This is a genomic window from Mesorhizobium sp. M7A.F.Ca.MR.245.00.0.0 (assembly GCF_003997415.1).
In the GTDB taxonomy this organism is placed as follows: Bacteria; Pseudomonadota; Alphaproteobacteria; order Rhizobiales; family Rhizobiaceae; genus Mesorhizobium.
Window position 1 is genome coordinate 87657 of sequence record NZ_RZTE01000013.1, and the last position, 47631, is coordinate 135287.

The 47631-nt window shown below is 63.0% G+C and carries 46 protein-coding genes and 1 riboswitch; of the genes, 15 read left to right on the forward strand and 31 right to left on the reverse strand.

Annotation, left to right across the window (positions count from 1 at the left end; all coding sequences use genetic code 11):
• Positions 1–1100 (forward strand): autotransporter outer membrane beta-barrel domain-containing protein (locus tag EOB80_RS35295; RefSeq protein WP_245466363.1); only part of this gene is annotated, 1100 nt, incomplete at its 5' end.
• Between the two features lie 50 nt (positions 1101–1150).
• On the opposite strand, the gene EOB80_RS15935 is transcribed toward EOB80_RS35295, so the two are convergent.
• A complete protein-coding gene (locus EOB80_RS15935) occupies positions 1151–1774 on the reverse strand; it encodes a LysE family translocator (RefSeq protein ID WP_127328554.1) in 624 nt (207 codons plus the stop codon).
• A gap of 96 nt (positions 1775–1870) precedes the next feature.
• Positions 1871–1993 carry a hypothetical protein gene (locus EOB80_RS35875; RefSeq protein WP_127270199.1) on the reverse strand — a complete coding sequence of 41 codons (123 nt, stop codon included), beginning with the start codon at positions 1991–1993 and terminating at the stop codon, positions 1871–1873.
• Between the two features lie 238 nt (positions 1994–2231).
• On the opposite strand from EOB80_RS35875, the gene EOB80_RS15945 reads away from it, so the two are divergent.
• The 8 genes from EOB80_RS15945 to EOB80_RS15980 all read left to right on the forward strand — a co-directional run bounded on the left by EOB80_RS15945 (position 2232) and on the right by EOB80_RS15980 (position 9051).
• The gene (locus tag EOB80_RS15945) at positions 2232–2999 is read left to right on the forward strand and encodes a L,D-transpeptidase (RefSeq protein WP_127328555.1); all 768 of its coding nucleotides are present in this window, start codon (positions 2232–2234) and stop codon (positions 2997–2999) included.
• A gap of 100 nt (positions 3000–3099) precedes the next feature.
• A complete protein-coding gene (locus EOB80_RS15950) occupies positions 3100–4266 on the forward strand; it encodes a diphosphate--fructose-6-phosphate 1-phosphotransferase (RefSeq protein WP_127328556.1) in 1167 nt (388 codons plus the stop codon).
• Between the two features lie 53 nt (positions 4267–4319).
• The gene (locus tag EOB80_RS15955; protein WP_127328591.1) at positions 4320–5039 is read left to right on the forward strand and encodes an MBL fold metallo-hydrolase; all 720 of its coding nucleotides are present in this window, start codon (positions 4320–4322) and stop codon (positions 5037–5039) included.
• 248 nt (positions 5040–5287) lie between these two features.
• Positions 5288–6808 (forward strand): DegQ family serine endoprotease, encoded by a 1521-nt coding sequence (locus tag EOB80_RS15960; protein WP_127328557.1) that lies wholly within the window; start codon positions 5288–5290, stop codon positions 6806–6808.
• 150 nt (positions 6809–6958) lie between these two features.
• A complete protein-coding gene (locus tag EOB80_RS15965) occupies positions 6959–7570 on the forward strand; it encodes a sulfite oxidase-like oxidoreductase (protein ID WP_127328558.1) in 612 nt (203 codons plus the stop codon).
• A complete protein-coding gene (locus tag EOB80_RS15970) occupies positions 7567–8313 on the forward strand; it encodes an FAD-binding oxidoreductase (RefSeq protein WP_127328559.1) in 747 nt (248 codons plus the stop codon). Before EOB80_RS15965 ends, EOB80_RS15970 begins: the two co-directional genes overlap by 4 nt.
• 100 nt (positions 8314–8413) lie before the next feature.
• Positions 8414–8647, forward strand: coding sequence for an AbrB/MazE/SpoVT family DNA-binding domain-containing protein (locus EOB80_RS15975; protein WP_127328560.1), 234 nt, complete (start codon positions 8414–8416; stop codon positions 8645–8647).
• Positions 8644–9051 (forward strand): type II toxin-antitoxin system VapC family toxin, encoded by a 408-nt coding sequence (locus EOB80_RS15980; protein WP_127267349.1) that lies wholly within the window; start codon positions 8644–8646, stop codon positions 9049–9051. Before EOB80_RS15975 ends, EOB80_RS15980 begins: the two co-directional genes overlap by 4 nt.
• Before the next feature lie 19 nt (positions 9052–9070).
• Here the strand turns inward: EOB80_RS15980 and EOB80_RS15985 are convergent, their stop codons facing one another.
• From EOB80_RS15985 to EOB80_RS16020, 8 genes are all read right to left on the reverse strand, one after another.
• The gene (locus tag EOB80_RS15985) at positions 9071–10546 is read right to left on the reverse strand and encodes a nucleotidyltransferase family protein (protein ID WP_127328561.1); all 1476 of its coding nucleotides are present in this window, start codon (positions 10544–10546) and stop codon (positions 9071–9073) included.
• Entirely contained in the window at positions 10543–11220 is a 678-nt protein-coding gene (locus tag EOB80_RS15990) for a glycosyltransferase family A protein (protein WP_127328592.1), read from the reverse strand. The genes EOB80_RS15985 and EOB80_RS15990 overlap by 4 nt, the downstream gene beginning before the upstream one ends.
• On the reverse strand, positions 11220–11972 hold the full coding sequence (locus tag EOB80_RS15995) for a glycosyltransferase (protein WP_127328562.1): 753 nt from the start codon (positions 11970–11972) through the stop codon (positions 11220–11222). Before EOB80_RS15995 ends, EOB80_RS15990 begins: the two co-directional genes overlap by 1 nt.
• 55 nt (positions 11973–12027) lie before the next feature.
• Entirely contained in the window at positions 12028–12780 is a 753-nt protein-coding gene (locus EOB80_RS16000) for a glycosyltransferase family A protein (protein ID WP_164762624.1), read from the reverse strand.
• Positions 12777–13826: a serine kinase gene (locus EOB80_RS16005; protein WP_127328564.1), complete on the reverse strand. Its 1050-nt coding sequence runs from the start codon at positions 13824–13826 to the stop codon at positions 12777–12779. The genes EOB80_RS16000 and EOB80_RS16005 overlap by 4 nt, the downstream gene beginning before the upstream one ends.
• 49 nt (positions 13827–13875) lie before the next feature.
• Positions 13876–14307: a PqqD family protein gene (locus EOB80_RS16010; protein WP_127267344.1), complete on the reverse strand. Its 432-nt coding sequence runs from the start codon at positions 14305–14307 to the stop codon at positions 13876–13878.
• Between the two features lie 129 nt (positions 14308–14436).
• Entirely contained in the window at positions 14437–15537 is a 1101-nt protein-coding gene (locus EOB80_RS16015) for a hybrid-cluster NAD(P)-dependent oxidoreductase (RefSeq protein WP_127328565.1), read from the reverse strand.
• Positions 15538–15562: 25 nt separating this feature from the next.
• Positions 15563–16810 carry an aromatic ring-hydroxylating dioxygenase subunit alpha gene (locus EOB80_RS16020; protein ID WP_127328566.1) on the reverse strand — a complete coding sequence of 416 codons (1248 nt, stop codon included), beginning with the start codon at positions 16808–16810 and terminating at the stop codon, positions 15563–15565.
• Positions 16811–16924: 114 nt separating this feature from the next.
• A riboswitch (cobalamin riboswitch) is annotated at positions 16925–17127 on the reverse strand.
• 508 nt (positions 17128–17635) lie between these two features.
• Here EOB80_RS16020 and EOB80_RS16025 point away from each other — a divergent pair.
• Positions 17636–17833 (forward strand): DUF680 domain-containing protein, encoded by a 198-nt coding sequence (locus EOB80_RS16025; protein WP_027039902.1) that lies wholly within the window; start codon positions 17636–17638, stop codon positions 17831–17833.
• 86 nt (positions 17834–17919) lie between these two features.
• Positions 17920–18156 (forward strand): DUF680 domain-containing protein, encoded by a 237-nt coding sequence (locus tag EOB80_RS16030; RefSeq protein ID WP_023813652.1) that lies wholly within the window; start codon positions 17920–17922, stop codon positions 18154–18156.
• 75 nt (positions 18157–18231) lie between these two features.
• Here the strand turns inward: EOB80_RS16030 and ugpC are convergent, their stop codons facing one another.
• The 5 genes from ugpC to EOB80_RS16055 all read right to left on the reverse strand — a co-directional run bounded on the left by ugpC (position 18232) and on the right by EOB80_RS16055 (position 24788).
• Positions 18232–19344: a sn-glycerol-3-phosphate ABC transporter ATP-binding protein UgpC gene (gene ugpC / locus EOB80_RS16035; RefSeq protein WP_127328567.1), complete on the reverse strand. Its 1113-nt coding sequence runs from the start codon at positions 19342–19344 to the stop codon at positions 18232–18234.
• Between the two features lie 24 nt (positions 19345–19368).
• Entirely contained in the window at positions 19369–21033 is a 1665-nt protein-coding gene (locus EOB80_RS16040) for an alpha-glucosidase family protein (RefSeq protein ID WP_127267788.1), read from the reverse strand.
• 4 nt (positions 21034–21037) lie between these two features.
• Positions 21038–22192, reverse strand: coding sequence for a carbohydrate ABC transporter permease (locus tag EOB80_RS16045; protein ID WP_127328568.1), 1155 nt, complete (start codon positions 22190–22192; stop codon positions 21038–21040).
• A gap of 1 nt (position 22193) precedes the next feature.
• The gene (locus tag EOB80_RS16050) at positions 22194–23207 is read right to left on the reverse strand and encodes a sugar ABC transporter permease (protein ID WP_127328569.1); all 1014 of its coding nucleotides are present in this window, start codon (positions 23205–23207) and stop codon (positions 22194–22196) included.
• Between the two features lie 225 nt (positions 23208–23432).
• Positions 23433–24788, reverse strand: coding sequence for an ABC transporter substrate-binding protein (locus tag EOB80_RS16055; protein ID WP_127328570.1), 1356 nt, complete (start codon positions 24786–24788; stop codon positions 23433–23435).
• 363 nt (positions 24789–25151) lie between these two features.
• Between EOB80_RS16055 and EOB80_RS16060 the strand changes: the two genes are divergently transcribed.
• Complete coding sequence (locus EOB80_RS16060; protein WP_127267792.1) at positions 25152–26174, forward strand: substrate-binding domain-containing protein; 1023 nt, start codon at positions 25152–25154, stop codon at positions 26172–26174.
• Positions 26175–26260: 86 nt separating this feature from the next.
• Here the strand turns inward: EOB80_RS16060 and EOB80_RS16065 are convergent, their stop codons facing one another.
• Both EOB80_RS16065 and EOB80_RS16070 read right to left on the reverse strand, forming a co-directional pair.
• Positions 26261–27505, reverse strand: a complete 1245-nt coding sequence (locus tag EOB80_RS16065; RefSeq protein WP_127328571.1) for an NAD(P)-binding domain-containing protein — start codon at positions 27503–27505, stop codon at positions 26261–26263.
• A gap of 164 nt (positions 27506–27669) precedes the next feature.
• Positions 27670–28578 carry a LysR family transcriptional regulator gene (locus EOB80_RS16070; RefSeq protein ID WP_127328572.1) on the reverse strand — a complete coding sequence of 303 codons (909 nt, stop codon included), beginning with the start codon at positions 28576–28578 and terminating at the stop codon, positions 27670–27672.
• Positions 28579–28712: 134 nt separating this feature from the next.
• Between EOB80_RS16070 and EOB80_RS16075 the strand changes: the two genes are divergently transcribed.
• Positions 28713–29207 (forward strand): hypothetical protein, encoded by a 495-nt coding sequence (locus EOB80_RS16075; protein ID WP_127328573.1) that lies wholly within the window; start codon positions 28713–28715, stop codon positions 29205–29207.
• An 11-nt stretch (positions 29208–29218) separates the two neighbouring features.
• On the opposite strand, the gene EOB80_RS16080 is transcribed toward EOB80_RS16075, so the two are convergent.
• The 14 genes from EOB80_RS16080 to puuE all read right to left on the reverse strand — a co-directional run bounded on the left by EOB80_RS16080 (position 29219) and on the right by puuE (position 45464).
• Positions 29219–30649: a S8 family serine peptidase gene (locus tag EOB80_RS16080; RefSeq protein WP_127328574.1), complete on the reverse strand. Its 1431-nt coding sequence runs from the start codon at positions 30647–30649 to the stop codon at positions 29219–29221.
• Entirely contained in the window at positions 30639–31307 is a 669-nt protein-coding gene (locus EOB80_RS16085; protein ID WP_127328575.1) for an anti-sigma factor, read from the reverse strand. Before EOB80_RS16085 ends, EOB80_RS16080 begins: the two co-directional genes overlap by 11 nt.
• Positions 31304–31870: a sigma-70 family RNA polymerase sigma factor gene (locus EOB80_RS16090; RefSeq protein ID WP_127268161.1), complete on the reverse strand. Its 567-nt coding sequence runs from the start codon at positions 31868–31870 to the stop codon at positions 31304–31306. The genes EOB80_RS16085 and EOB80_RS16090 overlap by 4 nt, the downstream gene beginning before the upstream one ends.
• Before the next feature lie 168 nt (positions 31871–32038).
• The gene (locus tag EOB80_RS16095) at positions 32039–32890 is read right to left on the reverse strand and encodes an alkaline phosphatase family protein (RefSeq protein WP_164762628.1); all 852 of its coding nucleotides are present in this window, start codon (positions 32888–32890) and stop codon (positions 32039–32041) included.
• 86 nt (positions 32891–32976) lie between these two features.
• A complete protein-coding gene (locus EOB80_RS16100) occupies positions 32977–34566 on the reverse strand; it encodes an ABC transporter substrate-binding protein (RefSeq protein ID WP_127268159.1) in 1590 nt (529 codons plus the stop codon).
• A gap of 182 nt (positions 34567–34748) precedes the next feature.
• A complete protein-coding gene (locus EOB80_RS16105; RefSeq protein WP_127268158.1) occupies positions 34749–36404 on the reverse strand; it encodes an ABC transporter ATP-binding protein in 1656 nt (551 codons plus the stop codon).
• Complete coding sequence (locus tag EOB80_RS16110) at positions 36404–37228, reverse strand: ABC transporter permease (protein ID WP_127268157.1); 825 nt, start codon at positions 37226–37228, stop codon at positions 36404–36406. Before EOB80_RS16110 ends, EOB80_RS16105 begins: the two co-directional genes overlap by 1 nt.
• 9 nt (positions 37229–37237) lie before the next feature.
• Positions 37238–38197 (reverse strand): ABC transporter permease, encoded by a 960-nt coding sequence (locus tag EOB80_RS16115; protein ID WP_127289704.1) that lies wholly within the window; start codon positions 38195–38197, stop codon positions 37238–37240.
• A gap of 16 nt (positions 38198–38213) precedes the next feature.
• The gene (locus tag EOB80_RS16120; protein WP_127328576.1) at positions 38214–39800 is read right to left on the reverse strand and encodes an ABC transporter substrate-binding protein; all 1587 of its coding nucleotides are present in this window, start codon (positions 39798–39800) and stop codon (positions 38214–38216) included.
• 154 nt (positions 39801–39954) lie between these two features.
• Positions 39955–41940: a CocE/NonD family hydrolase gene (locus tag EOB80_RS16125; protein WP_127328577.1), complete on the reverse strand. Its 1986-nt coding sequence runs from the start codon at positions 41938–41940 to the stop codon at positions 39955–39957.
• An 82-nt stretch (positions 41941–42022) separates the two neighbouring features.
• On the reverse strand, positions 42023–42616 hold the full coding sequence (locus EOB80_RS16130; protein ID WP_127328578.1) for a nucleoside deaminase: 594 nt from the start codon (positions 42614–42616) through the stop codon (positions 42023–42025).
• Between the two features lie 67 nt (positions 42617–42683).
• Positions 42684–43175, reverse strand: coding sequence for an ureidoglycolate lyase (locus EOB80_RS16135; RefSeq protein ID WP_127328579.1), 492 nt, complete (start codon positions 43173–43175; stop codon positions 42684–42686).
• Positions 43172–44035 carry a bifunctional allantoicase/(S)-ureidoglycine aminohydrolase gene (locus tag EOB80_RS16140; protein WP_127328580.1) on the reverse strand — a complete coding sequence of 288 codons (864 nt, stop codon included), beginning with the start codon at positions 44033–44035 and terminating at the stop codon, positions 43172–43174. Before EOB80_RS16140 ends, EOB80_RS16135 begins: the two co-directional genes overlap by 4 nt.
• A gap of 10 nt (positions 44036–44045) precedes the next feature.
• Positions 44046–45464: an allantoinase PuuE gene (gene puuE, locus EOB80_RS16145; RefSeq protein ID WP_127328581.1), complete on the reverse strand. Its 1419-nt coding sequence runs from the start codon at positions 45462–45464 to the stop codon at positions 44046–44048.
• A gap of 202 nt (positions 45465–45666) precedes the next feature.
• Here puuE and uraH point away from each other — a divergent pair, with 202 nt between their 5' ends.
• Positions 45667–46041 carry a hydroxyisourate hydrolase gene (uraH, locus tag EOB80_RS16150; RefSeq protein ID WP_127328582.1) on the forward strand — a complete coding sequence of 125 codons (375 nt, stop codon included), beginning with the start codon at positions 45667–45669 and terminating at the stop codon, positions 46039–46041.
• A gap of 3 nt (positions 46042–46044) precedes the next feature.
• Entirely contained in the window at positions 46045–47526 is a 1482-nt protein-coding gene (gene xdhA / locus EOB80_RS16155; RefSeq protein WP_127328583.1) for a xanthine dehydrogenase small subunit, read from the forward strand.
• The last annotated feature ends 105 nt before the right edge of the window (positions 47527–47631 follow it).

A 47631-nucleotide genomic window follows, 5' to 3' on the forward strand; every position in this document is an offset into this window, starting at 1 on the left:
ATCCGACACCGCCGGTGCAGGCCGCCGATCCGGAGCCCGAGCCGCCGCCGGCACCACCGCCGGCACCAGTTGCGGATCCGCCCCCTCCGCCACCGGTGGTGCCAACGGATGTGCCTGACCTGCCGACACCGGCGGCGGGCGAGGAGATCCTGCTCTATCGCATCGAGGTTCCGGTCTATTCCGCCTTGCCCCCGGTCGCCGAACATCTGGCGATGACGACGCTCGGCACCTTCCACGAACGGCGCGGCGAGCAGAGCCTGTTGTCGAACACCGAGCTGTCGCCGGTCTGGGGCCGCATCTTCGGCCAGGACAGCAAGATGGCGTATTCAGGAACGGTATCGCCGTCCTTCGACGGCACCCTGTTCGGCCTCCAGGCGGGCTTCGATCTGTTCGGCCGCGAAACCGCGTCGGGCCAGACCGTTCGCGCCGGCCTGTTCGTCGCCTATGCCAGCATGAATGGCGACGTGCGCGGCCAGGCGCTGGGCTGGGACAATCTGTCCGTCGGCAGCATGGATATCAACGGCACCAGCGTCGGTGGCTACTGGACCCGGATCGGTCAGGGTGGCTGGTACCTGGACGGCGTCCTCATGGCCACCTTCTTCGGCGGAGACGCAACATCGTCGCGCGGCATCGGCATCGACGTCGGCGGGACCGGCGTCACCGCTTCGCTGGAAGGCGGCTATCCCGTCGCGCTGGGGCAAGGCTGGACGCTTGAACCGCAGGCGCAACTGGTCTGGCAGCAACTGTCACTCGACGATGCGTCGGACCGCTTTGCTTCGGTTTCCTTCGATACGGACGGCAACGTGACCGGCCGGCTCGGCGCACGGCTGCAAGGCGAAACAACGATCAATGGCATGGCGCTGCAGCCGTACCTCAAGGCCAACATCTGGCACGATTTCGGCGGCACGAGCCATGTCAATTTCGACACCACCGATATCTCCACCGAGGGCAGATCGACCTCGTTCGAGTTCGGTGGCGGTGTGATCGCCAAAGTGACGGACAAGGTCAGCATCTTCGCCACCGGCGACTACACCACCAATCTCGGCGGCGACGAGCGTCGGATCCTCGAAGGCAATCTGGGGTTCAGCGTCAAATGGTAAGGTTGATCATGACCCCGAAAACAATTTCGGGGTCATGAGCAAAAAGACAGCTAATTGCCGGAACGCATCGCCACCGTGGCGATGCCGGCGCCGACCAGCAGCGTGCCGCCGGTGCGGTTGAAGATCCGGATCGCCTTGGGATTGCGCACCACGTTGCGTGCGCGTGAGGCGATCAGCGCATAGCCAAAGGCATTGGCGAAGGCGAGCGCCAGGAAGGTCGTCTCGAAGATCAGCATCTGCGTCCAGAAATCGGCGTGCCGGTCGAGGAACTGCGGCAGAAAGGCGACGAAGAAGGTGATGCTTTTCGGGTTGAGCGCGGTGACCAGCCAGGCGTGCGCCATCATCTTGGCCGAGGAGACCGCGTCGGTGCGCGGTTCGGCTTTCAGCGCGCCGCCGGCGCGAAACAGTTTCACGCCGAGATAGATCAGATAGCCGGCGCCGATCAGCTTCAGGATGGTGAAGACGGTCGCCGAAGCTGCCAGCAGCGCGCCGATGCCCAGCATCGACAAGGTCATCGCGGTGAAGTCGCCCAGCGCCACGCCGATTGCCATAGGCAGAGCGGTGCGCCAGCCCTGGCCCAACGCGTAGGACACGACGAGAAGGATGGTCGGACCCGGAATGATGAGGAGGATCGTCGACGCGGCGGCGAAGGCGGCCCAGTTTTCGAAGGACATGCTCGTCTCCCTTGAGCTTAAAGAAGAGGATAAATCCTTAGGCCCAGGAGAATGTAAAGAGGCTATTTCCCTGACTGCGCCAGCGGCAGATCGGTGTCAGTTCGCGCCGCTCAGCGTGCTCACGATATCGGCCAGGCTGACATTGGCACCGAGAACGGTTGCCGCCGCGACAATGGCAGCGGCAAAAAGCTTGATGTCGGTTTTTAAGATCTTGCACATGGAGGCCCCTCGCTGATGGTTTGAGGAGTAGGAAACGCCGGCGCCGGGAATATGACCCGACCGAGGTCTTTTTGTGCAGCAGCCTTCGTTCAAGCCCAGGCAAGAAGGTCGGACATCGTCAAGGCCATGCGCAAATGCAGGCTGTGCAACGTCTTCACGCTTTATCAACCATGAATGATGAAAATGCCCGCTATCCGGCCGGACCGTGCTTCCCGCCGACAGCGTAGGGTCTGGGTATATGCGTGAGTTGCCGCAACGTCTGACGCCGCCGCGAAATGGCGACGCAATCGAAACCGATCATCATCTTTCCCGCCGCGCCATCCTGTCCGGGGCAGGGGCGCTCGCGCTGCTGAGCGCCGCCGGTTGCTCGACCTCGGGCTTGGGTCTGCCGGCGCTCGAGCTCGACGACGTCACCACGGGTTCCGTGCGGCCGATCCGGCCAAGCATCAGCGTCGACAAGAACATCACCAGCCCCGGCGTCATGTATGCCGGGCTGACCGACGGCGGCTTCAACGTGCCGGAAGTGCCATATCTGAAGGTCAAGCCGGAATTCCGCCGCCAGATCGTCGTCGACACGACAGGCGAGGCGCCCGGCACCATCGTCGTCCATCTCAAGGAGCGCATGCTCTATCTCGTCCAGCCGGGTGGCGACGCCATTCGCTACGGCGTCGGCATCGGCAAGGATGGCTTCCGCTGGTCGGGTCGCGCCAACATCCAGTACGGCAGGGAATGGCCGACCTGGACGCCGCCGCCGGAGATGATTGCCCGCAAGCCTGAACTGGTGAAATGGCAAGCCGGACAGCCCGGCGGCCTCACCAATCCGCTCGGCGCGCGTGCCCTCTACATCTACCAGGACGGCAAGGACACCGGCTATCGCATCCACGGCTCGCCCGAATGGTGGAGCATCGGCCAGGCGATGTCGTCGGGCTGCGTGCGCCTAATCAACCAGGACATCATCGACCTCTACAGCCGCGTCTCCAAAAAAAATCCGGTCGTCGTCGTCTGACGCTTATGCGGCGTGTTGGCGCCGCTCGAAACTCCCGTTGCGCGATGCGGCAAGACAGGCCAAGGTGCCTTGAAAACCATCGCGCCGGGAGAAATCAAGCATGGCTGGAACGTTTGTCATCGCGCAGGGCGGCGGCCCAACCGCCGTCATCAACCAGACGGTTGTCGGGGCGACACTGGAGATCCGCAAGCGGCATCCAGGTGCCAAGGTGCTGGGCTCGATCCATGGTGTGCGCGGCATCCGTGACGGCAATTATGTCGACCTTTCCGCCATCCCCGAGGACCGGCTGCGGCTGATTGCCGGCACGCCGAGCGCCGCCCTCGGCTCGACCCGCGACAAGCCCGACGCCGCCTATTGCGATGTCATCCTCAACGGCCTGAAGAAGGCCGGCGCCGACGCCTTCATCTATATCGGCGGCAACGACACGTCGGGTACCCAGCAGCTCCTGACCGATGCCGCCGGCGGCTCAATTGCCTTCGTCCATGCGCCAAAAACCATCGACAATGATCTCGAGGAAAACGACCACACGCCGGGCTTCATTTCGGCGGCCGAGTTCGTCGCCGGCGCCTTCCTGTCCGTCGATCTCGATTTTCGTGCGCTGCCCGGCATCTATGTCGGCATCGTCATGGGCCGGCATGCGGGCTTCCTGACCGCGGCCGCGGCCGCCTGGCAGCTCGACCCCGACAGCGGCCCGCACCTCGTCTACGTGCCCGAGCGCCCATTCTCAGCCGCCGGCTTCATCGACGACGTGCGTGCCACGCTCGATCGCCACAAGCGCTGCATCGTCGCCGTTTCGGAAGGGGTCAGCACCGCCGACGGCAAGGCGTTGGTCGAAAGCCTGGTGCCGCCGGACAAGCTCGAGCGCGACGCGCACGGCAACGTCAAGCTGTCGGGCAGCGACCTGCCGGCCGCACTCGAGCGCGCGTTGGCGGAAGGCCTGCCGGGCAAGCGGGCCCGCGTCGATGCGCTCGGCTACATGCCGCGCGGCTATATCGGCGCCATCAGCGCGGTCGACGCGCAGGAGGCGTTCGATGCCGGCGCTTTCGCCGTCACCGTCGCCGAACAGGGCGGCGGCTCGGTGGCGTTGCAATATGACGGCACCAGAACGGTGCTGAAGAAAGTGCCGCTCAAGAACGTCGCCGGCAAGACACGCCACATGCCGGACAATTTCATGAAGCCCGATGTCAATCAGCTGTCGGATGCCGGCATGGCCTATCTCAAGCGGCTGGTGCCGGAAAAGTACAAGGTCGGGAAGCCCTTCGTCTGATGCCCGGCTCGCTTCTCATGCCGGGCTCACACTTGATGCCCGGCTCACAGGTGATGCCCGACTGGTTCAGCAGGAGCGTCGTCGACGACAAGACGACGATGCTGACCGAGCCCTTCGTCCATGCCTATGTTCGGGCCAATATCTGGCATCTGCGCGGTCGCGATGCCGATTTGCTGGTCGACACCGGCATGGGCATCTGTCCGCTGGCGCCGCAGATCGAGACGGCGGAGGGCAAGCCGCTGCTGGTCGTTGCCACCCACATCCATCTCGACCATGTCGGCTCGCTGCATGAATTCCCGTTGCGGGCCGGGCCAAGGATGAGCGCGGCCCGGTTCGAGACCATGGATGAGGCCGCGACCTACGCCTACATGTTCCATGACCTCGACGGTGCCGTCTCGAAACTGCCGGCGCCCGGATGGAAGTCGGCCGACTACAGGATCCCGCCCGCGCCGTTGACGCGAACCCTGGACGAGGGCGATGTCGTCGATCTTGGCGACCGGCAATTTCGCGTGCTGCATTTGCCGGGCCATTCACCGGATTCGATCGCGCTGTTCGACGAGGTCGACGGCCTGTTCTTCAGCGGCGATGCCATCTACGACGCCATGCTGATCGACGACCTGCCGGATTCCGACCGAGCCGCCTATGTCAGCACGATGCGGCGCTTGCTCGACCTGCCGATCCGCATCGGTCATGGTGGACACGGACCGAGCTTCGACGGCAAGCGCATGCGCGAGATTGCCACGGCCTATCTCGAGCGAAGCGCCGGTGGCTGAGGCTCCAGCGAGACAGCAAGGTGCCGCCCGACGACTTTGCGGCCCTGCCGCCGTGCGGATATTAAATCTTCGTAAGGTCGCCCTAAAACCCTAAATCGGGCCAATCCGCGCCCTAGATGCAAGGCCGTCGATCCGGTTGGCTGCCATGTAGGCGAGACGGGCAATTGCGACCTCGACACGCCGATGACCGATTTCCCCGCACGGGAGAGGCCACGGCGCTGGATCAACTCTCGCCCGGACAAACGACCATGTCAGATATCCTTCGTAGGCATCGCGTCGCGGCCTTGCTGGGCGCTGCGCTGATCATATCCCCCTTCGTCATGTCTTTCGCCCAAGGCGAGGGCAACACCATTCCGACAACCCAGACGCCTGTCGCCGGCATCACCGCGCCCAATGGCTCGTTCGCACCCATCGTTGCCGCCGACAAGCCGGCGGTGGTGACGGTCACCACCGTCATGAAGGCACAGCCTGAAACGATGAGCGATGCATCTCCTTTCGACGGCGGCTCGCCCTTCGATGACTATTTCCGCCAGTTCTTCGGTGACCAGGGCATGCCGACGCCCAAGACGCCGCCACAACAGCAACCGCAGCGCGCCGAGGCGCTGGGTTCCGGCTTCATCGTCGGCGCGGATGGCACCGTCGTCACCAACAATCACGTCATCGATGGTGCCTCTTCGATCAAGGTGACGCTCGACGACGGCACCGAACTTCCGGCCAAGCTTGTCGGCCGCGATGCCAAGAACGATCTCGCCGTACTCAAGATTAAGTCGGACAAACCCCTGCCGACCGTCAAATGGGGTGATTCCGACAAGCTCATGCCAGGCGACCAGGTGCTGGCCTTCGGCAACCCGTTCGGCATCGGCACCACCGTCACGGCAGGTATCGTCTCGGCGCGCGGCCGTGACCTGCATAGCGGCCCGTTCGACGATTTCATCCAGATCGACGCGCCGATCAACCACGGCAATTCCGGCGGCCCGCTGGTGGATGTCGCCGGCAATGTCGTCGGCATCAACACGGCAATCTATTCACCCAATGGCGGCAGCGTCGGCGTCGGCTTTGCCATTCCATCGGATCAGGCCCAGAAGGTGGTCGCCAAGTTGATGAAGGGCGGCTCCATCCAGTACGGCTATCTCGGCGTTCAGATCCAGGAGGTGACACCGGATGTCGCGAGCGCCATCGGGCTCGACCATTCCGGCGGCGCGCTGGTTTCAGAGGTCAACGACGGTTCGCCGGCGGCAAGGGCCGGCATCGAGACGGGTGACGTCATCACCAGCTTTGCCGGGCAGGACGTGAAGGATCCCAAGGACCTGTCGCGGGCGGTCGCCGATGTCGCGCCGGGCGCCAGGGAAACGGTCGATGTCTGGCGCAAGGGCAAGCCGATGCGGATTTCCGTCGATGTCGGCCAAAACAGCGCCGATGCGAAGACCGCGTCGCTGGACGACGGGTCCGACGCGCCGAGCGCCGGGCGCGCTCCCGCGATAGGACTCGGTTTGATGGATATAACGCCCGACATTCGCCAGCAGATGAACCTAGCCGGCAAGCAGCACGGTGCGGTGGTTGCCAGCGTCAACCCCGACAAAGCGGCCGCCGCTTCCGGAATTCAGGCCGGCGACATCATCGTTGCCGTCAATCAGGTGCCGGTCAAGAATGCCAGGCAGGTAACGCAGGCGATCGCCTTGGCCGGCAAGTCCGGCAGGAAATCGGTGCTCTTGCTGGTCGAGCGTGGCGACGCTCAAATGTACATCGCGGTGCCTTTTGCCAGTGGCTGAGAACTGGCGTTGACGTGAACATGGGACCGGCAGGTCCATCGGTGACGGTCCCGCCGGTCTCCGCCCGGCAAGATTTAGGTTGCCCGTCACGACATCTTCGAGAACATTGCGTCAGGCCGATAGTGGCCTGATTGCATGGGGATTGCCGCTATGGTCACCCGAGGTTTCTCTTCAGGACGGCGCCCGCCAGACGATGGCGATGCCCGCATCCCGCCAGGCCAATATCTGGAACAGGGTTTCCCGGTGCTGTCGGCCGGTCCGACGCCGCGCGTGCGTACCGAGGATTGGTCTTTCACGCTGAAACATGGGCCACGCCCGATCAAGAAATGGAACTGGACCGAGTTCAACGCGCTGCCGATGACCAAGATGACACGCGATATCCATTGCGTGACAGCATGGACCAAGTTCGACACGCCGTGGCAGGGCGTGCTGGTCGACGATATCCTTGCCGATGCGGGTGTGGAGCCGCCGACCGGCTTCACGCTGGCGCACGCGTTCGACGGCTACACCACCAACGTGCCGGTCAAGGACCTCACCGCCGGCAAGGCCATGGTGGCGCTGCTCTACGAAGGCAAGCCGATCACACCGGACCATGGCGGCCCGGCAAGGCTGCTGGTGCCGCATCTTTATTTCTGGAAGTCGGCCAAATGGTTGAACGGCCTGCAATTCACCACGCGAGACGAGCCCGGTTTCTGGGAATTGCGCGGCTACCATATCTATGGCGACCCATGGCGCGAGCAGCGCTACACGGACGATCCATGAGCGATGCGGCGGCAGTGCAGTCGCCCTGGCAAACAGCCGGCATCGTCCGCATCGAAAAGCGCACGCCGCGTGTCACCAGCTTCTTTTTCCAGCCGTCTCGGCCCTTCGCCTATCGCGCCGGGCAGCATGTCGACGTCAGGCTGACGGCGCCGGACGGCTATCAGGCGCGCCGCTCCTATTCCATCGCCTCCGCGCCCGAAACGAGCGGCGCAATCGAACTGGCGATCGAAAGACTCGACGATGGCGAGGTCTCGCCCTTCTTCCACGAGGTCGCGGCAGTGGGCGATGAAATCGAACTGCGCGGGCCGCTTGGCGGGCATTTCGTCTGGCCGGAGGATGAGAGTGGACCGCTTGTTCTGGTCGGCGGCGGTTCGGGCGTCGTGCCCTTGATGTCGATGCTCCGCCACCGCGCCGCGCGTAATTCAGCGGTGCCCGTCGTCCTGGTCTTTTCGGTCCGGGTCTGGGACGAAGTGATCTTTCGTCACGAGTTGATCGCCCTCGACGAACGCCAGGACGGCTTCGACCTGATGCTGACACTGACGCGCGAAGCCGCACGCCGTCCAGCCGACTATGCGCGGCGGGTAGACGTCGCGATGATGGTTCAAGCCATGACGCGGCTGCCGGAGCCGCCTGGCATCGCCTTCGTCTGCGGCTCCAACGCCTTCGTTTCCGCGGCCGCCCAAGCGCTGATCGATGCCGGCGTTGCAGCGGAAATCATTCGCACCGAACGCTACGGAGTTTGAACGGACTCTGGCGGTTCGGTCGAGACACGATGCTTCAAGCCTTGAAAATCGACCGATGAGGTAATACCTTGTCGGAATATGGTATTACCAAGGAGTGAAGATGGCCACCACCGTCACGGCAAAGGGACAAGTGACCATTCCCAAACCCGTCCGCGACCTCCTGGGGATCGTCCCGGGCAGCAGGGTCGATTTCCGGCGCGCCGCCGATGGCAGCGTGGTGTTGGCTCGGATTGACAGAAAGCCGCCTGCGAGCCGCTTCGCCAATCTGCGCGGCCATGCCGGCGAGGGGCTCACGACCGAGGCTATCATGGCGCTGACGCGTGGCGGAGCGTGACGTTCGTCGACACCAACGTTCTGCTCGACCTTGTTACGGACGATCCCAATTGGGCGGGCTGGTCGATCGCGCAACTCGAGGCGGCAAGCCTCGATGGGCCATTGTTGATCAATGATGCGGTCTATGCAGAACTTGCCGTTCGCTACATCAGAATCGAGGATCTTGAGGCATTTCTGGATGCGGCCGGTCTCGAAATGGCTCCGATGCCAAGAGCCGCCCTTTTCCTTGCTGGAAAGGTATTCACGCAATACCGCCGATCAGGAGGATCGAGGACCGGCGTCTTGCCTGACTTCTTCATCGGCGCACATGCCGCCGTCACCAAGCTTCCGCTTCTGACCCGTGATGTCGGCCGCTACCAGACCTATTTCCCATCCTTGAGGCTGATCACTCCCGACGCCTTATAGCTGCCGGGTGGGCCTTCCTTCAGCCGACCGGAAAGAAATCCGCCGACAGCAACTGGAAAGGCAAGGCGCCATAGGCGGCCACCGTGGCCGCGTCGTTCCACTCGCGAAACTGTCGCGATGGTCGCGCCTCGAGCGTCAAGGCAACTCGCGCGCCGCCGAGAGTCACCTTGCCGCGAAAATGCAGCACGCGTTCCCTGCCGGACCGGCTGATGGCCATGGCGCGCAGGCGGGCAATATGCTCGCCACCGTCATTGATCTCCATCTCGATGCGGCGCCGGACCGGCGGAACGCCGATCCTGACGGTGATTTCGAGCATCATGTCGCCGGTCGTTTGCGGACAGGCGATGGCCTGCGAAAACACCAGAGGCGCCGATGCCGCTTGCGGCTTGCGCGCGGCCGGTCTGCCGCGCCAAGGTTTGGCGGGCGGCTCCTGCTGCAACCGGCCCTTCTTCCGCTTCAGGCGCAACTGCTTGGCAAGCCCGCGCGATAGCCAGACCAGGCCGCCGAAATCCGTGCGCGGCTTGGCTTGCAGGACCGACGACCAACGCGACAGGCCAACCCCGTCGGCCATCTCCAAGATTCTGGCCATTGTCGGTTCCGGCACCGGAATGCCGATCTCGAACGTTAGATAGGATAACGCCACCGCCGCTGGAACCGCCAGGCCGCGTCTGCCGACGATGTCGAGGAACGTGTCCCAATCGACGTCTTCGCCATGGATGGCGACCGCGCAGTCGACAAGCCAGTCGCTGTGGGTATGGGCGTCGAGGCCGCCATGGGCGATGGCCAGGGCCATGCGATCGGCCGGCGACGGCACGAAGACCGCGACGCCGCTGAATTGTGCCGGGACCGCCCGTTGCCAGATCGCCAGGTCGTCTTCCGCGCTCGTCTGCGACCCGTCATAGCCGAGCTGGTGCAGGTCGATGTCACCGAAACGGCCCTTGAAGAAGTTCATCGACCGCAGCGACGCCAACCGGGTTCGCAGATATTGCGCGCTGACGCCCGAAGCGATCTGCCAGTCGCGATCGCGCAAGATGTCGAAGACGGCAGCCATGTCGCGCGGGCGCACCAATATGTCGATATCATGCGCCACCCGGCCACGCTGCGCCGACGCGTTCAAGGCAATGCGGCTGGCGCCCTTTATCAGCATGATGTCGGCGCCGCCGTCGGCCATCGCCTTCAGCGCCGGCTCGGCCTCGCGCATCGCCATGCGCGACTTCGTCCACAGCATCTTCTGCAGGCCGACGAGGCGCGGATGGGCGGCATGCCCGGCCAGCTTCCTGCCGAACCTGTCGGAGATGGCGGCGAGCAGGCGATGTTCTCGAAACGAGACGAGATCGATGTCGTTCTCGTCCAGCCAGCGCGCGGCACAGGCAACGGCTGCGTCCTCATCGGAGAGCAGCGCCGCCTTCAGCAACAGGTCCAGCTGGCCGGTGGGCCACGACCAGCCATAGTCCGGGAAGCGGCGGCCGATGCGGCGAACGAGCGTGGCGTTCAACTGGAACCTGCCTTGTTCTGGGCTCGCCGCTGCATGGCGAGCCTTGCGACCTGGAGGTAGCCCCGGTCGCGTGCCGGATCGCGGCCGTAGGAAAGGCTGCCCGGACGGATGCGGCGCAATGCAAGCACGTCGTCGAGCATGGCAAGGGCAAAGCCTGCCTCACGAACCCGGGCGATCCAGTCGATCATCTCGCCGCGACCGCCTGGTGGGTCGATGATGGGACCGACGCTCTGCACCACCTCTTGGCGGATCATCATCGTCGTGCGCGACCAGCCAGCTCCACTGGTCGCATCGGGCAAATCGGGGCTGTCGCCGCGAAACGTCCGCCAATGCGTAAAGACGCCCGTTGTCCCGGGATGACGGTCGAGATGGACCAGCTGCTTTTCGATCTTGTCCGCCAACCACAAATCGTCGGCATCGAGCGTCGCGATGAGCGGCGTCGAGAGTGCCGCAATGCCACGGGTCGTTGCGCTGCCAGGTCCGGCATTGTCCTGTCGCAGCACCGTCACCGGCAAGTTCATCGCATCGATCACCGCAACCGTATCGTCGGTCGAACCGTCATCGACCACGACGACGGCCTCCGCCCTTGCCGTCTGGGCCAGGACGGAGTTCAGGGCCGCGCCGATGGTGGCGGCCGCGTTGAAAGCCGGAATGACGACGCCGTAGGCTGCCATCAAAGGAACCGCCACTGCGCGAGATCCTTGAAGTCGAAGATTCCCTCCACCCGGCGCAAGTTGGGGTCGGCCTTACGACGCTTCATCGACTTGTGAATGGCGCGCATGAACTCGCGAAAGGGCACATCGGCTTCCTTGGTCATGTTGCCGGGATGACGCCTGTAGTAGAGAGCCACCGTATCGGGCATAACGTATTTTGTCTGGCTCTCAAAGATACGCAACAGGTAGTCGGTGTCCTCGGCCTGTTTGAAATCCTCGTCGAAATCTCCGGTGCGCTCGATGAGGTTTCGCGCAAAGATCCCGGCGGACAGGTGGATCCCTCGCACGGTGATGGAGTGGCTGTCGGCGGCCGGTTCCAGCGTCTCGCCATCTATCTTGTCGACCAGCGTCATGCGCGAATAGGTCAGGTCGAGGCCAGGATTCTCTCCGAAACAAGCGAGATCCGCCTTGAAGCGCCCTGTCGGGGAGATGTCGTCCGAATCGAGAAACGACACCAGACGAGTCTGCGGCAGCAACTGCTTCAGCCCGGCATTGCGCGCTTTGGTGACCCCGCCATTGATCTGCTGGAAAAGACGAATGCACGGGGCCTCGGCGATCAACGACCGTACGACGGCTGCCGAACCATCGGTTGACCCATCGTCGATGACGATGATGTCGAGATCGATGTCTTCGCGCTGCCTGAGCAGCGAGCGCAGCGCGAGGCCAACGAATTGTTCGCGATTGTAGACCGGCATGATGACGCTCAGCTTCATGGGCGTCTCCGGCAGCGTTCCGGGCTTGGCTCATCCGACTTGATTGTGTCGAGCATCATAGCATCCGCCAATCGGTGGGACTCTTCAATTCGAAGATTCCCTGGACCTCTCGCCGTGACGGATCGGCCTTGCGCCGCCGCATCGACTTGTGGATTGCACGCAAGTGGTTGCGGACCCTGCCGCTATGTTCCTTGGTGACATTTCCGGCATGGCGTCGGTAGTAGATCGCGACCGCGTCCAACAATTCGTAGTTCGGTCCCGCCTCGAAAACGCGCAGCAGATAGTCGGTATCCTCAGCCTGCTCGAAATCCTCATCGAACTCGCCCGTCCGGTCGACAAGCCCTCTGCTGAACACGGCGGCGCTCAGCGAAATTCCCCGAAGCGTCATCGTGCGGCTGGCGACTGCCGGTTTCAGCCGCTCATCGTCAATCCGATCAACCAGCGTCATCAGCGAGTAGGTTAGCTCGAGTCCGGGGTCTGCTCTGAAGCGCGCGAGGTCCTTCTTGAACCGTCCGGCCAGCGAGATGTCGTCAGAATCCAGAAACGAAACGAACTCCGCATCCGGCGGCAGTTGCCGCAGCCCGGCGTTGCGCGCCCTGGCTACGCCCATGTTGGATTGCTGGAACAGTCGGATGCAGGCGTTTTCGCGCATCATCGAGCGCACGGCCCCAGCAGAGCCGTCGGTCGAGCCGTCGTCGATGACGATGATGTCGAGATCGGCGGCGTCCCGCTGCCGCACCAGCGAGCGCAATGCCGAAACGACATAGCGCTCACGGTTGTAGACGGGCATTATCACGCTCAGTTTCACGAAGCGCCCCGCGTGAGAAAGTCCGCAATCGTACCGGCTATCTCCTGTGGCTGCGTCCCCAGCGACAGACGATAGCACGGCAGCAGGCGGGTCAGATCGCTGAAGAAGCGAAAGCCGCTCTCCCGCTCGCCCGGCATCTGCGCTATGCCCGACGGCGCCAAGGCGATCATGGCATCCCTACGCGACACCGGCACGATCGAACTTGCCTCGCCTCCGCCGATATGTGGCACCAGCAGCGCGATGATGTCCAGACTTTCGGGCACCGGCCGAGGCGCGATGTCATCAATGTGAAAAGCATGCTTGCCTTGCCAGTTGAGCGGACCATGCGCTTTCAGCCGATGCTTCAGCCCAAGCCGAACGAACCCCTGGGGATCCTGTTTGAGTGTTGAAAACAGTGGGCGGGCAGTCACGCCGTTGGAGAGGTCGACCAGCACATAGTCGTCGCCGACGCTGTCCAGTCCGTTGAGGAGGCCGGCGGCGACGGTTCCGGATTTCCCGGCCCCGCCCGCGCCGGCCAGCAGCACGCCCCTGCCCTTAGTCCCGAGCGTCCCCGCATGGGCCAGCCGCATGCCGCGTGCCGCATATTCCCAATGCAGGAAAGCCCGCAGCGGCGCTCCCGGCTCCCACGGTGGAAAGGCATCGGCCGAAGCCATCAATTGCACGCCAACGCGACGTTGCGGATCATAGAACTGCCAGAAATCCAGGTCGTGAAAATGGTTGCCGCGCAATCCGGCCTCCGCCAGCCGGGTGGCGAAGCCATGCTGCGTGAAGGGCCCCTGGCCCCAACTGACCGGTGCCGCGATGCCGTCTATGCCGGGATGTGCGACGAAGACGCGGCAGATATCGGCAGGCGTTCGGTTGCCCGGAGCAGGGACAAAGCCATGAGCGACGGCATCCGCCAATGCGCCGGCGCTGACATTCGCGGTCAAATCCAGATGCGGCAAGCTCGCCTTGCGGGTCAGTGGATAATGCTCGGCGCTGCTCTCTGCTTGCGCCAGGACATGACGTGCGTAGTCAACCAAGTTTTCGAGAGTGACGTTCGGCATGGGTTTGCCTGTTCCGGAGCTGTCCGGCAACGAGAACCTGATGGGCGCTTCAGTTGGCCTGCTTCACCGCGGGCCAGCCGAGGGGCTCCTCGACCTCGTGGATGGGGTCGACGACAATGAGATCGGCGAGATCGTCATGGATGTCGACCTTGAGGGGCTCTCTGGCAGCGGCGAGCTGAGCCAGCAATTCGCTTGGAGCCGGTCTTGCCACGCCATCGGTTACGGCCGCCAGCAAACCGAATTCGAGCAATTGTGAAACAAAGCCGTCAATCGCGGCGGCATCGAGGGCGCCAATGCCGGTCGCGGCGCCGACCAGTTCGGAGGCAGGCACGCCGGACGACAGTGCATCCCAAAGTCTGCTGCCTGAATCAGAGAAGCCGAAATATTTGCCTGTGGTCAGGTCAAGAACGACGGCTTCGCCGTCGAAGGATTCAAAGACGATATCCTTGCTGGCAATGGCATAGATGCCGGATTGTCGCATGTTTGCTCCCCCGCCGAGCAGGCCGCGGAGATGATCTTCGGGCCTTACGGTCAACCCCACCGTTGCAGGCGTCTAACCATTTGCAGGGTTTTTGGCAAGATGGCGCAGGCTCGGGGCGAGCGCAGCCGGTCACGCTTCGATTTCAAGCGCAGAAAGCGGCTTCGAGCAACAGGCGAGGATAAAGCCGTCCTCGATTTCGTGATCGAGGATGCCGCCATTGTGACTCATCTCGACATCGCCCGCGACCTTCCTCACCTTGCAGGTGCCGCACAGGCCGAACTCGCAGGCGGCGGGAATCCGCACCCCAGAGGCGCGTGCCGTCTGCAGCACGGTCTGGCCGGCGACGCATTCGGCGTCGACATCGGAAAGCGAAAACCGGATCGGTGTCACGGCCTCGACGGCAGCAGCAGCGCCGTCTTCCGCCGGCGGCGAGAACGGCGCCGGGATCTCCTCCACGGCAGGCGCAGCAAAGCTTTCCTGATGGTATTTCGCCATGTCGAAGCCGGCGGCGTCCAGCATGCCGCGCACGGCGCGCATGAAGGGATCGGGGCCGCAGCAGAAAATCTCGCGCTCGCGGAAATCGGGCGCCAGCAATGGCAGCCGGATCGCGTCGATGCGGCCCATATGGCCGAACCAGCCCTCGCGGCTCGACCGCTCCTCGATCATGAAGCCGAGCGACAGGCCGGGCATGCGGCTGCCGAGCAGCTCGAGTTCCTTGCGGAAAATGATCTCTTCCGGGCGGCGCGCACAGTTGACGAAGCCGACATCTGTCCATGGCGCACAGTCGTTCAACCAGCGCAGCATCGACATCATCGGCGTCACGCCGGAGCCCGCCGAAATGAACAGATATTTGGCCGCCGGGTGGCTATGCAGCGAAAAATCACCGGTCGGCCCATAGGCCTTGACGTGCGAGCCCGGCGTCAGATAGTCGAACATCCAGCGCGTGCCGGTGCTGCCCGCCTGCGCCTTGACCGTCACCGCGATCGAGAATGGCCGCGACGGCGAGGACGACAGCGTGTAGGTGCGCATCAGCGGCCCCTCCGATGTCGGCAGTTCCAGCGTCACGAACTGGCCCGGCTTGTAGCGGAACCAGGTCTGGTTGTCGGAGCGGAAGGTGAAGGTCTTCACGTCCGGCGCTTCGTCGCTGACGCCGATCACTTCCAGCACCTGCAGCCGGTCGTTCCAGGGCGTCATCTGGTCGAGATGGCGATAGAGGCCAAGGTCCGTCATCGCATTCATCCTCTTGTCCCCTGAGCTAGGCGACGCTGCGCAGGGCCGGCCGGCCGCCTTCGGCAAGGCGCGGCCCGATGAACGACGCGTACCACTCGACGAACTGGATCACGCCGCCCTCATGCAGCTCCGAATAGGGGCCTGGTTCGTAGGCCGGCGACAGGATGCCGAAGGCGTTTTCCTCGACGATGCGGCGGTCCTGGTCGTTGGTCTCGGTCCAGACATGGGTGAGCTCAGCGAGGTCGTAGTCGATGCCTTCGACCGCATCCTTGTGGACGAGCCATTTCGTCGTCACCGCGGTTTCCGTGGCACTGATCGGCAGCACGCGGAAGGTGACGGCGTGGTCGCCGAGGATATGGTTCCAGGTGGTCGGATAGTGGTAGAGCAGCAAGGAACCGATGCGGTCGGTTGAAACGCTGTCGGACAGGTTCTTCTGGACCGCCCGTTTTCCCGTCATGGTGTAGCTGACGGCATCGCGCAGCAGCGGCGCGCGGGTGGCGCGGTACTGCCCTGCCGGATCGATGCGGAATTTGCTCGGCAAGCCAGCGGCCTCGCATTTGGCCCAGTGCGCGACCATCTCGGGGTCGCTGTCGGCGCCGTTGACGCCGGTCACGGTCGGCGCCTCGGGGAAGGTCTTGCACAGCTCAGGGTGATTGGCGACGCAGTGGTAGCACTCGCGGTTGTTTTCCCAGACCAGCTTCCAGTTGCCCTTCTCGACGATCGTGCTCTCAAAGGCGATCTTTGCCTCACGCAACCGGTGCGGCAAAAGATAGGGTTCGATCATCGCCCGCATCGGCGTGAAATCCGCCGGTTCTTTGGCCAGGCAGATGAAGATGTAGCCGCCGACGCTCTCGCAGGCGACCGGCTTCAGGCCGAAATCACTCTTGTCGAAACCGTCGGCCATCTGGCGGGCAAACAGCAGGCGGCCGTCCAACTCATAGGTCCACTGATGATAGGGGCAGACGAGCTTTGCCGCCGTACCCTTCTCCGTGTTGCACACGCGGCTGCCGCGATGGCGGCAGGAATTGTGGAAGGCGTTGATCTTGCCTTGCTGGTCGCGGACAAGGACGACCGGATAGTCGCCGATCTGCACGGTGATGTAGCTGCCCGGCTTCGGCAGTTCGCAATCATGGCCGATGAACAGCCAGTCGCGATACCAGATCAGCTCCATGTCGAGCTTGAAGTAGTCTGGATCGGTGTAGAAGGGCTGCTCCAGCGAAAAGCCTTGCCGGCGCCCCTTCAGGAGCCTCAGCATGTCGTTGCGGGTATCCATGTCCTGTCCTCGTTTCTAAGGACTGAACTGGTGGTGATGGAGGAAGGATTGAAACGCAGGCCGGCTAGGTGCCGGACATGCGCTATCCACCTCTTGACCGCCCACCGCGATCAGTCGAGTCTAAAAATCTCGGGCTGGTTTCCGGGCTCTGGAGTTGTCCTTGCGGACCATCGCGACACCTTCCCAGGCAGTTGCCCAGTGGTCTCCCGTTGCGACTTGAACTCCACCACCGTTGCGGGGGCAGCGCCGGATTCTGACCGGCTTCCCAATTCTCCGCCTCGTCGTCACGAAGCGGCACCTGAGATGGGTATGATCTAACCACGATCGCTGGCGCGCCGTCGGCATGAAAACGACATCGTATCCATGCGGCGCGACACGGCATGCGAAACGTCACCGCAGATCGTCTGGGGCCGAAATCCCGCCTCCCGGGCGGCCATTTGCCGGCTGCGATCTTCCCGAATCCGACCCTTGGCGGGGGTCAAAAAGGTTAACGGTTTCGAAAAGTGACTATTAGCTTGACCTAAAATCGAACCGAACGGTTCGTTTCTGTTGACGGTGCGTGCAGGACGGTGTGAACGCCGGGCCTTTGAAACAGTCAGTGATCCATCGGATGGTTAGACTTAACATGCTGATATAAAGAGGAAAAATGCCTCTCTAGATTCCCCTGGCACAATTTCAAGGTGTGGATTCATGGTCCACACGGAACAACTTCGTGATTGGAAAAGGCGGGGTTGCCCTCCCACATCGGGGTTGTCCGAACGACGCGATTTCATTTCCAAGACACGCCGCTAGACGGACGGAAAAAGACGATACTGGAGTACAAAAATGAAAAAGATCATTCTCACTGCCGCAGCCCTTCTGGCCATTTCCGGCAGCGCCTTCGCTGGTAGCGACCACTACGGTTCGAACGCCGCGGCAGCCACTGCTGTCGACAGCTCGTACACCGCTTCGACCAAGAAGTCGGAACCGGCTGCTCAGGCGCCTGCCCAGGGTGCTGACCACAACCTCTTCGGCAACAACTAACAGCCGATTCCCAGTCGACGGCGGGCTCGCCCGCTGCCCTGGCGAAATTCAGACATTCGAAATTCAGACATTCAGGAGTATTCAAGATGAACAAGATCCTCATTGCTGCCGCCGCCGTTCTGGCCATCACCGGCAGTGCCTTCGCCGGCAGCGACAACTTTGGCTCCAACGGCGCCAATCAGCCTGCGGTTACCTCGGTTGACAGCGCGCATACGAGCTCGGTCCGCAACAGCGGTGGCCTCGTCGAGAAGCTGCTCAATTCGTCGGGCGACGTAGAGAAGTCCGCCCCTCAGGGCAGCGACCGGAATCTCTTTGGCCGTTAACAGCCGAAGCTGATCTTCAACAAAAGAGCGGCGGGCCTGGCCCGCTGCTCTTTTTGCGTCCAAGACGGTCCTGCGTCAGGCCGCCTTCGCTTCAGCCTCATGAAGGGCAAACGACCGCCCATCGGTGTCGAAGATATGCAGGTCCTCGCCATTGGCGCTCAGCCGCAATGTCGAACCGCGCTTGACCTCGACATTGCCGGGCAGCTTGGTCACCAGCGGCAGGTCGGCGCGACCGATGTCGACATAGACCAGCTGCACCTCGCCGAGCTGCTCGACATAGTCGACCGTCCCCTCGAACAGATAGTCCGCGCCGCTGGCGATGATCAGGTCCTCCGGCCGCACGCCAAAACTCACCGCAGCGCCCTTCGCCGAAGCCGGCGTCGCGATCGGCACGGTCGCCTTGCGCCCGCCGACATGGCTGACGACGGTCGGATTGCCTGATTTGTCGATGGTTGCGGGCAGGATATTCATGGCCGGCGAGCCGATGAATTGCGCAACGAATAGATTGCCGGGCTTCTTGTAGAGGTCCATCGGCGTGCCGACCTGCTCGATATGGCCGTCCTTGAGCACCACGATGCGGTCGGCGAGCGTCATCGCCTCGACCTGGTCGTGGGTGACGTAGATCATGGTCGTGTTGGGCATCGATTCCTTGAGCTTGGCGATTTCGATGCGGGTGGCGACTCGCAGCGCGGCATCGAGGTTCGAAAGCGGCTCGTCGAACAGGAACACCTTCGGATTGCGCACGATGGCCCGGCCGATGGCGACGCGCTGGCGCTGGCCGCCCGACATCGCCTTGGGCAGGCGGTCGAGATATTTGGTCAGTTGCAGGATCTCGGCGGCCTGACGCACGCGGCGGTCGATCTCGGCCTTGTTCTCTTTGCCGATCTTCATCGAGAACGCCATGTTGTCGTAGACGGTCATGTGCGGGTAGAGCGCGTAGGACTGGAACACCATGGCGATGCCCCGCTTCGACGGCGGCACGTCGTTCACCACTTCGCCGGCTATTCTGAGCTCGCCGGAGGTGATTTCCTCGAGCCCGGCGATCGACCTCAGCAATGTCGACTTGCCGCAGCCCGACGGGCCGACGAAGACGATGAACTCGCCCGACTTAATATCGAGGTCGATGCCGTGGAGAATGTTCAGATTGCCGTAGGACTTCTTCACTTGTCTTAGCGTGACATCGGCCATTGGTTTCCTCCAGTGATTGGAAATTCAGTCGAGACGCCCGAACCAGGCGCCGTAGCCGCCAAGCTCGATGGAACCGCTGTTCGCCTGCCCCGAAAATCCGTGCCCGGGCAGAGGTTGCAGCGATCGGCCGCCAAGGTCAACCTTGGCCGGCCCGGCTCCCAGATTGAAGACGCAGACGATCTGCTCGTTGCCTGCGCGGCGCGTGAAGGCGACGGTGTCGCCCTCACTTTCGATGAAGGTGATGTCGCCCTTGGCGAGCGCCGGATGGGCACGCCGGAAGGTGAGAAAGCGCCGGTAGTGCTCGAGCAGCGAAGCCTCGTCGCCCTGCTGGACATTGACCGCTTGCGCCAGATGCTTGGCCGGCACCGGCAGCCAGGGCTTTGCCTGGGAGAAGCCGCCATTCTTGGCGCTGCCATCCCACACCATTGGCGTGCGGCAGCCGTCGCGGCCCTTGAATTCCGGCCAGAAGCGGATGCCATAGGGATCCTGCAGATCCTCGAACCGCAGCTCTGCCTCACCGAGCCCAAGCTCCTCGCCCTGGTAGATGCAGACCGAACCGCGCAACGACATCAGCAGCGCCGAGATGACCTTGAGGTAGGCGGTCGGGTCGGCCTCATTGGCGGCCCAGCGCGAGGCCGGGCGCATCACGTCGTGGTTGGAGAAGGCCCAGCACGACCAGCCGTCGCTGGCGACTTTGCCGAAGGATTCCAGCACCGAGCGGACCTTGCCCGCGCTGATCTTTTCCGGCGCCAGGAAATCGAAGGAGTAGCACATGTGCACGCGCTTCCCGCCTGCGGTGTAGGCGGCAACCACTTCAAGCCCGCGCTGCGAATCGCCGACCTCGCCGACCGCTGCGGTTGCCGGATACTCATCGAGCAGGGCACGGAACCGTTCGAGGAAGCCGAGGTTCTCGGGCCGGCTCTTGTCGTAGAGATGGTCCTGGTAGTTGTAGGGGTTGACCGCCGGCGCGGTCTGGTCGTTGCGCTCTTCCGGCGGCAGCGGCGGATTGTTTTCCAGACCCTGGCTGTGGAAGTAAAAATTGATGGTATCGAGCCGGAAACCATCGACGCCGCGTTCCAGCCAGAAGCGGGTGACGTCGAGCAATGCGTCCTGGACTTCGTGGTTGTGAAAGTTGAGGTCGGGCTGTTCGGCCAGGAAATTGTGCATGTAATATTGCTGGCGGCTGGTGTCCCATTGCCACGCCGAGCCGCCGAAGATCGACAGCCAGTTGTTGGGCGGTGTGCCGTCCGGCCTGGCGTCTGCCCAGACGTACCAATCGGCTTTCGGGTTGCTGCGGCTCGACCGGCTTTCCTTGAACCAGGGATGACTGTCGGCAGTGTGCGACAGCACCTCGTCGATCATCACCTTCAAGCCCAGCCTGTGTGCCTCGGCGGTCAGCGCGTCGAAATCGGCCAGCGTGCCGAACATCGGATCGACATCGCAGTAATCCGTCACGTCATAGCCGAAATCCTTCATCGGCGACTTGAAGAACGGCGAGATCCAGATGGCATCCGCGCCGAGTGCGGCGATGTAGGAGAGGCGGCCTATGATGCCCTTGAGATCGCCGATGCCGTCGCCATTCGAGTCCTGGTAGCTGCGCGGATAGATCTGGTAGATCACCGCGCCCCGCCACCAGTCGCGATCGATGGCGAGGTCAGGCTTCGAGCTGGCCTTCAAAGCGGATTGCATCGTCTCAGCCTCCTTTCACCGAGCCGGCAAGCAGCCCGCGGACAAAATAGCGCTGCAGCGAGAAGAACACGATCAGCGGTACGATGATGGTCACGAAAGCCGATGTCGTCAAAATCTCCCAGTCGCCGCCGCGCGAGCCCAACAGCGCGTTGAGCTTGGCGGTCAGCACGATCTGGTCTGCCTCTGTACCGAGGAAAACCATCGCCACCAGCAGATCGTTCCATACCCACAGGAACTGGAAGATGGCAAACGAAGCCAGCACCGGGAACGACAGCGGCAAGACGATCTTGACGAAGATCTCGAAATCGCTGGCGCCGTCGATGCGCGCCGATTCCATGATTTCGCGCGGCAGGCCGGCAATGTAGCTGCGCAGCAGGTAGATGGCGAAGGGCAGGCCGAAGCCGGTATGCGCCAGCCAGATGCCGAGATAGGTCTTCGACGGCATGCCGAAGAAAGCGCCGACGCCATTATAGAGTTTCAACAGCGGGATCAGCGACATCTGCAACGGCACCACCAGCAGGCCGATGATGACCGCGATCAGCAGCGCCCGGCCGGGAAACCGCATCCAGGCCAGCGCATAGGCGGCAAAGGCGGCGATCAGGATCGGGATGACGGTAGCCGGAATGGTGACGGTCAGGGAATTCATGAATGACCGTCCGATGCCTTCGGAGAACAGCACGGTTTTGTAATTGTCGGTGGTGAATTTTGGCGGAGCCGACGAAGCATAATAGACACGCTGGCCGCGATCGCCTTCGAACGCTTTCGGGGACTGCATGATGAAGCTGCCGTCGGCATTGAGCTGCAAGGTCACGCCGTCGCCGAGATCGGCTGTCGTGCCGGCGGGATATTGCGTCGGTGCCGCCGATTTGACCCCGAAGGCGCTGATGTCGCGCTTGGCGCCGTCGCCGAAGATATTGCCTTCGAGGACGAACTTGCCGTCCTTCTCGACTTGCGCCGAGGCGGGCGGGAGCCGGCCTGCTTCCGTCTGGGTGGAACTGGCGAACGAGTTCCACCAGCCCGAGGCGATGATCTGGTTCTTGTCGCGCAGCGACGAGACCAGGATGCCGAGCGTCGGTATGGTCCAGATCGCGACGAAGATGAGCACGGCGATGTGGACGCCAAAACGGCTGGCGAAGGAATTTCCGGTCGCGACGGCCATCTCAATGTTCTCCCGTCTCTTTGTTCGCCTGGCGGATGTTCCAGACCATGATCGGAATGACGGCAATCATGATGATGATGGCGATGGTGGCGCCGCGGCCGAAATCGCCGCCGCCGCGGAACATCCAGTCGAACATCAGGTTGGCCAGCACCTGGCTGTTCCACTGGCCGTTGGTCATGGTCAGCACGATGTCGAACACTTTGAGCACCAGGATGGTGATCGTGGTCCAGACCACGGCGATGGTGCCCCAGATCTGCGGCACCATGATCTTCCAGAAGATCTGGAACGGATTGGCGCCGTCGATGACGGCGGCTTCCAGCGTTTCTTCGGGAATGCCGCGCAGGGCGGAAGACAGGATGACCATAGCAAAGCCGGTCTGGATCCAGATCAGGATGATCATCAGGAAGAAATTGTTCCAGAACGGCAGCGATATCCAGACCTGCGGCTGGCCGCCGAAATGCTGGATGATGGCGTTGAGGATGCCGATCTGCGTCTGGCCGTCGCCCCGATACTCGTAGATGAATTTCCAGATCACACTGGCGCCGACGAAGGAGATCGCCAACGGCAGGAAGATCAGGCTCTTGGCGATCGTGCCCCACCAGATCTTGTCGGTGAGCACGGCGATGATCAGCCCAAGGAAGGTGCAGGCGGCCGGCACCACCGCCAGCCAGATGATGTTGTTGAGGATCGAGTTGCGGAACTCGCGATCGCCGAACGCCCATTGATAGTTCGCCAGGCCGACGAAATTGATGCCGCTGCGATCGAGGAACGACAGCCGCAGCGTCTCGACCACCGGATAGATCAGGTAGATGGTGAGGATGATCATCGCCGGGCCGACGAACAGCCATGGCCTGACCAGCCCTTGCCGGCGCAGATTGTCGATGGCCGCGGCGCCCGCGACGCCGCGTGACGGGAATATCAGGTCGACCAGTTTGTTGGCGCCCCAGAAATAGGCGACGCAACCGCCGACCCCGACGATGATGACTGTTATGGCCGAGAAAATCTGAGCCGCCATGGGTCCCTCTCCCCCTGCGCATGACCCGACAAGGAATGACCTTGGTGACGGGACCAGGCGCCGATTCAGTTGTTTGGAGCGCGTCATCGGCGGCTTGCGCACATTGCCGATCGCGCTTCATGTCAATGCGCTCATGACGAAAGGCTGCGGCACGGGCCGCCGTCTGATCCGGGCCAGTACGGCCCGGATCCAGTACGAGAATGGTGGTCGCTTACGTGCCGACCGCTACTTGATCGCGTCCCAGCTCTTCTGGATGTCGGTGGCGACGTCCTGCGCCGACTTGCCGCCGACCAGGTCGATCATGCCGGTCCAGAAGGCGCCGGCGCCGATCTTGCCGGGCATCAGGTCGGAACCGTCGAAGCGGAAAGTCGAGGCATTGGCGAGGATTTCGCCCTGCTTCTTCAGCGCGTCGCTGGCATAGGCATCTTTGTTGACCGACTTGAGCGGCGTCACGAAGCCGCCTTCGGCCATCCAGATCTCGTGGGCGAGCGGCATCTTCAGGAATTCGATGAATGCGCGCGCGCTCTTGCTGTCCTTGGTGATCATCGCCAGCGTACCGGCACCGAGCACCGGCGTGCCCAGGTCGGGCTTGGAGGCATAGGGCGGGAAGTAGAAGAAGTCCGCGTCCTGGCCGACCTTGGTGCCTTCCGGGAAGAAGGTCGGGATGAACGATGCCTGGTGGTGCAGGTAGCATTTCGGCGGCACCGAAAAGAGGCCCTTCGGGCTGTCGCGGAAATCGGTCGCCGCAACCGCCTTGGCGCCGCCGTCGACCATCTTGTCGTCGGTCGCGATCTTGCCGAAAATGTCGATGGCATTGACCACTGCGGGGTCGTTGAACGGGATCTCGTTCTTCACCCATTTGTCGTAGACTTCCGGAGGCTGGGTGCGCAGCATCAGGTCTTCGACCCAGTCGGTCGCCGGCCAGCCGGTGGCGCCGCCGGAGCCGAGGCCGATGCACCACGGCTTGCCGCCATCGGCGATGATCTTCTTTTCGAGATCGGCAAGTTCTTCCTGCGTTTTCGGCACCTTGTAGCCGGCTTCCTCGAAATTATCCGGCGAATACCAGACCAGCGACTTCACGTCAGCCTTGTAAGGGAAGGCGAAGAAGCCCGGCTTGCCGTCCTTGTCCTTGAAGGTGCCGAGATCGACCCATGACTGGCCGGCACCGTAATTGTCCTTGACCCATTTGGCGGTGTCGTCACCGAGCGGCGTCAAAAGGCCCTTCGACGCCAGGTCCTGGATGAGCCCCGGCTGCGGCAGCACGGCGATGTTCGGCGGGCTGCCGGCCTGCGTGTCGATGACGATCTGCTGCTCGTAATTCTCCGAGGAGGAGTATTTGATCTCGACGCCGGTGGCTTCCGAGAAATAGTCGAGAACGCCGCGCACCAGGCCTTCGTCCTCGCCGCGCCACGGTCCGAAGATCGACAGCGTCTCACCCTTGAGGTCGACTTTCTTGAGCTCTTCGTAGTTCGCCCAGTTGAAGCGCTTGTCTTCGCCGGGCTTGAACTTCAGTTCGGCCTGCGCGGGCGCGTTCAGGGCGAACGTGGCGAACGCAGCACCCAGCAAAAGCATTTTCTTCATCGGTATTCCTCCCAGTGGGTCTCACACACCGGACGGAACCTCCATTCCGCCCGCCGACGCCGCAGGACTGTGACTCAGTCGGAAAGGAACCGCAACCTTTCGAAGAGTCCTCCAAAGCGCTTTGGCTTTTTCGATCACGCCATTGAACTGCTGGGAAGTCAAGAGGCCGGCGGATTAATCGATTTAGGTTTGCGCATTTGCGCCCCTGAAAGTGCGCTGCAACATACTATTATGGCGATGCAGCAGCAGTTTTTGTTTCAAACACGCCCGAACCGCGTCTATGGTTCGGCTTGGTATGGCTCGGCCCCGCTGGCACTTGGGTCGATTCAATTTAAAAGCGCTTTGAGGGAATGGAGACCTTTCGTGAACCTCAAGCAGCTCGCCCATATGCTGGCACTTTCGCAAACCACGGTAAGCCGTGCGCTGAACGGCTATCCCGAGGTCAACGAGGAGACGCGCAGGCGTGTCATGGATGCCGCCAAGCGCCATGGCTATCGTCCCAATCCGAGCGCGCGCCGGCTGGCGACCGGCAAGACCGGCATGATCGGCTATGTCCTGCCGACCGGTGCGTCGGTCGACATCGATCCGCATTTCGTCGAGTTCCTGTCCGGCCTTGGTGACTATGCCCGTTCGCACGAGCTTGACCTTGTGCTGTCGCCGGCCGACGCCGACGACCAGGAGACGACCTACCGGCGCATCGTCGCCAACAGGCAGGTCGATGCCGTCTACATCTCCTCGCCAAGGCCCGCTGACCGGCGCGTGGCGCTGGTCAACACGCTCGGCATTCCCTTCATCGTCCATGGCCGCAGTGAGGGCTTCGACTTCGACTATGCTTTTACGGACATCGACAATGAGGGCGCCTTCCACGAGGCGGCCAGGCTGCTGATCCAACTCGGTCATCGGCGGCTGGCGTTGATCAACGGTGACGACCGCGAGACCTTCGCCATCCATCGCGAACGCGGCGTGCGCCGGGCGCTCGCCGCGAGCGGACTGTCATTGAGCGAACGTCATGTCTGCTCGGTCGATATGACCGAAGAGAACGGCTATCGCGCCACCAGGCGTTTGCTGGAAGAGGACGACGCGCCGACGGCGATCGCCTGCTCCAGCCTGATCATGGCGCTGGGCGTCGTGCGCGCCGTACGCGACCTCGGCCTGAGCATTCCGAGCGACGTCTCGCTGATCGCCCATGACGATGTCTTCCCCTGGCTGAGGCCGGAGAATTTCTCGGTGCCGTTGTCGACGACGCGTTCATCGATTCGTCTCGCCGGCGCCCGTGTCGCCGAGCGGCTGGCGGCGCGGATTTCAGGACTGGAGGAGGGCGCGCGAGGCGAGGTCTGGCCGGTCGACCTGGTGGTCAGGGGATCGGTAGCGGGGGCGCCTGCGTAGCTGGAGATCAAACCCATGCTCTGCGGGAACCGAGTTGAGACGCGACACCCGGTTTACCCAATCATGGATCGGCTGTGTCCAGTCCGTCACGAACGCCCGACGATGTGTTCGACAAGGCGGTGCGCCTCCTCGGCAATCGCTAATATTATGCCCGATTTGCGCGTGGAGGCGAAATCTAAGCCGGCGAAGTAGATACCTGGCTGCGCAGCCACGCCATCCTCATGAACGGGCCGTCCCTGCGAGTCGAGCACCCCAGGGAGGTTCACCCAACTGAAATCACCCCGGAAGCCAGTACACCACACCACGGTCGTTATGCCGGACACGGCAACATCAAGAGAACGAATAGTCGGGTCCGGCAGATATGCCGCGACAGTCTCCGCAGGATCGGGTTCCGAAACGGGAGCATCGATTCCGGAGCGACTGATATATTCGTCGATATAGCGTTTGACGTTGGCGGAGGCTTCATCCGCAAAACGAATATGGGCTTCGAGATCGTCGGCGAACGAGAGGCGGCCGCCTTCCTCGACGCCTGCGAACCGGCCCAGCAGCACGATACCTCGGGCGCTGAGCGCTTGGAGGCTAATGGTGCGTTCTGCCCCAAGCAGACCACGAGCCGGAATGCGTTCCGCAAGACGGATTATCTCCTCTCGACGCACGTCGAGAAACCCGCTCTCGACCAGCCACATCATAATGTGGCGACCTCGGTAGCTCCGAGAGAGTCTTCCAACCCGGCTTGTGGCAAGGAAGACCGTTCGGCCTGCTTCTGCCAAGTCCTCTGCGATCTGGCCACCCGACTGGCCGCCTCCGACAACCAGCACCGCTCCATCAGCGAGATCGGCGGCGCTGCGGTAATCGGAAGCATTGATCTGGCAGAGGCCGGGCGGCAGCGAACCGGCCCAAATTGGGCGCACCGGACAATTCAGGTCGCCGCTTGCGATCACCACGTTCCGCGCCAAAACTGTGCCGCGTGAAGTGGTTAGCCTATATTCGCCATTATTGTGTCCACTGGCGAGTTCGGTCACGGCAGTATCCTGTTCGACAGGGAGGCTGTGCCGCTTGGCGAAATCTTCGAGGAGTGCGACGAATTCGTCGCGCGTCAGGGTACCGGACGGATCCGAACCGTCATAGCAGTCGCCTGGCATCACGGTCTGCACGTTGGGGGTATTCATCCGGAAAGAGTCCCACCGCTGTGTGCGCCAGGTCTCTCCGATGCGGCCTCTCTCCAGTATCCTGTGGCTTAGGCCCCGCCGTGCCAGCGAATGGCTGATGCCCAGGCCGGCCCAGCCGGCCCCGACGACCACCGCATCGAGGACATTGGCGTTACTCGTCATTGCCGCAATCCCGATGCTAGTGCATGTCGCCCAAAAATGGCGTCCGCATAGTCTCCCCGAAGGTGCGAGGGCAAGATAGCAGTTCTGTCGGCTCACGCCACGATCAAAATCTCGCCCGACGCCGGCAGTGGGGAGGCCACCGCAAGGGGCTGGATTCCGATATCTCACGCCGCGGATTTGAGGTGGTCGATGAAGGCGCGCAGCTTCGGCAGGACTTGGCGCTTGCCGGGATGATACAGGAAGACGCCCGGCGTCGTGGCGGCGATGCCGTCCAGCACCGGTTCGAGTTTACCTTCGGCTATCGGACCTTCAGCGATTGGTCGAGGCGTCTGCGCCAGCCCGACGCCCCGCATCGCGGCCCCGAGCAATGTCGGATAATCGTGCGCAATCAGCGGGCCTGAGAGCATCGCCTCGATCGCCTCGTTGCCGTCGACGAAAGCCCAGGGAGCAATGGCGCCATTCGAACGGCGCAAGCGCAGGCAGGCGTGGTTGCGCAAATCATCGACGCATTCGGGGCGGCCATGGCGTTTGAGATAGTCAGGGCTGCCGACGACCACGAAGGAAAATGACGGGGTTAGCCGCACCGCGACCATGTCGACCGCGATGAACTGGCCAAGACGGATACCGGCATCGAACCCGCCGGCCGCGAGATCGACCATCTCGTCGCTCGCGGCGATCTCCAGTTCGATCTCGGGATAGGCCCGGCAGAACGACGCGATCATCGGCTCCAGGATCAAGGGCACGACGGCGCGGGGTACGGACAGGCGCAGCAGACCGGTCGGCCGCCGGCCGATGTCACGCACCGCCTCGCCGGCCGCCACAAGTTCTTCGAAAGCAGGGCCGGCACGGTCGAGGAACCGTTGGCCAGGCTCGCTCAAGCCGACACTCCGCGTTGTGCGAACGAACAACGCCGCACCCATGCGTGTTTCCAGCGCGCGCACCGCCTGGCTCACGGCGGACGGTGTCACGCCGAGTTCCGCTGCGGCGCGGCGGAAGTTGCGGTGCCTGGCGACGGCCAGGAATGCCTCGACGCCCTCCAGCGCTCCGTGCCGGACTGTGTAGTTCTGCTTCATGGGTTGTTGTGATTACAGCGGATGGTCGAATTATGGAAGCGGGCTTAGTAGGTCGGTCAAGGTCGTCCGCCAAGGGCTGCCCTGCGTCTCACGCGGTGTCGGAGGTCGCATGAACCAGTTTCGAGAGAGGCCAGATGTCAACCGAGGTCGTGTTCCAAATCCATCTTGTTCTGGGCTATGTCGCGTGGCTGCTTTGCTTCGCCGTATACGGTTTGCCGTGGCTCAGGTCTATGGACCGGGTCGCGACGCAACGCGCTGTCGCCACTCTGCACAGCTTCCGCTTCTTCGGGCTGGTCTTCCTCGTTCCGGGTGTCGTCGGCCCCGATTTGCCTGCCGGCTTTGCCGTGTTTGCTGCCTACGGCGACCTCATAACAGGAGTGCTGGCCATGCTGGCGCTGGTCACGGCAAGGATACCTCGGATCTTCTGGGCGCTCGTCGTTGCCTTCAATCTGGTCGGGACTGTCGACCTCGTCGTAGACTATTACCACGCCATCCAGGTCGGCCTTCCCCAGCGTGCGGGCGAACTGGGCGCCACCTACGCGATCCCGATCATTTACGTGCCGCTGCTGATGATCACGCACACCGTCGCGCTCTATTTTGTGGTGCGTCCTCCGCAAGCCGCGACTTGACCTGTCGCAGACTAATCCTTTGCCGCCGCCCTGATGTCCAGCAGACCGTAGCCGAAATCATCGTCGCGTCCCTTGGGGCCGAGATCCCTGGCCGTGGCCGCGAGCGCCTTCTCGATGTCGTCCGCCGTTCGGCCGGGCGCCGCATGGATGAGATTGGCGATGGCGCCGCTCACGATCGCCGCCGCGAATGAGGTGCCTGTGACCACATCCGAGCCAGCGCCGCTCGGCGCCACCATCTCGACGCCGGGTGCCGAGATGAAGACATAGGCGCCGCGATTGGCCTGCGGCATCAGCCCGTCCTTGGCATCGGTGGCGGTGACTGCGATGACACCATCGAAGGCCGCCGGATAGCCATAGGGCGCCTTCGGCCCGTTGTTGCCGGCTGCGGCGACCAGCACCATGCCGAGCGCGCGGGCATTGCGGCAGGCGACGCCGAGCAAATCGTTCTTCGGCCCGACGAAGCTCATATTGATGATGCGCACGTCCTGTTCCGCCGCCCAGTCGAGCGCCGACAGGATGACGTCCATGGTCGACTTGCCGCCCTCGAAGGCGCGGGCGTGATAGATCTTTGCGCCCGGCGCCATGCCTTCCAGCACGCCGACGCCGGCGATCAGCCCGTCGATCGAGGTGCCGTGATCGCGCTTTTCGATCGGCACGTCGGGCATGGCGTCGAACTGCCCGGCAATGACGCCCGACAGCGCCGGGTTGGTGTCGTCGATGCCGGTGTCGATCACCGCGATGCGGACGTTTTCGCCGCTGGCCTGTTTGGAATCGAGCGCGATACGATCGAACGCATAGTTGACGATGCCGGCGGCCTGCTGCAGCGAATAGACATGGTTGGGCTCGCGCCGCTGGGTGCGGCCGTCGGCGGCCAGTTGCGCCAGCACGACGCCGACGGGCCGGCCGTCGGGAATGCCGAAGCGCACCAGCGTGGTGCCAAGCAGAAGCGACTGGCGCTGCGAGCGCACCTGCAGGCCGAAGGAGGCGGCGATCTGCTGGACAGCGCCGGCATCGCCGTCGACGGTCACCAGCACCTCGTCGGGCACGAAATCGCCAACCACCGCGCGCGGCGGCTGAACGGCAATAAGATCGGTCGGCGAGACGATCGGGCCACCGGGCGGGGGGCCGGCTTGAGTATCGGCCGGCGGCGTTGCGGGCGCCGGCCGGGGCGTCGGTACCGGTGTTGGAGACGCCGCCGGGTTGGGAAACAGGTCGACGATCAGCGCCGGCAGGAAGACGGCGCCGGATTGGCCTGCGTCCGATCCGCTCTTTGTGTCATTGCCATCCTTGGCGCAATCGGCGCCCGCCGCGTTGGTCCCGTTGCGGCAGTCGATTTTCGTCTGGTCTGGATTGGGGTCGTTGGTCTGCGCCGACGCGGGCACGACGATTGCCATCGCCGTCGCAAGCACTGCCGCAAATCGAATGACCGCCTCAGCCGCCATCAACGGGTTTCCTTCCCTCGATCACAGTTTCCGTGAAAGCCTGGGCGGCAACAAGGCCGATTTGCTTGTTGTAGTCGGCAGCTGTCGCGGCCGGAATGCCAAGCCGGAACACGCCGTCGGCGGTCGGTCCGCCGATGATCTTCAGCCCGTTGCTGCCGAGGAAGGCGGAAATGTCCGACATCTTGGCATCCGGCTTGAACTTGACCAGCGCGAACGGCATTTTCGCCGGATCGTTTTCCGCGCCGGCAATCTCGAAATCATTGCCCTTGCCGCCGGGTTCGACAAACGACTGCACCATGACCAGAGCCAGCAGAACCGCGGCTGCCGCCCAGGCGACACCGACCGGCACCGCCATGAAGCGGCCCCAGGCCTGCGCCAGCCAGGACGATCCTGCCGGCTTGCGCGCAGGCCCGGCCTCGGCGTCGAGTGCCTTGGCAAAGCGGCTGAGCGCATCGGCCGGCGGCCGGATTGCTTCGTTGGCGGCCGTGGCGCCGGAGAATTCGGCTTCAGCCTCGCCAAGGGCGGCAAGTGCGGCCGGATCGCTGGCCAGCCATTCCTCGACCGCTTCCAGGTCGGAACCTTCCAGCGAGCCGTTCAGGTAGAACGGCAGCAGCGTTTCCATTTCGTCGCGGCGAGACATCTTTTCAGCGGCGCTCATGGCCACCCCCTGTCGTAACCGGCGGCCTTGAGGGCCTCTCCGAGTTTCTTGCGGGCGTAGAACATCCGGGTCTTGACGGTGGCGACCGGAATGTCGAGCACCTCGCCGATCTCGCTCACCGATTGTCCGTGATAATAGGCAAGATCGATGACCACGCGATGCTCTTCGGGCAAGGTGTCGACGAAGCGCCGCAGGGCGGCGGCCTTGTCTTCCTTCATGGTGACGACTTCCGGCGTGTCGGCGCCGTCGGGCACCGCGGCGGCGGCCTCGTCGTCGATCCAGTCTTCCTTCTTCTTGCGCAGAAAGGACAGCGCCTTGAAACGGGCGATGCCGAGCAGCCATGTCGAGACTTCGGAACGCCCTTCGAAGCCGGGCGCCTGGCGCCATAGCTCGAGGAAGACTTCGTTGGCGATATCGTCGGCCATCATTTCCGATCCCGTCTGGCGCGCCACGAAGCGGTAGACCCGCGCGTGGTGACGCATGAACAGGAGCCGCACGGCGGCACGGTCGCCCTTCGCGACCCGGTCGACGAGAGCGCGATCGGTCTCCGTCGCTGCCGTCATGGCCGGTCGAGCCGCCTGGCTCCTGTCTGCTCTGTCGCTGATCGGTCCAAAAAGGTTCATCCTCCGCCAAGGAATTTTGCGGAGGCTAACCGAAGTAAGGAAGTGTTGCCAGAGGCAGGGTCTTTCCTTCCCCCACAAGGGGGGAAGGGAAGAGTTCTGCGCGCCCGCTCACTCCAAGAAAGATTTAGCCTTCATCGTCTCCGGTATTGCCACACCCAGCCGGCTCAGCACTGTCGGCGCCAGCTGCAGCTGGTCGAGCAGCGTGTCGGCCTGCGGACCCTTACCTTGTCCAAAATAGTACAGCGCGAAATCCTGCATCTCGTCGTCATGGCCGCCATGATGGCCACGATCGGTCTGGCCGTGATCGGCGGTGACGATCACCTCATAGCCGGCTTCGATCCAGCGCGGCAGGAAGGCGGCCAGCATCCCGTCCATCGCATAGACGGCATGGTCCATCTCGTGGCAGTCGTGGCCGAAGCGGTGTCCCATCGAGTCCAGCGTGCAGGTGTGCAGGATGCCGTAGTCGATGCCATGGCGTTTCGTCAGCATCGTCAGCGTCGCGAACAGGTCGACATCGCTCGGCGTCATCTGGTTGCGAAGATTGTAACCGGTCATGGTGTGGAAGCGGCCATGCGTGATCGGCCCGCCTGGCTCGTCGAACTCCATGTCCTCGACCACGTCGAACGGATAGGCGCGGAAGAATTCCGACCAGTAGGAATGGGTCACCGCCCCCGTCTTGCCGCCTGCCTTGCTGACTTCGGAGAAGATATCGGGCTGCTCGACGCGGAACCGGTTCTCGTTGGAGAGAATCCCGTGCACCTGCGGTGAGACCCCGGTGTGGATCGACGCATAGCAGCAGGCCGAGGTCGACGGCAGCACCGAGCGCATCTTCCAGACGCGCGCCTCGCCCGATTGCACCCAGCCTTCGAGATTGCCCATCAGCCGGCGCCAGTTCCGGTAAGGCACGCCGTCGAGGATGATCAGCAGAAGCTTGGACTTGAGCGCCACGGGCTGCTCCATGCGGTTGGCGGTTGAAACGGGAACGCCGTGTGCCGTCTTGGGCACACGGCGTTCTTGATAGATGAAATCGGACGATCAGAGTCCGCTCAAGCGTTGAGCCAGCACTCGGCAAGCGCGTAGCCGTCCATCATTTCGCCGATAGGGCTCTTGGCATAGCCGCCGATCTTGCTGGTGGCGGCCGCGTCGATGAACTGGTTGAAGAAGGGCACGATCAGCCCGCCTTCGTCACGCATCATCACTGCCATGTCGTGGTAGATTGCCTGGCGCTTGGCCTGGTCGAGCTCGCCTCGCGCGGTAAACAGCATCTTGTCGAATTCCGGCCGCTTGAAGCGCGTGTCGTTCCAGTCGGCGGTCGAGACATAGCCGGTGGAATACATCTGGTCCTGCGTGGCGCGTCCGCCCCAGTAGGAGAGCGAGAAAGGCTGCTTGTTCCAGACCTCCGACCAGTAGCCGTCGCCGGGCTCGCGCTTGATCTCGATCTTGATGCCGGCTTTGGCGCAGGACTGCTGATAGAGCTGTGCGGCATCGACGGCGCCCGGGAAGGCGACGTCCGAGGTGCGCAGCACGATCGAGCCGCTGTGGCCGGATTTCTTGTAGGCTGCCGCCGCCTTGTCCGGATCGAACTTGCGCTGCTCGATGTCGGCGGAAAACAGCGGATAGGCCTCGTTGATCGGGAAGTCGTTACCCACCGAGCCATAGCCGCGCAGGATCTTTTCCAGCATCTCGTCGCGGTCCATGGCAAGCTTCAGCGCCATCCGCAGATCGTTGCTGTCGAAGGGGGCGGTGTCGCAGAACATGTTGAACGGATAGTAGCCCTTGCCCGAGACGTTCTCGATGGAGACGCCCGCGATGCGCTTGACCAGATCGACGACCTTCGGCTCGACGCGGTTGATCATGTGCACCTGGCCGCCCTGCAGGGCGGCAAGCCGTGCGGTCGCGTCATTGATGACGATGATCTCGACCTGGTCGGCATGGCCGGCCTTGTCGCCCAGCCAGTAATTGGCGAAGCGCTCGCCGCCATGGCGCACGCCGGGCTGGTTGACGCTAACCTTATAGGGACCGGCGCTGATGCCGGCGTTCGGATCGTCCTTGCCGCCATTCGGCTGGATGGTGAGATGGTAGTCGGCCATCAGATAGGGGAAGTCGGCATCGGCGTCGCCGAGCGTGACGATGACCTCCTTGCCGCTCGCCTTGATCCCCTTGATGTTCTTGAGGATGCCGAGTGCTCCGGACTTGGACTTCTCGTCCGCATGGCGCTCGATGGTGGCAGCAACATCCTCCGCGCCGACCGTCTTGCCATTGTGGAACTCGATGCCGTCGCGGATCTTGATTGTCCATGTCTTGGCGTCGGCCGAGGCGCCAATCTCCTCGGCAATCAGGTTGACCAGCTTGTTGTCCGGGGTGAGGCGCACGAGATACTCGCCCCAAAGCTTGCCGAAGCTGAAGGTAACCTGGCTGAGGTTCAGCGCCGGATCGAGGCTGTTGGTGGATTCACCGCCCTGCAGACCGGCCTTGATGATACCGCCCTTCACCGCCGTCTGGGCAAATGCCTTGCCGGCCAGCGCCGGCATCAGGGCCGCCGATACGCCGAGCGCGGCGGCGCGCCCAAGAAAGGCGCGGCGCGATATCCGGCCTTGACCGGCGAGTTCGGCGAGATAATCGAGTTCAGTCTTCATGTCCTACCCCTGTTTTAAAAGTCGTGCGAGCAGCGCTCGTCCCGAAGGACGTTTGGCGCTCTTGTGTTGCATCCGGATGACGGTCGCCGGCGCCCCATGTGGCGGCTTGGTCTGGTGCAATTCCCAGGGGAAGCGCCATGCGCTTCTTCTGGGAGAACCGGTTCCAGTTTCCCCGAATTGCTTTAGTTGCCCGCGCTGGCCATGCGCCGTCCCTTGATTGCCTTTTCCAGCCAGCCGATTTCCATCTCTGGAACCGAGGAGAGCAGCAGGTCGGTGTAGGCGTCGAAGGGCGGGCTTAGCACCTGGCTCTTGGGGCCGTAGCGCACCACCTCGCCGCGATACATAACCGCGATCGAATCGGCGATCGACTTCACAGTGGCGAGGTCGTGCGTGATGAACAGATAGGCGACGTTCTCCTCCTTCTGCAACTCCAGCAGCAGCTTGAGGATGCCGTTGGCGACCAGCGGATCGAGCGCAGAGGTCACCTCGTCGCAGATGATCAGCTTCGGCTTGGCGGCAAGCGATCGGGCAATGCAGACACGCTGTTTCTGGCCGCCGGAAAGTTCGGCCGGGTAGCGGTCGGAAAAGCCTTTGCCCATTTCGATCTTGTCGAGCAGTTCGGCGACGCGCCTGTCGCGCTCGCGGCCGCGTATGCCGAAATAGAATTCGAGCGGCCGGCCGATGATGGTGCCGACGGTCTGGCGCGGGTTCATCGCCACGTCGGCCATCTGGTAGATCATCTGCAACTGGCGCAAATCCTCCTTCGGCCGGTCGGCCAGCCTGTTGGCCAGCGGACGTCCGTCGAAGGTGACGGTGCCCTGTTCGGGCGGCAGCAGGCCAGTGATGGCGCGTGCCAGCGTCGACTTGCCGGAGCCGGACTCGCCGACCACGGCCAGCGTCTGACCCGGATAGATGTCGACCGAGACGTTCTTCAGCACCTTGATGTCGCTGCGGCCATAGGCGGCGGTGACGTTCTTCACCGACAGGAAAGGCGACGTGCCGGGCTTCTGCTCCTGGTGTTCGATCTCATGCACCGAGACCAGCGCATTGGTGTATTCCTGGCGCGGCTCCTTGATGATCTGCCTTGTGCCGCCCCATTCGACCAGCCTTCCATGGCGCAGCACCATGATCTCGTCTGAGACCTGGGCGACGACGGCAAGGTCGTGGGTGATGTAGAGCGCAGCGACATGGGTGTCGCGGATGGCATCCTTGATCGCCGCCAGCACGTCGATCTGCGTCGTCACGTCGAGCGCCGTTGTCGGCTCGTCGAAGACGATCAGGTCCGGCTCGGAGCACAGCGCCATCGCCGTCATCACGCGCTGCAACTGGCCACCCGAAACCTGGTGCGGAAAGCGCTCGCCGATGGTTTCAGGGTTCGGCAGGCTGAGCTTCTTGAACAGCGCAACCGCGCGCTTCTCGGCCTCGGCCCGCGTTGCCGTACCGTGCAGCAGCGTGGCTTCCACCACCTGGTCCATCAGCCGGTGCGCCGGGTTGAAGGCGGCTGCCGCCGATTGCGCGACATAGCAGACCTCGCGGCCGCGTAATTTGCGGAAGCCGTCCTTGCCGCCCTTGAGGATGTCGCGGCCGTTCAGGATCACCTCGCCGCCGGTGATGCGCACGCCGCCGCGGCCATAGCCCATCGACGACAGGCCGATGGTCGACTTGCCGGCGCCGGACTCGCCGATCAGGCCGAGCACCTTGCCTTTTTCAAGCGTCAGCGAGACATCGTGCACCAACACGATGTTCTTTGGCGGCTCGCCGGGCGGGAAGACGGTGGCTTCGATGCGCAGGTTGCGGATGTCGAGCAGCAGGCCTGATTTCGCTTTGGTGTCGGCCATCACCCGCGTCCTCCCTTGAGGCTGGTCGTCCGGTTGAGCACCCAGTCGGCAACCAGGTTGACGGAAATCGCCAACAGGGCGATCGCCGCCGCCGGGATAAGCGCGGCCGCGATGCCGAAGACGATGCCGTCCTTGTTTTCCTTGACCATGCCGCCCCAGTCGGCGTCCGGTGGCTGCACGCCAAGGCCGAGGAACGACAGCGTCGACAGGAACAGCACGGCGTAGATGAAGCGCAGGCCGAGTTCCGAAACCAGCGGCGACAATGCGTTGGGAAGGATCTCGCGGAAGATGATCCAGCCGCTGCCCTCACCACGCAATTTCGCCGCCTCGACATAGTCCATGACGTTGATGTCGACGGCGACCGCGCGCGACAGGCGATAGACGCGGGTCGAATCCAGAATGCCCATCACCAGGATCAGCGTCACCAGATTGGTCGGCAGCACTGACAGCACGACGAGACCCATGATCAGCGTCGGGATCGACATCAAGAGATCGACGAGGCGCGACAGCAGCGTGTCGAACCAGCCGCCGAAGACGGCCGCCGAGAAGCCGAGGATGGCGCCGAGCGAGAATGACAGTGCGGTGGCCAGCACCGCGATGAACAAAGTGATGCGGGCGCCGTAGATCATGCGAGACAGAAGATCGCGGCCGAGATTATCGGTGCCCAGCAAATGGGCAGCCGACATCGGTTCCCAGACGTCGCCGACGATTTCGCCATTGCCGTGCGGCGCGATCCAGGGGGCGAAGATCGCCGCCAGCACGAACAATGCCGTCAGCACGATCCCGATCAGCGCGGGGAGGGGGATGCGTTTGATATCGAGCATATCCGCCCCCTATTTCGGATGTCTGAGACGCGGATTGGCGACGATCGCCGCTATGTCCGCAATGATATTCAGGCTGATATAAACGGCGGCGAAGATCAGGCCGACCGCCTGCACCACCGGCACGTCGCGTTTGGTGACGTGGTCGACCAGATACTGCCCCATGCCCGGATAGACGAAGATCACCTCGACCACGACGACGCCAACGATCAGGTAGGCGAGGTTGAGCATGACGACGTTGATGATCGGCGCGATGGCATTGGGGAAGGCGTGCTTGCGGATGACGTTGAAGGCCGACAGGCCCTTCAGTTCCGCCGTCTCGACATAGGCCGACTGCATGACATTGAGGATCGCCGCGCGTGTCATGCGCATCATGTGGGCGAGCACGACCAGCGTCAGCGCGGCCGCCGGCAGAGCGATCGCCTGCATGCGCTCGCCAAAAGGCATGCCGTCATAGACGGTCGAGATGCCCGGGAAGATTTGCCATTTCACGGCGAAGAAATAGACCAGCACATAGCCGATGAAGAACTCGGGAAAGGAGGTCGAGGCCAGCGCCAGCCCGGAGATCAGCTTGTCGACCCAGCCATTGCGGTAGCGCACCGCGATCAGGCCGAGAATGATCGCCAGCGGCACGGCGACGATCGCCGCCCAGAAGGCGAGAAACAGCGTGTTCCACAGCCGTCCCTTGATCGACGTGGCGATATCCTGCCCGCTCGACATGGCCGTGCCGAGATCGCCGGTCAGCACACCGCCGAGCCAGCGGAAATACCTGATATAGGCCGGATCGTTGAGGCCGAGCTGCTCGCGCAGATTGGCGAGCGACTCCGGTGTCGCCGATTGTCCGAGAATGGCTTGCGCGACATCGCCGGGCAGGATCTGGGTGCCAGCGAAGATCAGGACCGAAACGGCCAACAAGAGGAGAATGCCCAGCGCAACGCGCTGGGCCACCAGTTTCAAGATGGGTGAGGACATGTCCGCAAGGCCAAGCTCAGGCTTCGAGCCAGCACTTCGCCAGCGCGTAGCCGTTCATCAGCTCCTGATGCGGATCATCGACCCAGCCGCCGACCTTGGCGCCGGTAGCGTCGATGAACTGGTTGAACATCGGCAGGATCAGGCCGCCCTCGTCTCGTACCAGGACAGCCATGTCATGGTACATCTGCTTGCGCTTGGTCTCGTCGAGTTCGGCGCGCGCGGCCAGCACCATTTTGTCGAAGTCCGGGCGCTTGAAACGCGTGTCGTTCCAGTCGGCGGTCGACAGATAAGCGGTGGAGTACATCTGGTCCTGGGTCGAGCGGCCGCCCCAGTAGGAAGCGCAGAAGGGCTGCTTGTTCCAGACCTCGTTCCAATAGCCGTCGCCGGGCTCACGCTTGAGCTCGATTTTGATGCCGGCCTTGGCAGCGCTCTGCTGGAAGAGCTGGGAAGCATCGACGGCGCCCGGGAAAGCGACGTCCGAGGTGCGCAGCAGGACGGCGCCATCATAGCCCGACTTCTTGAAGTGGAACTTGGCCTTGTCGGGATCGTACTTGCGCTGCTCGATCTCGGTAAACAGCGGATAGGACGCATTGATCGGGAAGTCGTTGCCGAGCGAGCCGTAGCCGCGCAGGATCTTGTCCAGCATTTCCTCGCGGTCGATGGCCAGCTTCAGTGCCATGCGCAAATCGGCGTTGTCGAACGGCGCCGTGTTGCAATGCATGATGAACACGTAGTGGCCGGGACCCGCGTGGTTGCGGATGGTGACGCCCGGCAGGCGCTTGATCAGATCGACGATCTTTGGCTCGACGCGGTTGATCATATTGACCTGGCCGCCCTGCAGGGCGGCCGTGCGCGCCGTCGCATCGTTGATGACGATGATCTCGATTCGGTCGGCGTGGCCCATCTTGTCGCCCTGCCAGTAATTGGCGAAACGCTCGCCGCCATGGCGCACGCCGGGCTCATTGGTCGTGATCTTGTAAGGACCGGCCGAGATGCCTGCGTCGGCCTTGTCCTTGCCGCCATTCGGTTGGACGATCAGGTGATAGTCGCTGAGCAAATATGGCAGATCGGCATTGGCTTCCTTCAGGGTCAGCACGACTTCCTTGCCGCTGGCCTTGATGGTCTCGATGCCCTTCATGTAGCCGAGCGCGCCGGATTTCGACTTCTCGTCGGAATGGCGCTCAAGTGTGGCGGCCACATCCTCGGCGGTCACCGTCTTGCCGTTGTGGAATTCGACGCCGTCGCGGATCTTCAGCGTCCACACCTTGGCGTCGTCCGACGAGCCGATCTCCTCGGCGATGCGGTTCTCGAGCTTGCCTTCCGGCGAAAGCTCGACGATCAATTCGCCCCACATCTTGCCGAAGGCGAACGGCACCTGAGTCATGAACAGTGCCGGATCAAGGCTGTTGGTGGACTCGCCGCCGACAAGTCCGGCTTTCAGTGTACCGCCCTTGACCGGACCTGCCGCGCGTGCAGCGCTTGAAAGCAGCGAGTTGGCGAAGGGCGCGGAGATACCGAGCGCCGCCGCCCGGCCGAGAAAATCACGACGGCTCAGTTTGCCCGACGCGACACGCCGGCTAAGAAATTCCAGTTCGTTCGACATTTTGAGTTCCTCACTCTGTTGGTTCGACTCTGCGGTCGCTTTTCTTATTTCTTGTGAGGAGAATAATGACCGCAAGGGAAAGCGGTAAGCAAGACCGAATGCGACATGCCGTGGCGTAAATCGTACGTCGCAATTGGACCAATGAACTCGGTGCTCAAAGAAGCGCGCGCGGCACCTTCTCCTCGAAATTGCGCTCGAAGACGAGCGTTTCGTCCTCATAGGCCTCGATTCTGGCGCTGACGATGAAGTTTTGCGCGTCCGACCGCATTTCGGCTGTCGTTTCGGTGCGTACCGACCATCCGTTTCGCGACAGGGTCTGCGTCCAGTGCGTCTTCCCCGAGGCCGACAGCGGATCATCGGGGTGGATCGTCCAAGTCTCGCGGGCGATGCTGCCATTGGCCAGGCCATGAGCGAGATCGCGCACCTCGCCGAAATCATCAACGATGGAAAGCGTCACGATTCCTGTCTTTTCGTCACGATCGATATGGCGCTCGGAATTGCTGGCGCGGATCGTCTCCGTTGCCCAGGGAGTGGCACCTTCCGGCTCGGCGAACGCCGCTTCGTCGTCTGTCGCCAGCGGCCGCAGCGGCAAGCGGAGCGTCGCCGCCGACAAGGTCAGCCGGACCGGCTCCGGCGACGGCCAGATGGCAGGCCAATAGGCGTTCGAAACGGCAACGCGCAGGTGGTGGCCGGCAGGCACGCGGTAGGCGCATTGATCGAGCACTACGCGCGCAGACACGGTTTCACCCGGCACCAGCGCCTCCGGAAATTCGTGCGAATTGCGGTGCGTCAGATTGAGTACGCCATAGGAGATCAACTCCGAGGCGCCGTCGGGATGCACATCGCAAAGCCGGACCGCGATGTTGGCCTGCGGACGATCAGAGGATAGCTGCAGCTCGACCTCCGGGGCGCCGACGATGTCGATCGGCTCGCTGAGTTCCGGCTGGTCGAAACACGCCGACAGGGCATCGTCGGGGCGCTGATCGCCAGGCAGTTCGGGGCCGAAGGTGAAAGGAAAATACTCGCCGCCGGCCAGGCCGCAGCTTTGCGGCGAGGCCACGATGGCGGGTTTTTCCGTTGCGGGGATCAGATCGACCGTCTGCGTCTTGATGTTGGACGATGGCCATTCCTGCTCCGCCACCCAGCGGCCAGGCCGCTCGGGGTGCCAGCGCGCTGGGCGCACGCTGTCCATGACATAGGCGCGGTAGGCCGGGTCGGACTCGACACCGGTGTCGACACCCTTCAACCAGCGGTCCCACCAGCGCAGAGCCTCCTGCAGGAAGCCGATGGCGGGTTTTGGTCCTGCGTAGTGCGGGTATTTGTGGATCCATGGCCCGATAATGCCCTTGACCGGGGCTTCGATGTTGCTGGCCAGATGCGAGACCGTGTTGCGGTAGCCGTCATGCCAGCCGCCGATCGACAGCACCGCGGCTTTGACGGCGGAGAAATCCTCGCAGATCGAGCCGCGCTTCCAGTAGGCATCACGGTGCTGGTGTTTCAGCCACAGCGGCGCCAGGAAGGATTGGTTCTCCAGCCGGGTCAGCCACAGATCGCGCCATCTGTTGTCGCCGGCCAGCAGCGGGTCCGGTGGCCGCGACGAGTAGGACAGCATGGTCGAGGCCCAGCCGAAGTTCTCGATCAGCAGGCAGCCGCCCTTGTAGTGGATGTCGTCGGCATAGCGGTCGACGGTCGAGCATAGGCTGATCACGGCTTTCAGCGACGGCGGCTGCTTGGCCGCCACCTGCAGGCAGTTGAAGCCGCCCCAGGAAATGCCCATCATGCCGACATTGCCGTTGCACCAGGGCTGGCTTGCCGCCCAGGCGATGACGTCGCAGGCGTCCTGCAATTCCTGCTCGGAATATTCGTCGTCCATCAGCCCTTCGGAATCGCCATTGCCGCGCATGTCGACGCGGATCGAGGCGTAGCCGTGGCCGGCGAAATAGGGATGCGTCAGCTGATCGCGAAAGATGGTGCCGTCGCGCTTGCGGTAGGGCAGGTGTTCGAGGATCGCCGGCACCGGATCGTCGCCCGCATCCTCCGGCATCCACACCCGCGCCGAGAGCCGGCAGCCGTCCGGCATGACGATCCCCATGTCCGGGAATTCGACGACCTTGCGGGAAAATTCGGTGACTGTTTTCATGGCATGCTCCAGGATCGCCAGATGATGGAGCCGGTGGGGTCGCGTCGTGGGCCAGCCAACGAATTCGGCTGGTCAATCCGCGTCAATTCAGCGGAATGTCGTTATCGTCCTTATTCGCCTGATAGACGCCGGACAACTCATCGTAGCGCGCCGAAATCGCGCCGATACGTGTTTCCAGCCGTTGCCGCTCGGCTTCGGGCAAAGCTCGCACCAACCGACGTATGGAAAAGCTCTTCCAATAGGCATTCTCGGCGTTGTAGCCGCCGGGATCGAGGGTGAAGACCTCTTTCAGGATCTTTAGGTCGTGCGGGATAGCAAAACTGTCGCGCGAATCCTCGTGGCTGAACAGATAGTAGAAATTGTCGAAGCCGGTCCAGGTGATCGCCGACAGGCACAGCGAGCAGGGCTCATGCGTGGCGATGAAGATGGCGTCCTTCGTATCGACGCGCTCAGCCCTGGGCATTTCGTAGAAGCGCTTCAGGCAGTGCACCTCGCCGTGCCAGAGCGGGTTTTCCATCTCGTTGTTGGTTTCGGCCAGCACCAGCGACCGGTCGTCCTTGCGCAGGATCGCGGCGCCGAACAGCTTGTTGCCATGGGTAACGCCGTCGGCCGTCTTCGGGACGATGTCGTGCTCGATAACGTCGAGCAGGCGGTCGATCAGCGAAATATCCGTCATCAGGGGGTCTCCTGCCGCATGTCGCCCAAAGTGCCCCCGGGTTTGGGGTAACGACACGCACAAAAAATTAAGGGAGATGGATCTCGTAGGTGTGCGGGAAATGGAACTCTTCGAGATTGGAGCCGTCGCCGCCACGGTCGACGATCAGGAAATCCTGAGGCTCGCCGAGCGGCGTCAGGACGCCATGCCAGAGATTGCGCCGGTAATTGATGCCTTGTCCGGGTGCGGTGATGAAGGCATGCGGCTCATCAGGCCCTTGCTCGCCATCATGGCAGACGACGACCAGAAAGGGGCGCGGCGACAGCGGAATGAAGGCCTGGCTGCCAAACGGGTGGCGCTCGACCATGCTCAGCTTCAACGGCAGTTCGTAAGGCGTGCCGCGCACCATCGAGATCAGCACGCGGGCGTTCAGTCCGGTCGCCTCAGCGGTCGCCAGATCGTGATAGCGTTCGGCCCTGCCGCCATTGATCGGGTAGTGGTTGTCGCCGCCCATATCGATGACGTCGCCGAACGGAGCAAAGCTCTCGCGGGTCAGTGGCCGCGCAATGATCCGCGTCACGGCGTCCGCCCAGGGAAACCGGCGCCGCCGAGCTTGGCGTGCCGGTTGACGTCCTTGTAGAGCAGATAGCGGAATTTGCCCGGGCCGCCCGCATAGCAGGCCTGCGGGCAGAAGGCGCGCAGCCACATATAGTCGCCGGCCTCGACCTCGACCCAGTCCTGGTTGAGGCGATAGACCGCCTTGCCCTCCAGCACATAGAGCCCATGCTCCATGACATGGGTCTCGGCGAAGGGAATGACCGCACCCGGTTCAAGCGTGACGATGGTCATGTGCATGTCGTGGCGCAAATCGGCTGGATCGACGAAACGCGTCGTCGCCCAGCGGCCCTCGGTGCCGGGCATCGGCGTCGGCGCGATCTCCTGTTCGTTGGCGAAAAAGGCTTCCGGCACATCGAGACCGTCGACCGCCTCGTAAGCCTTGCGAATCCAGTGGAAGCGCACGTCGGCCCTGCTTTCGTTGCGAACCATCCAGCCGCTGGCCGGCGGCAGGAAGGCAAAGCCGCCGGGCCGCAAGACATGCTTCTTGCCGGCAAGCAGAACCGTCAGTTCGCCTTCGACCACGAACAGCGCGCCTTCGGCACCGGCATCGGGTTCCGGCCGGTCGCTGCCGCCGCCTGGCGCAACCTCGACTATGTATTGCGAGAACGTCTCGGCAAAACCCGACAGCGGTCGCGACAATATCCAGACGCGGGTCTCGTCCCAGAACGGCAAGGCACTGGTGACGATATCCTGCATCACACCCCGAGGAATGACGGCATAGGCCTGGGTGAAGACGGCGCGACCGGTCAGAAGCTCGCTCTGGCCGGGGAGGCCGCCATGTGGTGCGTAATAGGTTCGCTCGGGCATCCTGATCGTATCCATGGGTTCAAACCTATTGCGGAAGCATGTCCTTGAGGCGGAGCAGTGCGATGCGCTCGACCTGTTTGCAGGCGGTCTCGAATTCAACGCCGCGATTGTTGCCGATGCGCGCCTCGAACTCCGCCAGGATTTCCTCCTTCGTCTTGCCCTTCACCGCGATGATGAAGGGGAAGCCGAAGGTGGTGACGTAGGCGGCGTTGAGCTTGGAAAACAGTTCGCGCTCCTTGTCGGTCAGCGCGTCGAGGCCGGCCGAGGCCTGTTCCCTGGTCGATTCCGCCGTCAGCCGTTTGGCCTTGGCCAGCTTGCCGGCAAGGTCGGGATGGGCGTTGAGCACCGAAAGCCGCTCGGTTTCGCTGGCGGACCGGAAGATGCGGCAAAGCGCATTGTGCAGGCCGCCTGAAGTGTCATGCGCCGGCCCCAGTTCCAGTTCGTAGGCGCGTTCGGCGATCCAGGGCGAATGCTCGAACACGCCGCCGAAAGTGTGGACGAAGGTCTCGAATTCCATCTTCGATGGTCTGAGTGCCGCCGGCTGATAAGGATTGACCTCCTGCCAGTGTTTGGCGATGTCGATGCGCCTCGCCAGCCAGACCTTGTCGTGCGACTTCACATAGTCGACGAAGCGCTTCAGCGCCGCCACCCGGCCCGGCCGCCCGACGAGGCGGCAATGCAGGCCGATGTTCATCATGCGTGGCCGGCCGGCCTTGCCCTCGGCATAGAGCGTGTCGAAGCTGTCCTTCAAATAGGCAAAGAACTGGTCGCCCGAGTTGAAGCCCTGCGGCGTGGCGAAGCGCATGTCGTTGGCGTCGAGCGTATAGGGAATGATGAGCTGCGCGCCGCCCTCATGCTCGAACCAGTAGGGCAGCTCGTCGTCATAGGTGTCCGACACATAGTCGAAACCGCCTTCTTCTGCCACAATCCGCACTGTGTTGATCGATGTGCGACCCGTATACCAGCCGGTCGGGCGCGCGCCGGTCACTTCGTAATGCAGCTTGATCGCCGCCTCGAGGTCGCGGCGCTCATCCTCGGCGCTGTGGTCGCGGTAGTCGATCCATCTCAGCCCGTGCGAGGCGATCTCCCAGCCGGCTTCCTGCATGGCCGCCACCTGATCCGGCGAACGGGCGAGTGCGGTGGCGACGCCGTAGCAGGTGATCGGCACTTGCGACTCGGTGAACAGCCGCAGCAGCCGCCAAAAGCCGGCGCGGGCACCGTATTCGTAGATGGATTCCATGTTCCAGTGACGCTGGCCCATCCAGGGTGCCGCGCCGACGATTTCCGACAGGAAGGCTTCAGACGCCTTGTCGCCATGCAGCACGCAGTTCTCGCCGCCTTCCTCGTAGTTGACGACGAACTGCACGGCGACATGTGCCCCGCCAGGCCATTTCGGGTCCGGCGGATTGGCTCCATAGCCGCGCATGTCTCTGCAGTAACGCATCGTCCCTCTCGCCGGGCATGGCCCGAAGTATGATCAGGATATCGAAAGGGTGCCTCTCGCATTCCCCCGAAAATTTTTGAAAGTGTTTTTGTCGCACTCCGCTCGACCGGGACTTATGCATCGCCTTTAATTGGCGCACAATTCACTGTTGATACTTGATCGTACCGGGCCAATTCGCTCGTACCGGAAATGGAGGCGGCCAATGGCAGAAACGTCGAATGCCGATGGCGGGCGTCTGACGACCCATGTCCTCGACACGGCGACCGGCAAGCCGGCGGCGGGACTGTCGATCGCGCTTTATCACCTCGACGGCAAGGCACGGACACATTTGAAGACCGTTGTCACCAATGCCGACGGCCGTTGCGACAAGCCGCTGCTCGCCGGCGCGGAGTTCCGCACCGGTGAATACGAACTGGTCTTCGCCGCCGGCGACTATCTGCGCCAGCAGGGGTCGAGCCTGCCGAAACCGGCCTTTCTCGATGTGATACCGATCCGCTTCGGCATGGCCGAGCCCGTGCACTATCATGTGCCACTGCTGGTCTCGCCTTACGGCTACTCGACATACAGGGGGAGCTGAGGCATGGCCAAAATCAGCATCCGCAAAGAAATCCGCTTCATCCTCAACGGCAGGGACATCGCGCTTTCGTCGGTGGCACCCGACGCGACCCTGCTCGACTGGCTGCGGCTAGAGCGGTCGCTGCGCGGCACCAAGGAAGGCTGCGCCGAGGGTGATTGCGGCGCCTGCACCGTGTTGGTCGGCAAGCTCTCGGCCGGCGGGCTGGTCTATGAAAGCGTCAATGCCTGCATCCGCTTCCTCGGCTCGCTCGACGGCAGCCATGTCGTGACCGTCGAGCATCTGCGTGGTTCACCCGGCCAATTGCACCCGGTGCAGCAGGCGGTGGTCGATTTCCACGGCTCGCAATGCGGCTTCTGCACGCCGGGCTTCGTCATGTCGCTGTATGGCCTGTGGATGAAGTCGCCTGACGCTTCGAATGCGGATATCGAAAAGGCTTTGCAAGGCAATCTCTGCCGCTGCACCGGCTACGAGGCGATCATGCGCGCCGCGCATGCCATCTCCAGCTACGGCAAGGCGGCGAAGGATCCGCTGGCCGCGGAGCGCAAGGCGATCACCGAGAGGCTCGAGGCCATGCATGACGGCGCCCGGGTCGAGATCGGTTCGGCCAAGGCGTGGCTGGTCGTGCCGGCCAATGTCGATGATTTCGCCGCCGTGCTGGACAAGGACCCCAACGCCACCATCGTTGCCGGCTCGACCGATGTCGGCCTCTGGGTCACCAAGCACATGCGCGATATTTCGCCGGCCATTTTCATCGGCAATCTCGACGGACTTTGCACCATCTCGGAAGAAAACGGCATCATTTCGATCGGCGCGGGCGTCACCTACACTGACGCCTTCGCGACATTGGCGAAGCGTATCCCGGCGCTGGGGCCGTTGTTCGATCGCATCGGCGGCGAACAGGTGCGCAACATGGGCACCATCGGCGGCAACATCGCCAACGGCTCGCCGATCGGCGACACGCCGCCGCCCTTGATAGCGCTCGGCGCGCAACTGACGCTGCGCCGTGGCAAGAAGCAGCGCACGATCGCGCTGGAGGATTTCTTCATCGCCTATGGCAAGCAGGACCGGCAGCCGGGCGAATTCGTCGAGGCCGTGCACGTTCCGGTTCCGGCCAAGGGCACGAAATTCGCCGTCCACAAAATCACCAAGCGCCGCGACGAAGACATTACCGCAACCCTCGGCGCCTTCTTCTTGACGCTGGCCAGCGATGGCACGGTCGCGGAGGTGCGCATTGCCTATGGCGGCATGGCGGCGACGCCGAAGCGGGCGTCTTCTGTCGAAAAAGCGCTGCTCGGCAAGCCGTGGACCGAACAGACGGTTGAGGCAGCGATGGCCGAATATGACAGGGATTTCACCCCTCTGACCGACATGCGGGCCTCGGCCGAGTATCGGGCGCTAGCGGCAAAGAACCTGCTGTTGCGCTTCTTTGCCGAGACCACGGATACCCGGGCACCATTCCAAGTGTCACGCAACGAGGCGGCATGATGAGCACCAATGCCAGTGAACAAACAGCCGAACGGTCGCGAGTAGCGTCCTTCTCCCCGTTCACGGGGAGAAGATGCCGGCAGGCAGATGAGGGGCGGCGCCGTC

Coding starts and splice junctions, on each gene's coding strand:
- EOB80_RS16100 (WP_127268159.1), bottom strand. CDS start 34,566: ATGAAGACTGAACTCGATTATCTCGCCGAACTCGCCGGTCAAGGCCGG.
- EOB80_RS16125 (WP_127328577.1), bottom strand. CDS start 41,940: ATGAAAACAGTCACCGAATTTTCCCGCAAGGTCGTCGAATTCCCGGAC.
- ugpC (WP_127328567.1), bottom strand. CDS start 19,344: ATGGCCGATGTCACGCTAAGACAAGTGAAGAAGTCCTACGGCAATCTG.
- EOB80_RS16065 (WP_127328571.1), bottom strand. CDS start 27,505: ATGACGAGTAACGCCAATGTCCTCGATGCGGTGGTCGTCGGGGCCGGC.
- EOB80_RS16110 (WP_127268157.1), bottom strand. CDS start 37,228: ATGCTCGATATCAAACGCATCCCCCTCCCCGCGCTGATCGGGATCGTG.
- EOB80_RS35875 (WP_127270199.1), bottom strand. CDS start 1,993: ATGTGCAAGATCTTAAAAACCGACATCAAGCTTTTTGCCGCTGCCATT.
- EOB80_RS16025 (WP_027039902.1), top strand. CDS start 17,636: ATGAAAAAGATCATTCTCACTGCCGCAGCCCTTCTGGCCATTTCCGGC.
- EOB80_RS16045 (WP_127328568.1), bottom strand. CDS start 22,192: ATGGCCGTCGCGACCGGAAATTCCTTCGCCAGCCGTTTTGGCGTCCAC.
- EOB80_RS16090 (WP_127268161.1), bottom strand. CDS start 31,870: ATGACGGCAGCGACGGAGACCGATCGCGCTCTCGTCGACCGGGTCGCG.
- EOB80_RS16015 (WP_127328565.1), bottom strand. CDS start 15,537: ATGACGGACCTTGGCCTCTATCGCCATCTCGACCAGATGACGCCCTGG.
- EOB80_RS16005 (WP_127328564.1), bottom strand. CDS start 13,826: ATGCCGAACGTCACTCTCGAAAACTTGGTTGACTACGCACGTCATGTC.
- EOB80_RS16105 (WP_127268158.1), bottom strand. CDS start 36,404: ATGGCCGACACCAAAGCGAAATCAGGCCTGCTGCTCGACATCCGCAAC.
- xdhA (WP_127328583.1), top strand. CDS start 46,045: ATGGCCAAAATCAGCATCCGCAAAGAAATCCGCTTCATCCTCAACGGC.
- EOB80_RS15955 (WP_127328591.1), top strand. CDS start 4,320: ATGCCCGACTGGTTCAGCAGGAGCGTCGTCGACGACAAGACGACGATG.
- EOB80_RS16080 (WP_127328574.1), bottom strand. CDS start 30,649: ATGGCGGCTGAGGCGGTCATTCGATTTGCGGCAGTGCTTGCGACGGCG.
- EOB80_RS16020 (WP_127328566.1), bottom strand. CDS start 16,810: ATGGATACCCGCAACGACATGCTGAGGCTCCTGAAGGGGCGCCGGCAA.
- EOB80_RS16140 (WP_127328580.1), bottom strand. CDS start 44,035: ATGGATACGATCAGGATGCCCGAGCGAACCTATTACGCACCACATGGC.
- EOB80_RS15990 (WP_127328592.1), bottom strand. CDS start 11,220: ATGGCAGCCTACGGCGTCGTCATTCCGGCTTTCAACGCGGCCGCCACC.
- EOB80_RS16120 (WP_127328576.1), bottom strand. CDS start 39,800: ATGTCGAACGAACTGGAATTTCTTAGCCGGCGTGTCGCGTCGGGCAAA.
- EOB80_RS15935 (WP_127328554.1), bottom strand. CDS start 1,774: ATGTCCTTCGAAAACTGGGCCGCCTTCGCCGCCGCGTCGACGATCCTC.
- EOB80_RS16010 (WP_127267344.1), bottom strand. CDS start 14,307: ATGCGACAATCCGGCATCTATGCCATTGCCAGCAAGGATATCGTCTTT.
- EOB80_RS16070 (WP_127328572.1), bottom strand. CDS start 28,578: ATGAAGCAGAACTACACAGTCCGGCACGGAGCGCTGGAGGGCGTCGAG.
- EOB80_RS15975 (WP_127328560.1), top strand. CDS start 8,414: ATGGCCACCACCGTCACGGCAAAGGGACAAGTGACCATTCCCAAACCC.
- puuE (WP_127328581.1), bottom strand. CDS start 45,464: ATGCGTTACTGCAGAGACATGCGCGGCTATGGAGCCAATCCGCCGGAC.
- EOB80_RS16040 (WP_127267788.1), bottom strand. CDS start 21,033: ATGCAATCCGCTTTGAAGGCCAGCTCGAAGCCTGACCTCGCCATCGAT.
- EOB80_RS16085 (WP_127328575.1), bottom strand. CDS start 31,307: ATGAGCGCCGCTGAAAAGATGTCTCGCCGCGACGAAATGGAAACGCTG.
- EOB80_RS16130 (WP_127328578.1), bottom strand. CDS start 42,616: ATGACGGATATTTCGCTGATCGACCGCCTGCTCGACGTTATCGAGCAC.
- EOB80_RS16050 (WP_127328569.1), bottom strand. CDS start 23,207: ATGGCGGCTCAGATTTTCTCGGCCATAACAGTCATCATCGTCGGGGTC.
- EOB80_RS15960 (WP_127328557.1), top strand. CDS start 5,288: ATGTCAGATATCCTTCGTAGGCATCGCGTCGCGGCCTTGCTGGGCGCT.
- EOB80_RS15945 (WP_127328555.1), top strand. CDS start 2,232: ATGCGTGAGTTGCCGCAACGTCTGACGCCGCCGCGAAATGGCGACGCA.
- uraH (WP_127328582.1), top strand. CDS start 45,667: ATGGCAGAAACGTCGAATGCCGATGGCGGGCGTCTGACGACCCATGTC.
- EOB80_RS16115 (WP_127289704.1), bottom strand. CDS start 38,197: ATGTCCTCACCCATCTTGAAACTGGTGGCCCAGCGCGTTGCGCTGGGC.
- EOB80_RS15965 (WP_127328558.1), top strand. CDS start 6,959: ATGGTCACCCGAGGTTTCTCTTCAGGACGGCGCCCGCCAGACGATGGC.
- EOB80_RS15970 (WP_127328559.1), top strand. CDS start 7,567: ATGAGCGATGCGGCGGCAGTGCAGTCGCCCTGGCAAACAGCCGGCATC.
- EOB80_RS16075 (WP_127328573.1), top strand. CDS start 28,713: ATGTCAACCGAGGTCGTGTTCCAAATCCATCTTGTTCTGGGCTATGTC.
- EOB80_RS15950 (WP_127328556.1), top strand. CDS start 3,100: ATGGCTGGAACGTTTGTCATCGCGCAGGGCGGCGGCCCAACCGCCGTC.
- EOB80_RS16030 (WP_023813652.1), top strand. CDS start 17,920: ATGAACAAGATCCTCATTGCTGCCGCCGCCGTTCTGGCCATCACCGGC.
- EOB80_RS16055 (WP_127328570.1), bottom strand. CDS start 24,788: ATGAAGAAAATGCTTTTGCTGGGTGCTGCGTTCGCCACGTTCGCCCTG.
- EOB80_RS16095 (WP_164762628.1), bottom strand. CDS start 32,890: ATGGAGCAGCCCGTGGCGCTCAAGTCCAAGCTTCTGCTGATCATCCTC.
- EOB80_RS15995 (WP_127328562.1), bottom strand. CDS start 11,972: ATGAAGCTGAGCGTCATCATGCCGGTCTACAATCGCGAACAATTCGTT.